The sequence below is a fragment of the Pseudoxanthomonas sacheonensis genome (assembly GCF_031455975.1).
Taxonomy (GTDB): domain Bacteria; phylum Pseudomonadota; class Gammaproteobacteria; order Xanthomonadales; family Xanthomonadaceae; genus Pseudoxanthomonas_A; species Pseudoxanthomonas_A sacheonensis_A.
On sequence record NZ_JAVDTT010000004.1, the window covers coordinates 169,442 to 227,112 of the forward strand.

Below are 57,671 nucleotides of genomic sequence, written 5' to 3' on the forward strand. Positions count from 1 at the left end.
GGTTTTCGCCGCCCATCGCCCAGATGAAGCAATAGTTGCTGGTACCCGAGCCCATGTGGATCGACCAGGGCGGCGACACCACCGCTTCGCCGTCGGCGACCACGATGTGGCGCTGCGCATCGGGTTCGCCCATGAAGTGGTAGATGCGGTCGTTGTCGCCCAGGTCGAAGTAGAAATAGACCTCGCTGCGGCGGTCGTGCAAGTGCGGGGGCATGGTGTTCCAGACGCTGCCGGTCTTGAGCACGGTCAGGCCCAGCAGCAGCTGCGAAGACTGGCAGGTGGCCGGCACGATGTACTGGTAGATGGTGCGTTCGTTGCTGGTTTCCAGCGAGCCGCGCTCCAGCGAGACCGCGTTGGCGATGGCCAGCGGCTTGGTTTCGAAACGCGCATGCGCCGGCGTCGAGGTCAGGTAATAGCGGGCCGGGTTGGCCGCATCGTCGGAGGCGAAGGAGACATCGGCGCTGCCCATGGCCACATACAAGCCGTCCTTCGGTCCCAGCGTATAGACCGTGCCGTCCACGGTGACCTTGCCGGTACCCGCGCCGACGTTGATCACGCCCAGCTCGCGGCGCTCCAGGAACGGCTTGCCCGCGGCCGAGGCCGGTTCGGTCTGGCGCGGCAGTTCGACTGCTTTGGAAACGGGCGCGGCGCCGCCGATCACGAAGCGCTCGTTGTGCGAGTAGTTGAGCTGCACCGTATCGGCCACGAACAGGCCGCTGATCAGGTAACGGTCGCGCAGCTGGTCGTTGCTGGCGCCGTCCATCATGTCGGGGTGGGTGGCGTGGTAGGTCTTGCAGTACATGGTCGGCTCCGTGCGGGAAGCGGCGGCAGAGGAAGCGCGCCGGGAGGGGAAAGCTGGATTCTAGAGCGTTTGGTAACCGGTGTCATTGCGCGCCGCACGATGGGTGGTCGGCGGGCGCAGGGCTCAGTTCTCGGGGGGTTGGCAGGAGTCGCGGATCACCAGATGCGGGCGCACGCTGGCCGAGGACAACGTGGCCATGGCATCCGGCTGCACCAGCATGGACGCGGCCAGGCGCCCGGTATCGCGAGTGGGGCGACGTACGGAAGTCAGCGAAGGCCACAGACGCGAGGCCAGCGGACTGTCGTCGAAACCCACTACCGACAGCTGCTGCGGGATGCTGATGCCCGAGCGCATGGCGACCTTGTACACGCCGGCGGCCATCTCGTCGTTGCCGGTGAAGATGGCGGTGGGGCGTTGCTTGCCGGCCAGCAGTTTTTCGGCCGCGGACACGCCCGATTCGAAGGTGTAGCCGGCTTCCACGATCCGCGCCTTCGGCAGCTCCAAGCCGTAGCGGCCGAGTCCTTCGACGAAACCGGCGGTGCGTTCCAGCGCCGAACGGTAGTTGTTGGGGCCGGTGATCAGCGCAATGTCGCGATGGCCGAGCATGTACAGATAATCGGCCGCTTCGGCGGCGCCGTCGCGGTCGTGGGTGACCACCATGCGCGACATATCGTCCATCGCCACCGGCGCGATGCGCACGTAGCGGCAGCCGATTTCCAGCAGCATATCGGCCAGGGCCTGATCTTCGGAGACGCGCGGCACCAGCATGACGCCGTGCAGTTTCTGCTGCTGGGCGAAGCGGCGCACGCCGTCGATGTAGTTGGGGCTGCGGCTGTCGCAGGGATGCACCACCAGTTCGAACCCCGAATCGCGGATCGCGTCCAGCGCGCCGTACTGCATGTTGACGATGTACTGCGCGGTCGGATTGTCGTAGACCATGCCGATCAGGAACGATTTGCGGAACGCGAGTCCGCGCGCCATCGGGTCGGGCGAATAGCCCACCTCGCGCATCAGCGCTTCCACCTTCTCGCGCGTGTCCTTACGCACCAATGGCGAGTGGTTGATGATGCGCGATACGGTTTTCTTCGAAACTCCGGACAGCCGCGCGATGTCGTTGATCGTCGACGCCTTGCCGGATACGGTGGGTTTGGCGGGCGTTTCGGGCTTCTTGCGCGCGGGCATGGACGTCGCTGTCTGGAGGAAAGGATCGGCTTGGATTCTACCCGCGCGCCGTCAGTCCAGCGCACGGTAGCGGAAATGGCGGAATTTCACTGCGCCGTTGCCCGCCGCGTACAGCGACGGTTTCAGGGCCAGGAAGCCGCCGGCGACGTTGTGGTGGTAGCCGGAAACTTCCATCTGCACCGGGTACTTGGTCCAGGCGACGCCGTCGGTACTGCTGTGAATGGTGACCACGTGGCGGTTGTTGGTGACCCGCAGCCATAGCCGGCCGCCTTTGGCGCTGGCGGCGAGCGTCGCCGGGCGTTCGGTCCCATAGCGGTGCATGATGAACTTCTCGCCATTGCTGCCCACGCCCACATACAGCTTGTCGTTGTAGAACAGCAGGGCGCCGCCCTGCGCGCCGGGCTCGATCTCCATTTCGACTTCGAACTGGTAGGCCAGATCGCCAGCGATGAAGCCCAGCGGTGAACTGTCGCGCGGAGAGGTTCCCTTTCCACGGATCGTCATGGCGCCGTCGCCAAAACCCAGGCGCGCGTATTCGTCGGCCGCCGGCTTGAAGAAGGCCCACTGCGGACCGAGCTTGCCGCTGGAGAAGTCGTCCGACAGCGGCATGCCGTGCGGCCCCAACGCGGTACCCGCGGGCTTGCGGATCGGCCGGCTCAGGTCTCCGCCCTTGGCCACGAACCAGCCGTCGTCGGTCCATTCGATGGGTTCCAGCAACGCCTGCCTGCCCAGTGTCCAGAAGCCGTGTTCGTAGCCGTGGTAGATCATCCACCATTGGCCCGCGACATCCTCCACCAGGGTGGCGTGACCGCGCGACCACCAGTACTCGTCCCTGGATTCGGTGCGCACGACCGGATTGTTGGGTGCGTTCTGCCAGGGGCCATGGATCGAGCGCGAGCGCGCGACGATGACCATGTGTCCGGTCGGCGGACCTGCGGTGCCCCCGACCGCGGTGATCATGTAGTACCAGCCGTTGTGGCGGGTGATCTTGGGGCCTTCCTGGGCGTAGCCCTCCACGTCCCATGTTTCGGGGTACTTCCAGCCGTCGTAGACGTGCTTGATCTCGCCGACGGTGCTCAGGCCATCGTCGGCCAAGCGCACATAGTCGCCGCCGCTGAGGAACAGGTAGCGCTTGCCGTCTTCGCCCACGGCGTGGCCGGGATCGATGTGGCCGGGCAGGCCGATATCGATGGGTTCGCTCCAGGGCCCGTGGATGTCGTCGGCCCAGACCACGAAGTTGCTGCGCGTGCTGCCTTCGGTGCCGCCGCGGCGCGCGGGGAAATAGAGGTAGTAGCGCCCCTTGTGCTTGACCAGGTCGGGCGCCCAGATCGATCCGACATTGGTCTTGATGCCATGCCCGATCGGCTGCCAGTTGACCAGGTCGCGCGAATGCCAGATCGGCAGGCCGGGATAGGCTTCGAAGGAGGACAGCGTCAGGTAATAGTCCTCGCCATCGCGCAGCACCGACGGGTCCGGGTGGTCGCCGGACAGCACCGGATTGAGGAAGCTGCCGTTGCCCAGGTCGGGCTGGCGCTGGTTTTCGATGCCGCGCTTCCATTGCGGCTCGTTCGTCTCGGATGCCATCGCGAGCGGGGCGAGCAACAGCAGCGTGGCCAGCATCGCTCGCAGTCTCGGCGGACTCATGACTTCAGCACCGACGGCAGCCACAACGACAGCTCCGGGACGAACGCGACCACCAGCAACACAGCCAGCGCCGACAGCCAGAATGGCCAGATGGTGCGCAGGCATTCGCCGATGCTGATCTTGCCGATGGCCGTGCCGACGAACAATACCGATCCCAGCGGTGGCGTGATCAGGCTGATGCCGCCCTTCAGGATCAGGATCACGCCGAAATGGATGGGATCGATGCCGATGGCCTTGGCCAGCGGCAGGAAGATCGGCGTGCAGATGATGATCATCGGCGCCAGATCCATGAAGGTGCCCAATACCAGCAGGATCAGGATCATCAGCAGCAGCATCAGGTTCTTGTCGGTGGTCAGGCCGGTGAGCAATTCGACCGCCGCGGTCGGCACTTGCAGGTAGGCCAGCAGCCAGCCGAACGTGGCGGCCGAGGCGATCACCAGCAGGATCATGCCGGTGGTGCGCGCGGCATGGCCCATGGTGCCGACGAAATCCTGCCAGGTCAGGTTGCGGTAGATCACCGCGGTAACGAACAGCGCGTAGACCACCGCGATCGCCGCGCTTTCCACCGCGGTGAAGATGCCGGCCTTGATGCCGACGAAAATCAGCGCCACCAGCAACAGGCCCGGTAGCGCGGAGACGAAGCGGCGCAACACCACACCGAAGCCCGGGAAGAGTTCCACCGCATAACCGCGGCGCTTGGCGATGACGTAGGTGGCGCCCATCAGCGTGAGCGTCATCAGCAACGCGGGGAAGATGCCCGCCGCGAACAGATCGGCGATGGAAATGCTGCCACCGGCCGAGGCCGAGTACAGGATCAGGTTGTGCGAGGGCGGCACCAGCAAGGCCACCAACGCCGCGGTCATGGTCACGTTGACCGCGAAATCGCGGTCGAAGCCGCGCTTCACCATCTGCGGAATCATGGCGCCGCCTACCGCCGACACGTCGGCGATGGCGGAGCCGGAAACCCCGCCGAAGAACAGCGACGACAACACGCTGACCTGTCCCAGTCCGCCGCGTACATGTCCGACCAAAGAAGAGGCCAGTCCTATCAAGCGCTCGGATATTCCGCCGCGCAGCATGATCTCGCCGGCGAATATGAAGAGCGGTATCGCCAGCAGCGACGCGGACGCCGCACCGGTGGCGGTCTGCTGCGCCACCACGATCGCCGGCAGTCCCAGGTAGATCAGCGTGGACAGGGAGGCGGTGAACAGGGAGAACGCCACCGGCACGCCCATGATCAGCAAGCCGAGGAATACGAAAAAGAGAATCGCGATAGCCATTATTCGCTCCGCTCCGCGGCGGCGTTGCCGGCGAACAGATGGTTGAGGGAGAACACCGCGATCAAAGCGCCGCCCAGGCACAGCGGCAGGTAGAACGTCCCTTCGGGAATGCGTGCGCCCGCCATCGGGACTTCCCAGCTATCGGCGGCCAGGAGGGCCCCCCACCAGGCCAGCAGCGCGCCGACGGCCGCGACCACCAGGCGGCTGAAACCGTGCATCACCCGCGCCACGCGCGGCGGCGCCGCATCGCGGGCGATGAAGAAGCCGAAGTGCGATTCGGCGCGTACGCCGACCGCGGCGCCGAACATCATCGCCGTGTTGAGCAGCAGCAATGCCACCGGTTCGGTCCAGTCCGGAGAGGCGTTGAGCACGTAGCGCGCGAATACCTGCCATGCCTGTACCGCGGCCATGCTGACCAGCGCGATCCCGGCTATCCAGGTGGTGATGCGCGCCAGCTTGTCCAGCCAGCCCGAAGAAATATTTTCTGTGTCGCTCATCGGCTCTCCCGGCGATGTAGGCGCTGCTTCGGTCGATAGTGTTTCAGAAGGATTTGCATGCGATCACGCCGTGGCGCGCACGTATTCGTAGAGACGCGCCAACTCCGGTTCGCGCAGGTATTCGCGGGTGATGCCGGCGGTGGCGGCGCGCATGGACTCGCGGTCCACGGCGTTCACTTTCACCCCGCCGGCGACGATCGCCTCGCGCGCCTTGTTCTCGGAGCTATCCCACAGGCCTCGCGCGTAAGGCACCGAAGCCGACGCCGCCTCGCGGATCAGCTCGCGATCTTTCGGCGCCAGCCGCTCGTAGGCGGTGCGCGACATCAACAGCACATCGGGCGTGAAGGTGTGCTGGGACTCGGACCAGTAATGCGCCGCCTCGAACTGACGGCTCGAATGGAAGCTCTTGATGTTGTTCTCGGCGCCGTCGATCAGGTGCGTCTGCAGCGCGGAAAAAACTTCGCCGTACGGCAGCGGGGTGGCATTGGCGCCCAGCGCATGGATAAGACGGACGAATATCTCGGACACCGGTACGCGCAGCTTGAGGCCGCGCAGGTCATCGGGCGTATGGATCGGCCGTTTGGTGTTGTAGATGCTGCGCGAGCCGGAATCGTAGAAGGCCAATCCGACCAGATCGCGACGTTCGAAACTGCCCAGCAGCGATTTGCCCAGCTCGCCGTCCAGCGTGCGCCGCAGATGCGGCGTGGAATCGATCAGGAACGGCAACGACAGGATCCGAGTGGCAGGCACGGAATCGTTCATCGTGGCCAGATAGACGCGGGCCAAGGCCAGGGCGTTGAAGCGCACCAGGTCGACGGTGACCGTTTCCCGACCCAACTGGCCGGAGTGATAAACCATCGTGTTCAAACGCCCATCGGTGCGTTCGCTCAGATAACGGCCGATCCAGCGCACCGCTTCCACGGTCGGATAGCCATCCACGTGGACGTCCGCCGCGCGCAGCACCTGTTGCGATGCGGTGGCGGCGGTCGTCGGCTTGCAGCCTGCGGTCAATGCGGTAACGCCGACGCCAACGCCGGCGGCAAGGAATTTGCGACGGTCTATCATGGATGTTCGTTCCCTGCATCGTTCGCATCGACCGGCCTGGCGGCCCGTGCGCGGCAGGTGATGTCGCCGAAACCGCTGAAGCTGATGCGCGCCGACTGGCCCACGGCGATGTCGTGGATGCCGGTCGCGTTGCCGGTGGCGATCAGGTCGCCGGCCTTCAAAGGACGGCCGCGCTTGGCCGAACGCGACAACGCGAACGCGAACGCCGTCCGCAATCCGCCGGGCAGGGTGGTCGCGCCGCCGCTTCCCACCAGCCGCTCTTCGATGAAGGTATGGCAGGTGAGTTCGGTTTCGGGTATCGCCAGCCAGCCAGGAATCTCCGGCCCCAGGATCAAACCGTTGTTGTTGCCGAAATCGGAGACGACCACGCGGGGGCCCAATAGGTTGATGGTCGCCAGCGGACTGCTGGCGATCTCGACGCCAATATGCAGTGTCGCCGGCACGCCAGCGGCCTCCTTGGTCGTCCAGTCGGTTTTGCCGATGGGCGCATCGGCCTGAAGGCGCAGTACGTACTCGGCTTCGACCGCGGCGAATCCGCCGGAAAACACGGGAAATGCCACATTGCCACCGGTGGCATCCAGCAACCCGGCGGAGAAGATGGGACCCAGCAGACGGTCGTCGCCGGAGCTGTCGCGTCGTTCGGCGGCGATGAAGCCGACCTTCCAGCCCACCACCCGGTCCGGCCAACGGGCGATGGCGAGGTCTTGCACTCGGTAGGCCTCGACCAGGTCGGCAGGAATACTGCCGGGAAAGTCTGGTAAAGAGGCTCCTCGCCCACGCGCTTCGACGAAGCGGTCGGCGATCCTTGCCAGATCCGGGGATCCGGGTGTCGTTTCCTGAATGCTGTCGCCGGTACTCAAGCGGCCTCTCCCAATGGAATGGTGTTGTTTTTGTTGCACTGCCGATGGACAGCGGATCGATGGCTTGTATATGGTAAACCGGTGTCATTTACAATACGCAGTGCCGCAAAGCCGAACGGCCGAGGGCAATAATCCACTCCTGGGAGGGAGCCGAATGAAATCCACCCGCGCCATGCGCATGGCCCTGTGCCGCCCCTTTGCCGTCGCCGCGATCGCCGCCGCGTTGCTCATGCCGCCGGTGGGCGCCAGTGCGGCGCCAGCCGACGCAGCGTTGGCCTTCCCCGGTGCCCAGGGCTGGGCGGCGCACGCCACTGGCGGCCGCGGCGGCAAGATCCTCCGTGTGACCACGCTGGCGGCAAGCGGTCCCGGCTCGTTCGCCGAAGCGGTCAATAGCGAAGGGCCGCGCATCGTGGTGTTCGAAGTGGCGGGCGTCATCGACTTGGGCGCGAAAACCTTGCGCATCGTCGAACCGGACCTGACCATCGCCGGCCAGACCGCGCCTTCGCCCGGCATCACTCTGATCCGCGGCGGCATCGACATCGCCGCCAGCAACATCATCGTGCGCCATATCCGCGTGCGCCCCGGTTCCACCGGCGCGGCGCGCATGGCCGGCCTCGATTTCGACGCCATTTCCACGGTGGGCGCGCACGACGTGATCGTCGATCACTGCACCCTGACCTGGGCCACCGACGAAAACCTGTCCGCCTCCGGCAAGCGTTTCGCCGGCAACGATGCCGAGGAAAACGCCGCCGCCACTTCGCACCGGATCACCTTCAGCAACAACATCATCGCCGAGGGCCTGGCCCATTCCACCCACGCCAAGGGCGAGCACTCCAAGGGTTCGCTGATCCACGACCATGTGCGCGATATCCTCATCGTCGGCAACCTGTACGCGCACAATTACGAACGCAATCCGCTGTTCAAGGGCGGCGTGCGCGGACAGGTGATCAACAACCTGATCTACAACCCCGGCCAGCGCGCGGCGCATTACAACCTGATCGCCGAAGAATGGCAGGGTCACGATTATGAAACCGGGCAGATGGTGTTGCGCGGCAACGTGATGCGCGCCGGACCTTCCACCCAGGATCTGGCGTTCTTCATGATCGGCGGCTCCGGCGATATCGACCTGTTCGCGCAGGACAACCTGCTGGTCGACCGCGTGGGCCGGCACAAGATCGACGCCGAAGGCAGCTATACCAACGCGCCGGTCAAGGTGAATGCGCTCAAGCGCGCGCCGGAATTGCCGTTGGGCGTGAACCTGCTGGCTTCGGCGCAGGTACAGGACGCGGTGATCGCCAACGCCGGCGCGCGGCCCTGGGATCGGGACGACGTCGATCGCCGCATCGTGGCCGATACCATCGAAGGGCGGGGCGGCATCATCGACAACGAAAGCGAAGTCGGCGGTTATCCCAAGCAGAAAGAAACCCGCCAGGCCTTCGTCGAAGCCGACTGGGACCTGGGTACGATGGAACCATTGAAACCGTTGCAGCGACGCGAGCCGCTGAAATAAGCGGCGTGGACGCAGCTCGACGGGTTTTTCTACAACGGGCCGCGCTGGTCGGCGCAGCGACCGGCGCGCCGCTGTTGCTCGCCACCGCGGGAGAAGCGACCACACTGGCGAAAACGCGCAGTGGCCGCGTCGCCGGCTATCGCGACCAGGGCGTGCATGTGTTCAAGGGCATTCCCTACGGCGCGGACACCGCGCCGCGTCGGTTCAGGCCGGCACTGCAGGAATCCGCCTGGCGCGGCGTGCGCGACGCTGTGCAACCTGGCGCCAGCGCGCCACAGAACGGCAGCGACGGACCGGGCAGCGAGGATTGTTTGTTTCTCAACGTCTGTACGCCGGGCCTGCGCGACGGCGGCAAGCGGCCGATCCTGTTCTACATCCACGGCGGCGGCTACAACAACGGGTCGGGCAGCAACCCGCTCTACGACGGTGTGCGCCTGTGCCGGCGCGGCGATGTGGTCGTGGTCACGGTCAACCATCGCCTCAATGCCTTCGGCTATCTGTATCTGGCCGAACTCGGCGGCGAGGATTTCCGACACTCGGGCAATGTCGGCCAGCTGGATCTGGTGCAGGCGCTGCGTTGGGTCCGCGAGCATGCGCAGGAATTCGGCGGGGACGCCGGCAATGTCACCGTATTCGGCCAGTCCGGCGGCGGCGCCAAGATCGCCACGCTGATGGCGATGCCGGCGGCGCGCGGCTTGTTCCACCGTGCCTGGACCATGAGCGGCCAGCAGGTCACTGCGGCTGGACCACGCGCCGCTACGCAGCGTACGCAGTTGCTGCTGGAGGCGCTGAAGATCGCCCCGCACGAAATCGATCGGCTGCGCGCCGTGTCGATGGAGAAAATCCTGGAGGCGGCGCGCACCCGCGATCCTTCGCGGATCGAGGACACCAGTTTGTATCTGGGTCCGGTAATGGATGCCCGCAGCCTGCACCGGCATCCGTTCTATCCCGATGCGCCGCCGCAGTCTGCGGGCATTCCCATGATCATCGGCAATACTCGCGACGAGACGCGCGCCTTCCTGGGCAACGACCCGGACAACTTCACCCTGAGCTGGGAGCAATTGCCGAAGAAACTGCAGGCCCAGCAGTACGCGGACATACTTCCGGAAGTGGTCATCGACGAGTATCGGCGGATGTACCCGGATTACACGCCGTCGCAGGTGTTCTTCGCTGCGACAACCGCTGGACGTTCCTGGCGCGGCGCGGTGGAAGAGGCCGAGGCGCGTGCGCGCCAGGGTTCGCCGGCGTGGGTTTATCAGCTCGATTGGGGTTCGCCGTTGGACGGCGGCAAGTTCGGCGCCTTCCATGCTCTGGATATTCCGCTGGTGTTCGACAACATCGCCCAACCCGGTTCGCGTGCCGGCAGCGGAGCGCAGGCGCAGCGGGTTGCCGATCAGATGAGCCGAGCTCTGCTGGCTTTCGCGCGGCAGGGCGATCCCAATCATGCCGGCCTGCCGCGTTGGCGCCCCTACGCACTAGAAGCGCGCGAGACGATGGTGTTCGACGTTACGTCGCGCATGGAGAACGATCCGCGTGGCGGCGAACGCAGGCTCTACCAGCGCGCACCTTTCATTCAGCGCGGTACCCTGTAAAAAAGCCCGGAGACCCGGGCTTCAAAGTGTTCCGAAGTGACGGTGCGGATGGAGGGATCTACACCGCTTCGGTCAGAACGGACAGCACGCTTATTTGAACGGCCCGGCGCCCTGGATCACCAAGGGGGGTACTTTTGACGCCGGAGTGATGGGGCCATGCAAGCTCGGTATCCAGTCCACATTTCCGATCAGACCGTTGCCGTTGACCGCGTTGTAGGATGCGACCACATCGACTGCGCTGTTCTGCGAAACTCCATTGAGCAGAGTGCTGGTGGCGAAGATGCGGGTGCCGTTGAGTCGCTCGATGAACAGGTCGGGCGTCACCGTATCGCCGACGCGGAAATGGTTCTGTTCGGCATAGATCTGCGATTCGACGCCAACGCCCCAGCTGTAGCCGTAGCGCCTCGCCCCTTCGTCGCTCAGCTTGTAATGATTGCTGTACAAATGCACCTGGCCATAGCGCACCCGCGGCACGCGCTGGCCGACGTCCTGGAAGAGATTGTGGTGCAGGGTGAGACGGAGTTTGCCGCGGTCCGCTACGGCGCTGTCGGACGAACCGACCAGCATGGTTTTGTCGTGGTTGCTGAAACGGTTCCAGGAAATGGTGATCAGGTCCGATTCGTTGGTCACGTCCAACAGGCCGTCGTGCACTTCATACAGGCGTCCGAAATAGGTAGGCAGCGTTTCGTTGGCGGTGGCGATGTCGCCGAAGCTGTTGTGGTCTATCCAGACATGGGTGGCATTGCGCACCGAAATGACGTCGTACAACGAGTTCCAGTTGCCGGTGCTGCCGTCGTTCGGCGCCCATTGCGGGAAGCAGTCGTAGGTGTCCTCGAACGCCAGATTGCGGATGATCACGTTCATCGGCGTGTTGCCGCTGGTGCTGCTGGGACGCACGTCGAACCAGGCGCCCAGCACGCGCGCGTGGCGGCCCACGCCGACGATCGTGGTGTTGGCGGGAATGCGGATGCGTACCCTTGATTGCTGCGCCGCTGCCGAAGCCGCGCGGGCGCGTTCCAGCGGGCCGCTCGGATTCACCCGGCCCCAGGTGGCGGGATCGTATTCCTGCAGGAAGGCCTCCAGCGAATAGGGAGTGCCGGTCTGCGGGTCGTTGCGCTGGTAGTCGGCGCAGCTCAGCGGCTGGTTGTCGATGTCGACGTTGGCATCGACGATGCCTTCGATCTCGATGATCTTCGGCGTGGCGTCGGGGAAGGCCAGTGCGGCGACCAGTTCGTTGCGGTTGTGCACACGGTGCACGCGCGCGGGTGCGGCGGCGGAACCGCCGGTGGTTCCGTTGGGCAGCGTTGCGGTAGGCAGAGAGGCCCAGCCATCGCCGGCAGGCAGCACTTGGCGGCCAAGGTCGGCTGCCTGGGCGGCACTGGCCAACGCGCATAGCAGCGCACCGGAAAGCAGGATCGTGGTTGCGTTTCTCATCGGTAGTCTCCGGAAAAGCCACGTGGAAGAACGACGGGTACCGGGTGATGCTTGGAAACGTGGTGAGGGCGGCGGAATACAAATCGCTCGCGGGCCCGCGTCGACGGAATTACGGGTGGGGGAAACCGCGTGTGGGATCGGATCCCGGTTCCGGTCCGCAACAGCCGAGGGCTGCTGCGGACCGGCTATCGGCCGGTGTTGCTAATTGCTCAGAACTTGTAGCGCAGGCCCAGCAGGTACTGGCGACCGGTTTCGCTGTAGTCCAGCGGCAGCTGGCCGCCGGAGTTGGCAACCCACGACTCCTGCACCTCGTCGGTCAGGTTGATACCTTCTAGGCTCACTTCCCATTGATCGTCGATTTTCCAGCGGATCGACGCATCCACTGTGGTAGTCCCGGTTTGGCCGTGCACATCGAAGCCTGCTTCGGTGGCGGGCACCTGCAGCAGGAAGTCGTCGCGATTGGTGGCCGAAATGCGACCGGAGAACCTCTTGCCTTCGTAGAACAGCGTGGCGTTCCAAGAGTGCTTGGACAGCCCAGTGAGGTCAGTCTTGAACGAGTTAGCGCCCGTCGAGGTCAGGTATTGAATCTGGGAATCGACGTAGGTGTAGTTCAACTGCACACCGAGGTTGGCCCACTTGCCGGGCAGGAACGTGAATGGCTGGGTATAGTTCGCCTCGAGCCCGGTCAGTTCGCCGCCAGGCGTGTTGAGCGGGACGCTAAAGACGAAGTCGTCGTTGACGCCGGCACCGGTACCGTCAAGCAGGCTAGCAGGCAGACCGCTGGAGGAATAGGGCAGCACGACGCGCGTGGTCTGCACGAAACTTTCGATGTCCTTGTAGAACAGGCCCAGGCCGAGCATGGCGCCTTCCTGGAAGTACCACTCGAAGCCCAGGTCGACAGTCTTGGCGCGGATCGGATCCAAATTCGGATTGCCGCCACTGACCGTGCGTGCGCCACCACTGACATTGACGGTGACGCCCGGCGTCAGACTGCCCAGGCCGGGACGCGACATGACCTTGGCGGCGCCCAGCCGGATCAGGAAGTCCGGCGTGATCTCCGCTACCAGGTTCATTGATGGCAGCGTATCGCTGTATTCGCGTGAAACAGTGGTGGCTACGGGCGTGCCGCTCGCGGTCGCGATGCCGGTGGACGATTGTTTGGTGCGCACGTAGCGCACGCCGAAGTTGCCGGACAGCGGGACGGATCCAAGTTCGGTGGAGAACTCGCCCTGCAGGTAAACGCCGCGATCCTCTTCCTCGACGCTGCGGGTGTTCACCGCACGCTCGGTCAACGCGAAAATGCCGCTGTTGCTATAGATGTCGAAAAGGTTGGCCACCCCGTCGTAGTCCGGGATGATCCAGGTGCCGGGAGAGCCGGATACACCCCTGAGGCGGGCGAGTTCGGTCAGATCCTCCGGAACGACGCGAGTGCCGTCAGCGAAGGTCGGTATGGAAGCGGTACTGGTTTCGGAGGCGCGACGCCATTCCTTGGTGGCGAACTTGTAGTCCTTAGCCTGCACGCCGCCCTTCAGGCGGAAACTGGGGCTGATGTTCCAGTTGAAGTCCAATTGGGCTGTGTCGAAGTCGTTCTTCACCCATTGTGGACGAATGCGGATTTCGGCCAACGTCCAGCCGGTGCCGTCGGTCGGATCGATGCCGTAGTCGATGACCGGTTTATACATGTCGCCGCGATAGTCGTAGCTGTAACCGTCGACGTTCAACTTGTCCATGATGATCGTCGTCTGGATCGGATTCTCATGCTCAGAACTTGAGGTGCCGACTTTGCCGGAGATCTTGAAGTTGTCGGTGAATTCGTGCTGGCCCTCTAGGCCGATCTGCTTGAACACCGTGTTCCATTCGTCATGGCGGCTTTCGGAGCGCACGTCCACATCATCGAAGAGGCCATAGACCAACGCCCCGTTTGGATCGACGACGCCATCGCGGACGATGGTTTGCGGCTTGCCGCCCTGCGAGGCGCCGCGACTGAAAGAGATGGCTTCGATGTAGCTTTCGTCGCGAGTTGCGTCGATCTTCGAATACAGCGCATCCAGTGCGAACTGCGTACGGTCGGTCGGCTTGAACTGCAGCGCAGCGGTAACGCCTATGCGTTTCTGGTCGTGCTCCATTAACGTATAACGCGGGAAGCGCGGATGGAAGGTGTCGGCGGACAGTGCTGGTGTGAAAGGCGAAGCGGCATTGAAGCCGCCATTGCTGGTGCCGCCTGCCCAACGGCCGCTGCCAGTGCCTTCCTCAAGGGTTCGGCGTTCGGAATAGGCAACCGACAACAATGCGCCGAACTTGCCATCGGCCCAGGTGTTGGAGATCAGCGCAGCCATCCGGGGATCGGTCTTTCCGGCCATGTCGCCGTAGCTGGCCTGGGTATTGGTGACCATGGTGAAGCCGTCGTAGTCGAATGGACGCGATGTGCGAAGGTCGACGGTAGCGCCCAGCGAGCCTTCTTCCACTTCCGCCGATGCGGTCTTGCGCACGATCAGTTGCGAGAACAGGTCCGAGGCGAACACATTGAAATCGAATCCGCGGCCGCGGTTTGAGCCACCGGACTGGTCCGATGCGCCGACAGTGGTCAGGGCTTCCATGCCGTTGATGCGCACGCGGGTGAAGTCCGGCCCCAGGCCGCGTACGGAAATGTTGCGGCCTTCGCCGGCATCGCGGGTGATGACCACGCCCGGGATGCGCTGCAGCGATTCGGCCAGATTCAGGTCGGGGAACTTGCCGATATCCTCGGCGACGATGGCGTCCACCACACCGGCTTCGCCGCGCTTGATATCCAGCGCTTTTTCCAGGCTGGCCCGGTAACCTGTAACGGTGATGGTGCCCAGCGTATCCACGTCCTCGGATTCGGACGTGGCGGACGTGGCGGGGCTTGTATCGGCCGGGTTGGCTTCCTGAGCGAATGCGGACATGGCATTCATCTGCAGTGCGAATCCGATCGACAGTGCGAGTACGGTAACCGGTGTCTTCCGGCGGTTGTTACGAGTTTGCATGGGTTCCCCTCCTCAAGGGCACATGTATCGCTCTATGGCGGCTTTTAGCGATGAAACGAATCGGGTTTTGTCACCTCGAGATGCTTTCCAGAGGTAAAATGACACCGCTGGTCAAAAAAACCGTAACAGAGTGTGCGGTGCAACAACAACTATTCTTTCCGGGGCGCTAAGGTATGTCCCGGGACAATCATTGCCGCAGTCCATCAGGCCGGCGGAGAGACGATAAGGGAGCGGCGGAATGCGGGGACACGTGGTTTGTTTCGGGGAACTGCTGCTGCGCCTGGGCGCGCCGGGCCGGCAGCTATTGCTGCAGTCGCCCCATCTCGAGGTCTATACGGGCGGTGCGGAGGCCAATGTCGCCGTTTCGCTGGCCAAGTTTGGCCATCGTGCGGACATGGTCGGCGTGGTCGCCGACAACACCCTGGGCGAAGCGGCGACCGGCGAATTGCGCCGTCATGGCGTGGACACGCGGGGTGTCCAGCGGGCGCCGGGACGGATGGGTCTGTACTTTCTGACACCGGGAGCCATTCAACGCCCCAGCGAGGTGCTCTACGACCGGGCCGACTCCGCCTTCGCGCGCGCGGGCGGTGGAGAGCACGACTGGGCTGGCTTGCTCGCAGGCGCGGACTGGCTGCATGTATCCGGGGTCAGTCCGGCGCTGGGGCAACTGGCGGCGGATCGCACCCTAGGAGCGGTGCGCGCGGCACGCGCGGCTGGGGTCAAGGTGTCCTTCGACGGTAATTTCCGTCCCAAACTCTGGGAGGCGTGGCAGGGCGACGCAGCGGCGATCCTGCGCGAAATCATGGCCGAAGCCGATCTGCTGTTCGCCAGCCATCGCGATATCCAGGTCGTGCTGGGCCAATCCTTCGCCCAACCCACTTCCGAAGAGCGCTTCCTCGCCGGCGCGCAGGCGGCGTTCGCCGCCTTCCCGCAGCTGCGGCGCATGGCCGCGACCATCCGCGTGCAGCGCAGCGTCGACCATCACGCCCTGTCCGCCATCGATGCGGTGCGTGACGGAACCAGCCACACCACTTCTGCCTATGAGATAGCCCCGATCGTCGACCGCATCGGCACCGGGGACGCATTCGCCGCGGGCGTGCTGCATGGCGTAATGACCGGCATGGACGACGTGGACGGACTGCGTTTTGGCTTGGGTGCGGCCTGTCTGAAGCATTCGATATCCGGCGACTTCAACCTTCTGGGGGTGGGGGAGATCAGCGCGTTTCTGGGAGAGGGTGGGTTCGACGTGCGCCGTTGAACTGCCTCGGATTTTGATTCCGTCATTCTCGCGAAGGCGGGAACTCAATGACTTGCACGGCAACCAGACAACGACCATGACGTCATCCCAGCGCAAGCTGGGATCCATTTTGATCCTGCCGTTCGCCGTCTTTCCTAGCGAAGCCAAGCACTCCGGCTACCGGCAGAAAGTCACTGGGTCCCCGCCTTCGCGGGGATGACGGGTCTGAGTGAATGAGCCAGGCTTCCCGGTTGCTTTTTCTTGTGCGACATCAAAAACAGTAGAGCAAGATCAAGATGGATCCCAGCTGGCGCTGGGATGACGCCATGGTTGCTGCGCGCAAGTCACTGGATTCCGGCGCCTTCGTAGGATGACGACTCAAACGTGGAAGTGCCTGGATCGCTCGTTCCCACGGTCGTGCTATCTCAGGCGAGGCCACGGCGTTGGCGTGGCGGCCCCCAAGCAACGAAATGTTTCTTCTGAATATGGCGGCGGAGACTTTTCTTTGCTTCCGTTTCCCGCACACTGCGCGTCATGAAGAGCACGGTCGATGCGTAGCAAGCTGTTCGTCCCGGGAGCGCGTCCTGAATTGTTCGCCAAGGCGTTGGCGGGCGATGCCGATGCGCTGAGCTTCGACCTGGAGGACTCGGTTCCCGAAACACGCAAGGCCGAAGCGCGCGCCAGCGTCGCCGAATTCCTGCGATCGCCTGCGGTACGCGCAGCGGCCAAAGTCATCGTAGTGCGGCTCAATGCATTGGATACGCCGCACTTCGAGGCGGACGTACAGGCGGTAGCGCAGTCCGCAGTCGCGTTGCTGAACCTGCCCAAGGTGGAATCGGCCGAAGACATCCGCGCCGCGGTGGCGGTGCTGGAGCGAGTCGAAGCCGGCAGCGGCATCGATCGGCCGATACGCCTGCTGGCCACCATCGAAACTCCACGTGGTTTGCGCCGCGCGGCCGACATCGCGGGCGCGCATCCGCGCGTGGCGGGACTGCAATTGGGGTTGGCGGATCTTTTCCAGCCCTTCGGTATCGACCGCGGCGATGCCGCCAACGTACATGCCACGTTGTTCGCGATGCGTATGGCCGCGGCGGAGGCGGGCGTCTTCGCCTGGGATGCCGCTTTCGCCGATCTCGAAGATGCGGAGGGCTTCCGTGCCGAGGCGTCGATGGCGCGTCGCCTGGGTTACCTCGGCAAGAGTTGCGTCCATCCGAAGCAGGTGGCGTTGGCCAACGAAGTCTTCCAGCCGGACGCGCAGGAAATCGCCGCGGCACGACGTATCGTCGCCGCCGCACGCGAGGCCGGCGCGCAAGGGCGCGGCGCCTTCGTGGTGGACGGCCGCATGATCGACCTTCCTTTCCTGAAGCGCGCCGAGGCGATCCTGGCTTCGCTCGATTCCAGCACGAGCGCGTCTTGATGCCCCAGCCTCTTTCCACGATGCGCGCTTTTCTCGCAGCGGCTTTCCTGCTGCTGTGCTGCCTGACGTTGCCCGCCACCGCCGCAAGCCTGTCATCGGTGAAAACCACTTCGCTGCCCGCGCTGGCCGTAGACCAGCCCTTGATAGGGTTGGTGGCGGTGGAGGGCCGGCCGATCGCGTTCACCGCCGATCGGGCCTGGGTACTGGATGCCGAAGGCAAGAAATGGGAGCTCTCGCCCTGGCAACCCGATGTTGCGGCCGGCATGCTGAAAAGTGCGGTCGGCAACGGGCAACTGGCGTTCCTGCTGCGCGGTCCAGCCGAAGGAACCGGTACGGCTTCCGTCGAGCAGATCGCATTCGTCAACGGCCGGCTTTCCAGCAAGCAGTTGCCGGTGCTTCCCCTGGCATTGAACGAAGCGCGCGCAGCAGTCAACGCCGACAACCTCTATCTGGCTGGAATCGACGCAACGGGAAAAGCCACGCTGCTTTCCCTCTTGCCAGGCGCGGCCAAGCCCGAATGGCAGCTGCAGTCGGGTTGGCCGGGCAACTCGCCGCCGACCTCCCTGGTAGCGCAGACCTCTGCCGTGTTCGCGACCGTGCCGGGCGCCAGCGGCGAACGCATCCTGCGTTGGTCCGCCGACAAGGGCTGGCAGGACAAAGGTGCGGTGCCCGGTGCGGTCGTGCCGGGTTCGGCGCGGGCCATCGGCCAGGCGCACGTGATCTATCTGGTGGCCAGTTCGGGTGCGGCGCCGCAGATGATGACCTTCCACACCATCACCGGTTCGTGGGCGACGCTGCCCGATTCGAGCGCGACGGGCGTCTTCGCCGCGGCCGCTTTCGACAATGGCGTGCTGTGGGCCCGGGCCGGCGCCGACAGCAAGCGCATCGACTTCGAATCCACCCAGATCGAATCGGGGAAACTGCTGTTGCGCTGGCTGGATTGGATCGTGATCGTGGTCTATCTGGGCGCGATGCTGGGGATGGGTTTCTATTTCTACATCCGCGAGAAGCGCAACTCGACTTCCGACTTCTTCGTCGGCGGGCGCAGCATCCCTTTCTGGGCGGCGGGCGTCAGCCTGTATGCGGCCAACACCAGCTCCATCAGCTTCATCGCCATCCCGGCCAAAGCGTTCGAAACCAACTGGCAGTACCTCACCAATAACCTGGTCGCGGTGCTGGGCCTGATGTTCGTGGCGGTGTGGATCGTGCCGTTGCTGCGCCGCCTCAACCTGATGTCGGTGTTCTCCTATCTGGAGACCCGCTTCCATCCCACCATCCGCATGCTGGCCAGCGCGCTGTGCATCATCATGCAGATCGGCAGCCGCATGAGCGTGGTGCTGTTCCTGCCCGCGCTGGCCATCGCCACCATCACCGGCATCCGGGTGGAGTGGAGCATCCTGATGATGGGCGGCTTCACCATCATCTACACCGCCATGGGCGGCATGAAGGCGGTGATCTGGACCGACTTCGTGCAGGTCATCGTCAAGATGGGCGGCGCCATCTTCGCCATCCTCTTCATCATCTGGACGCTGAAAGGCGGCTTCGGCGAATTCCACCAGATCGCGCAAGCGGCGGACAAGACGAAACTGCTGGACTTCAGCTTCGACCTGACCAAGGCCACGGTATGGGGCTTCATTTTCCTGGTCCTGTTCGACGTGGTGCTGACCTTTCCCAAGGACCAGGTGCTGATGCAGCGCACGCTGTCGACCAAATCCGACAAGGAAGCGGGGCGCTCGATCTGGGCCTTCGCGCTGATCATGATACCCGGCGGTTTCATCTTCTATTCCATCGGCACTGCGCTGTTCGTCTACTACAAGAACAATCCGGAACGCATGAACCCGCTGCTGCCGATCGATGCGACCTTTCCGCTGTTCATCGCCGCGGAGCTGCCGATGGGCGTGACCGGACTGATCATCGCCGGCATCTTCGCAGCAGCCATGGCCACGCTTTCCAGCATCATGAACAGCGTGGCCACGTTGGCTTCCGTCGACTTCTACGAGAAGCTTGCGAAGAACCCCACTCCCAAGAAGAGCGTGCTGTTCGCCGAGATCGCCACGGTGGCCACCGGCCTGCTCGGCATCGGCGTGGCCCTGCTGCTGTCGCGTTTCGACATCCATTCGTTATTCGACGTGTCCATCGAGCTGGCCGGCTTGCTGGGCGGCGGTTTCGCCGGTGCCTATACGCTGGGCATGTTCACGCGCCGCGCCAATTCGGCCGGCGTGGCGATCGGCGTGGCCTCCAGCATCGGACTCACTCTGCTGGCCTGGTCGATGGACCTGGTGCATCCGTACTTCTATTTGGCCATCTCGATCATGCTGTGCATCGTGATCGGCTATTTGGCCAGCCTGCTGTTTCCGGCGCCGACCCGTGATCTGGACGGGCTGACCATCTGGGTGAAGTCGGATAGCAACTACGTCAAGCCGGAACCTGCCCGCCAATAGCGCTTGTTGCGGGGAACTGTGGAGTAGCTGTTCTGCAGTGGCTTGCCGGAAGCTTCGTTCGTGGCGAGCGTGTCGGAGATCCCGTTCGTGGTGAGCCTGTCGAACCACGCTCTTGGCGTAGAAGTAGAGTCCCCTGGATCCCCCTCCGCAGGGATGACGACATCGATGAACTTGTCGAGCCACGCCTTTAGCGCAGAATTCGGGTTATCGTAAACGTGCGGCATGACGCCGACAGCGTGGTTCGACAGGCTCACCACGAACGGATTCTTGTTCAGGCCTGCTGCAGAGACGAGACGTGGATACCCAATTCCTCAAGACCTTCGTGGCAGTGGTAGACCGCGGTTCGATGGCCGCGGCCGCGCGCTTGCTCAACATCACCCCGGCGGCGGTGGCGCAGCAGATCCGCACGCTGGAGCGCGAAATCGGCGCGCCGCTGATCGCGCGGGTGGGGCGCACGGTCAGCGTGACCGAGGAAGGCTCGCGCATCCTGCAGCGCAGCCGCGATCTTTTGCGCGACGTGGCCGATCTGCGCAGCCTGGCCAACGACAACGCGGTTTCCGGAGAATTGCGCCTGGGCGCCTGTCCCACGGCGCTGGCGGGCATGCTGCCGGACATCCTGGCGCGGATGGTGGACAAGTTTCCCGAGATCAATGTCTTCATCAAGCCGGGTTATTCGGCCGATCTCTACCGCGCGGTGGAAGGCGGCGAGTTGGACGCGGCCATCGTGCTGCACGCGCCGTATACCTTGCCCAAGACTTGCAACTGGCAGCTGCTGCGCGAGGAACCGCTGGTGGTGCTGGCCCCCGAGAGCATGGCCGGCCGCGATCCGCACGAGCTGCTCGCTACGCAGCCCTTGATCCGCTACGACCGCAACCACTGGGGCGGACGCCAGGCCGAGGAATACCTGCAGCGCATGGGCATCACCCCGCACGAACGCTTCGAACTCAATGCGCTCAATGCGATCGCGGTGATGGTCGACCGCGGGCTGGGGGTTTCGCTGGTGCCGGACTGGGCCAGGCCGTGGCCGGAGGGACTGAAGCTGGTGCGCTTGCCGCTGCCGGAAGAAAGCGTGCCGCGGCAGATAGGCATCGTCTGGTCGCGCTCGACGATCCGCATTCGTCTGGTCACCGTGTTCCTGGAAGAGAGCAGGGCGGCGATGAAAGTGGTCAACGGCTGAGTCCAAGGGATCATTCCCGTCGCCCGGGACGTCATCCCAGCGAAAGCTGGGATCCATTTTGCTCTTGCCTTGCGACGAAACCGCTTCCACACGAAAGTAAAAATCAAGATGGATCCCAGCTTTCGCTGGGATGACGATCCCGGATATCGATTCGCCAGCGCATCCATGCTGCAACGCGTCATAAATCGCGTATTCGGTAAGCAACAAAAACTAGACTCTGAACATAGTTCGCCCCGGTTCTATTCCCGTCGACCAACGCATAGTCTCCCGTCCACTGTCGGGGCTGTACGTAAGCGTCTTGGAGGGGATGCTTGGCACGCAGATCGCATCGCATGCGAACTGCCGACGCGCATACGCATAACGGGGGAGCCGCGATCCACGCGTCTCTTAACAAGCATAAAAAACCGAGAGACCACACACATGAAGCACGTACCGGCCACATTCGGCGTTTTCCTGCTGGCGGCTGCCGTCAGCGCCAGCGTCCACGCGCAACAGGCGGCCGAAGTGGCCGAACCAACTCCCGCAGCCGATAGTCAGGACGCAACAAACCTGGATGCGGTGATCGTCACCGGCTCGCGCAGCCCCAAGGCGATCGACAAAATTCCGGGTGCGATCACGCTGGTCTCGAAAGAGGAAATCAAAAACACCCTGGCAGTGACCGAGGACGCCACCGCCGTGCTGGCGCGCACCGTGCCCGGTTACGCCGAATCTTCGCAGGCCATGAGCAACTCGGGCGAAACCCTGCGCGGCCGCATCGCACTGCGTTTGTTCGACGGCGTTCCGCAGGGTTCCCCGCTGCGCGAGGGCAACCGCAATGCGACTTTCACCGACATGGGCATCGTGGATCGCATCGAGGTCATCAATGGTCCTTCCGCGTCGGAAGGCATCGGCGCAGCAGGCGGCATCATCAACTACATCTCCAGCGTGCCGCAGAAGGAGGGCAACGAGTTCCGCATCCTTACCCGCTATTCGACCCAGTTCGGCAACGATAGCAGCGGTTGGAAGGTGGGCGCGAACTGGCTGCACAAGCAGGAAAACTACGACTTCGTGGTCGGCGTTTCCGCTATCGACCGCGGCATTTCCTACGACGCCGACGGCCGTCGCGTCGGTATGAACACCAGCGGTTCCGTCTCCGACTCCATGGCCCAGAACCTGTTCCTGAAAGGCGGCATCAATTTCGGCGAAGACGGGATGCAGCGGTTGCAGGCCAGTTACAGCCATTTCAAGATCGAGGGCAATGGCGACTACATCCAGGTCGAGGGTTGCCGACCCGGCACCTGCGAGAATCCGGTCACCAACACTTCCGAACGCGGGCACATCTTCGGCAGCAAGGCCGAGTTCAACGATTTCGAGCAGTTGAACGTCCTCTATTCGGATGGCGATTTCCTCGGTGGAACGCTGTTGATGAACGCGTACTGGGCCGACCAGGCGATGCGTTACCTGCCGGAGAACGGCGACGACAAGCAACTGGTGAAGGTGGACGACGACTTCGACGAAGCCGACCGCATCTACGACCAGTCCGAGATCGACAGCAAGAAGTACGGCTTTCGTCCGTCGTGGACCCGCTCCTCGCTATTCGGCGTGGAAGGACTCGAACTACGCACCGGCATCGATTTCGTACGGGACGAGGCGCAACAAAGGCTGGCTTTGACCAACCGCGTGTGGGTGCCGCCGATGGAATACACCAGCACCGCTCCCTACGCGCAATTGAGCTACGACCTGGGTCCGGTTACGTTCAGCGGAGGTTTCCGGCGCGAAGACGGTGAGCTCAAGGTCGACAGCTACACCACCACGGCATTCCGCAATAGCGTGTTCGTGCAAGGCGGCGGCGTGGAATACACGGAGAACCTGCTTAATTTCGGCACCATCTGGCGCATCACCGACGAATGGTCGGTATTCGCCTCCTACGGCGAAGGATTCAGCCTGCCCAACATCGGCATCCCGCTGCGCAACATCAACGTGCCCGGCCAGTCGGTGGACCGCATTCGCGATATCCAGCCCATCATCGTCGACAACCGCGAGTATGGTTTCAACTGGCGCGGCGATCGCGGCTCGTTCGGCGGTTCGTACTACGATTCCAGGTCGCCTTTCGGCACCTCCTTGTCGGTGGACCCGGAGACCAACGACTACGTCCTCAATCGCGCGCCGACCCGCATCAAGGGCGTCGAACTGAGCGGAGAATGGAGGTTCAACGATCAATGGAAGGCCAGTGCGCTGTACTCGCGCATCCGCGGCAAGACAGCGTTCTGGAATGCGGCTTTGAACGGAGATTACCCGGCCGGAGGTTTGAACAAGCCGATTGGCGTGTCGGATATCAATCCGGACAAGATCGGCGCTTCGGTCACCTGGAAGTTCAATCCCAACGGCGATGTCACGCTCAACGCGACCAAGTTGATGTCGCGCGATTTGTCCGGTGAGGACGTGCGCGAATTCGATGGCGAGGAGTACGAATTCGAGGAGCATACCAACGGCTACACTCTGTTCGACTTGAGCGTGAACTACCGGATCGAGAACGTCGGACGTTTCACCGTGGGCGTCGAGAACCTGTTCGACAAGCAGTACATCCTGAGCTGGTCGCAGGTGGACTTCTTCAAGAACTACTTCGCCGGCCGTGGCCGTATGGTCTCATTCACCTACGAGTACACGTTCTGAGCCGCATGCTCTCGTCCACGCAGAGAAAGTTTTGATCGCTGAGTTGTCGCTTGCTTACGTCTGCTTGCACGTCGGGTTCAAGCTGGGCTTGCCCGACGGCAGGTGGCCGCTGTCGGCTGCGGCGTTGCGGCCGGCAGCGCGCTTGCTGCCTATGGTGTGCGGAATAACGCTCTGCCTGGCTTCGGTTGCCGCCGCCGCATCGCCGCCATCGTCTTCGTCATCGGCCGCTGCAGGCACGGAAGCCGGGCCCTCCCGATTCTCGGCGGACCGCCTGCAGCGGTTGGATGATTTCCTGGCCAAGGCCACCGACGCGCGGGGATATCTGGGCGCGGTGAGCCTGGTGGTGGCGGACGACCGGGTGGTGCAGTCGCAAGCCTACGGATACCGCGATCTGTCCCGCAGCTTGCCCATGCAGAGGGATTCCATCTTCCGCATCTACTCCATGACCAAGACGGTGACCACGGTCGCCGTGCTGATGCTGATGGAAGAAGGCAAGTTGAATCTCGACGATCCGGTCGAAAAGTACCTGCCGGAATTCTCCGGCATGCAGGTATTCGCCGGCGGCACCGCCGACCTGCCGGAGTTGCGGCCCGCAAACCGCAAACTCACAGTGCATCAGTTGCTGACCCACAGCGCTGGCTTCGCCACCGGTGGCAAAGGCATCGAACAAGCGACCAAGCTGCTCGAACGCGCCGATCTGCACGGTTCGGCGGACTTGGAGGAGTTCTCGCGACGCCTGTCGAAAATACCGCTGGCCGCCGAGCCCGGCACGGTGTTCCGCTACGACGGCACCCAGATGGAAGTAGCGGCGCGGATAGTGGAAGTGGTGAGCGGGCAGCGTTTCGACGACTTCCTGCAGCAACGCATATTCGATCCGTTGCGCCTGGCCGACACGGGCTTCAGCGTGCCCGCCGAGAAACGCGGCCGCATCGTCGACATCACGGTCATGGGAGCGGATGGAAAACTGAGGCTGGATGCGGGTCCCAGCGCAACGCGCCCGGGCGAGAGGCTCAATCCTTATCCCAGCGGCGCCGGTGGACTGTATTCCACCGCGCCGGACTTCATGCGCCTGTGCCGCATGCTGCTCGACGGCGGCGCGCTGGACGGCGTGCGGATCCTCGACCGCAAGACGGTAGAGCGGATGATGGCCAACCAGCTGACCTTCCTGAATCCACCTGTGACCCAGTTCAGCGATGCGGAAGGCTTCGGACTGGGCGGGTCCGTGCTGCTCGATCCCGCAGGCAAGGGTCGCCTGGGTCCGGCCGGACAGTTTGGCTGGTCGGGGGCGGCTTCCACTTATTTTTCCATCGACCCCAAGCAACGGATGATTTCGATATTGCTGCTGCAGCACCTGCCCAACGACGCGGCCAACGACTTACCGCGGATCAGCACCCGGTTCTACAACCTGGTCCACCAGGCGCTGCTGCCATGAGCGCAAGCGCACGCAGCACGTTGTTGGTGGCGGGCTCGGCCAACCTGGATTTCGTGGTGCGCGCCTCGCACGTGCCGGCGCCGGGAGAAACGGTGCTCGGCCGCGAGTTCGCGACGTTTCCGGGCGGCAAGGGCGCCAATCAAGCGGTGGCCTGCGCACGCGCCGGTGGCGTCGACACCCGCATGTTGCTGGCATTGGGCGATGATCCCTTTGCCAGCACCATCGAAAATTCGCTGACCGATGCGGGGGTAACCCTGCAGGTGGTGCGCAGTGCGCAGCCCACCGGCACCGCCTTCATCTGCCTGTCCGACGATGCCGAGAACGCGATCACCGTCGCGCCCGGCGCCAATGGCGCGTTGCGCGGCGACGAACTGTCGTCGCTACAGGACGTGAGCCACCTGCTGCTGCAGCTGGAGACGCCCATCGAAGCCGTGACCGCTTTCGCCCTGTCCGCGCGCGAAGCCGGCGTGCGCGTGGTCCTGAATGCCGCCCCCGCACGAGCCTTGCCGACCGAACTGCTGCGGTCGGTGGATGTGCTGATCGTCAACGAGGGCGAACTGGCGGCGATCACTGGGCATCACGGCAGCGTGGCCGAATGCCTGGAGCAATTGGATGTTCCCTGCGTCGTCGTGACTCTGGGCGCACGCGGCTGCTGCGCGCGACAGGATGCGCAATTCTTCCTGCAGTCCGGCTTCAAGGTGCAGGCGGTCGATACCACCGCCGCCGGAGACACCTTTTGCGGCGCTCTTGTCGCCGCGCTGAACCTGGGCGATGCGCTACCCGCGGCCCTGCGCTATGCATGCGCGGCCTCGGCGTTGGCCTGCACGCGATTGGGCGCACAATCCAGCATTCCGCAACGTATCGAAGTGGAAACGATGCTGCGTTCGAACGACCGCCACGCGCCAATCGCCAACCGCGCCCTCGCCGCCTATTGCGGCCTTGTGTGACACTCGCTTCCAATCGCTCGCTTCCAATCGCTCGCTTCCAACAGAATCAGAAATCACTAAGCCCATGACCGCAAGCCCGGAAAACACAGCGCCATTGCCAGACGATCGCGACCGCGAGGAACGGCCGGAGATCAGGACCGAATACAAGTTCTCCCACGTCACCACCCAGCGCTACCTGCCCACGCCGGGCAAGGCGCCGGGCTGGCCGTTCGCCGAGATCGGCCACTGGAAGATGGACGTCAACGGCACCGCTGGCGACTGGATCCGCGAACTGACCGATTGGCGCCGCGAACATCTCACCCGTATCGGCTACGACGACGCCAACTACCGGCGCCCGGAACTGCAATGGGCGCAGCGCAACTTCGTGCATGCGCAGATGATGATCGAGGACCGCTACTTCTACGATCCGGCGATGGGGAAATACACCGTCGACCGTTATCTCGACGATCTGGAGGAACGCTTCGGCGGTCTGGACAGCGTGTTGCTCTGGTACATCTACCCCAACATCGGCATCGACGATCGCAACCAGTTCGATCTCATCCACGATCTGCCGGGCGGCGTGGAAGGCATCCGCGGCGTGGTCGCCGATTTCCACCGACGCGGGGTGAAGGTGTTCCTGCCGACCATGCCGTGGGACAACGGCACCCGCGAGCAGGGCGAACCGGACTGGCTCGCGATCGCGCGGCTGGTCAAGCAAACCGGTGCGGACGGCATCAACGGCGACACCTACAACGGCGTTCCGCGCGCCTTTTTCGACGCCTGCGACGCGCTCGGTTGTCCGGTGGTGGTGCAGCCCGAATCGACGATCAGCGCCGAGGAGCACCTGATCTGGAACGTGCAGAGCTGGGGCAAGAAGGTGCCGACGGATGTGATTCCGTCGGTGGCCAAGTTCAAGTGGCTGGAACCGCGCCACATGATCAATTACGAGAACCGCTGGGGCCGCGACCGCAGCAACGATCTGCAGTACATCTTCTTCAACGGCGTGGGCTACAACGCATGGGAGAACGTCTGGGGCATTTGGAACCAGTTCACCCCGCGCGACGCCGCCACTTTGCGTCGCATCGCCACGGTCGAGCGCAAGTTCGCGCCGCTGATGGTCAGCATGGACTGGCAACCGTACGCCGCCACCCTGCAGGCCGGCGTGTTCGCCAGCCGCTTTCCGGGCGAAGGCAGGACCCTGTGGAATATCGTCAACCGCAACGAGTACGAAGTGCGCGGCGAGCAGATCGCCGTTCCGCATGCGGAAGGCACGCGTTACTTCGACGCGTGGAATGGCGTGCCGTTGCAGCCGCGCCTGGCCGATGGCAAGGCAACGCTGGCGATGACGCTGGAAGGGAAGGGTTACGGCGCCTTGCTGGCGTTGGAGGCGGGCGTGCAGGATGCGGACCTCGAGGCCTTCCTCGAGCTGATGAAGGGCTTCGCCAAAACCCCGTTGCAATCGCTGTCCAATCAGTGGAAGTCGATCCCGCAGACCCTGGTCGATATCGCGCGCACCGCGCCCGTGGCCGAAGCCGCGGAAGGCATGGTCACGATCCCCGCTGGCGAATTCGACTTCGTGGTCGGCGGCATCGAGATCGAAGGCCAGACCTGGGACGGCGTCGACTTCCAATACCCCTGGGAAAACAGCGCGCGCCGCGGGCATCGCAAACTGATGCGGATGCGCTCGTTCCACATCGACCGCACTCCGGTCAGCAATGCGCAGTTCAAGCGCTTCGTCGACGACAGCGGCTACCGGCCGCGCGACGCCCACAACTTCCTGCGCGACTGGATCGAAGGCGCACCGGCGGCGGGTTGGGAGAATAAGCCGGTGACCTGGGTGTCGATCGAGGACGCGCGCGCCTACGCGCAATGGGCCGGCAAGCGCCTGCCGCATGAGTGGGAATGGCAGTACGCCGCTCAGGGCAGCGACGGACGCGTCTATCCCTGGGGCGATGCCTGGAATGCCGCGGCGGTACCCGCTGCGAATCGCGAACGCCGGTTGCGCTCGCCTGCCGATGTCGATGCGCATCCCGAGGGCGCCAGTCCTTTCGGGGTCCTGGATCTGGTCGGCAATGTCTGGCAATGGACCGACGAATATTTCGACGAACACACCCGTGCCGCGGCGCTGCGTGGCGGCAGCTCCTACCGTCCGCAGACCTCGCACTGGTATTTTCCGCAGGCTTACCGGCTCGACCAGCATGGCAAATACCTGTTGATGTCGCCGGGCAAGGATCGCTCGGGTGGCGTGGGTTTCCGTTGCGTCGTGGATGCGGAATGAACCTGAGTCCGAACAACGCGATGGCTTCGCCGTCTTCTGCGCAGGTACGGCTGGGCGGACTGCTGGGCGAGGCGCTTGCCGCGAACCAGTCGGGGCGTCTGTCGCATTTCATCGTCGATGAAACCAGTCCGGCCATAGAGATCTTCGATCCGGCACGCGCCGCGAAGAACGAAGAAGGAGACTGGTACGGCGAACACGCCGGCAAGTGGCTCTATGCCGCCGCCAAGTCGGCCGCACGCGATGGCGATGCGCGCCTGGTCGCCAACCTGCTGCGCGTCGCCGACTATCTGGTCGGCGTGCAGGAAGCCGATGGCTATCTGGGCACCTACGCGCCAGATCACCGCTTCATGCGCAAGCAGCCGCCCAAGCCGGGCACCTGGGACGGCGCGCCCAGCGTGCGCACCTGGGACATCTGGACGCACAGCTATCTGATCCTCGGTCTGCTGGAAGTGCACAAGCATTTCCCCAAACCGCAATACCTGCAGGCTGCGCGCAAGATCGGCGACCTGTGCTGGCGCACGCTCGCCGAACAAGGCATCGACATCACCGAACTGGGCAATCATCACGGCATGTCGGCCACCGTGCTGATGGATCCGGCGGTGGAGCTGTACCTTGCCACCGGCGAACCGCGTTACCTGGCCCTCGCGCAGCTGGTGCTGGAGCAGGCCGACAGCAATCCGGACCTGGCTCTGCTGCAGCGCGTGCTCGCCGGCGCCGATGCATCGGAGATCGCCACCGGCAAGGCCTACCAGCTGGCCTGGAACCTGGTGGGGTTGGCGAAACTGCACAAGGCCACCGGCATCGCTTCTTATCGCGAGGCGGTCGACCACGTGTGGGAAAGCATCCGCGCCCATCACCTCACGCTGGGGGGCGGTCCGTGGGGCGGGGTGGCGCATCGCTCGCGCGAGGTGTTCAATCCGGCCGGGGTGTTCAGTCCGCAAGGCTATGTGGAAACCTGTTCCATTCTGGCCTGGGTGCAGCTCAATCGCGAACTGCTGGCGATCACCGGCGAAGCGAAATACGCCGAGGAGATAGAACGCACGGCCTACAACGATCTGCTCGGCGCGATGGCGCCCGACGGCCAGGACTGGTGCTACTACTCCTTCCCCAACGGCCGCCGCGTGCATACGACTTATTGGCGTTGCTGCAAGTCCAGCGGAGCGATGGCGATCGAGGAACTGCCCGGGCTTGCTTACACGAAATCACGGACCGGTGACCTCACGGTCAATCTACTCGGCCCGGGCGAAGCTGTCTTCTCCCATCCGCAGGCCGGCAAGGTCACACTGACGCAGGTAACTGCGTATCCATTCGAAGGCGGCATCGAGCTGCAGGTGTCCTGCGAACATTCGGCGCGTTTCGCCATTTCCATACGCATCCCGCAATGGGCCGAAGACGCGACCGTCGCCATCAACGATGGCAGCCCGCCTATGCAGGCGGCGTCCGGCGCCTATGCCGTCATCGAGCGCGAATGGCGGTCGGGCGATGTCGCGGCTCTCGAGTTACCGATGCCGCCTGTCGCGCATCGACGCGTGCAGCAGAACATCCAGGAATCGCGCGCGCCTGATGGCTCGCCGGTGCGCCAGCAGGTGATGCATTACCAATACCTGGCGATAACACGCGGACCTTTGGTCTACGCCAGCGATCTGATCGACGGCTTCAAGACCGAGGAAACGCTGCGCCTTGCCGATGCCCCGATCGACGAATGGCTGCACCAGGCGCCTGGGGAAAGTCGCGAGGGCCCGATGATCCACCTGCACGGTCTGGGCCGTGCGCCGTTGACGCTGGTGCCGTATTACCGGGCCGGCGGCCGCGAACATGGCGCTTGGCGGCTGACCTGGTTCTCGCTCGCGCCCGGACAAGCGTCGCCTCCACCGGACTGAGCACGGCCCCTCAAGCAAGAAATTGTGCCGTCAGAAGCTAGCAAGCCAACCTGTTAAAGCGGACGATCATGAAGCAGACTTTTCGCCAGCATTATTGGATGAGGTAGAGGGAAAGGATCGTATGGCGACTGAATCCCCGTTCGCGTTCGCAGGCCGCACCGGCGCCGCCGGTCCTTTGAGCGGCGTGCGCGTGCTCGATCTCAGCGCCTACATCGCCGGTCCGTACGGCTGCACGCTGTTGGCCGACCAGGGCGCCGACGTGCTCAAGATCGAGCCGCCGGATGGCGACAACCTGCGCAAATATCCGTCCACGCTGCAGGCCGAAAGCCGCGCTTTCCTGGGCGTCAACCGCAGCAAGCAGGGCATGACCCTGGACCTGAAGAAACCGCAGGGTTTCGCCACGCTGCTGAAGCTGGTGCGCGAGGCGGACGTGCTGGTGCACAACTTCCGCCCCAGCGTGCCCAAGCGCCTGGGCATCAGCTACGAGCAACTGAGCTTCATCAATCCACGCCTGGTCTACTGCGCCGTCACCGGCTACGGCGAGACCGGACCGATGAAGGACAAGGCCGGCTACGATCAGGTGCTGCAGACCATGACCGGCATGTGCGCGCTGCAGGGCAAGCGCGGCGGCGCGCCGGAAATCATCTACGGTTCGGTCGTCGACTATTACGCGGCCGCGTTGCTGGCCGCCGGCGTTTCATCCGCCCTGTACGAACGCGAACGTAGCGGACTGGGCCAGTTCGTCGGCGTGTCGCTGCTACGCAGCGCGCTGACCATGCAGTCTGCGCGGATGATCTGGGCCGAGGGCGAATCGCTGGATATCGGCCGCGACATGCGCTCCGGCGGCGTCACCGGCATCCATCCCACGCGCGAAGGCCATATCTACATCTCCGCCAACACGCCGCGCTTCTGGAAGGCGTTGTGCGAAAAAACCGGTCTGCACATGCTGGAGCAGAACGAACGCTACGACACGGTGCGCAAGCGCGCCGACCATGCTAACGAGATCGTCCCGCACCTGCACGCCGCGCTGACCCGGCACAGCGCGCTGGAATGGGAAGCGCTGTTCGGCGACGAGGTGCCTTGCGCCGCCGCGCTGCGGGTCGAGGACATGTTCGATCATCCGCAGGTGCTGGCCGAAGAAATGGTGGGCGACATCGAACACCCCGTCATCGGCCGCTACCGCGGCGTTACCCGTCCGATCAAGTTCGGCCGCACGCCGGGCCCGGATCCCTTCGCCGCGCCGGTATTCCATGAAGTCGATACCGGGGCGGATGACGCGCCAGCTTCGCAGAACGCCCGCAAGGCCTGAAATCTCCGGGCTGGTCCTCCGCAAGCGCTGAGCGGATCGTAAATCCGCATCACTTGGTCAAGCGCGTAGGATCCCCAAGCGTTTTGTTGAGCGTCACCGCTTCCTTGGTCAGACGGCGCACGGTCGCGGCACTGACGTTCATTCCTTCGCGCAATTCCAGTGTGGCCATCTCGTATTTCCCGCCAGGCTTGAGTCCCGGCTCGATCTCGCGCAGTCGCTGTCCCCGCCAGAATCCGAACAACACCCGCTGTTCCTCGGCGCGTATGAGCAGCGCCGGACCGTTGGACAGATAGACCAGGTGGCCCCATTTCACGACTTCCTCCAGCGTCGCCGCGGAACGCACCGCCGCACGCAAATCCTCGACGCATCCGCGTTGCCAGCCGTCGAGGCTCGCCACATAGGCGTCGGGATTGGCAGCGGGCACCGATTTTTTCATGGCCATATCGAGTAGTACTCCGGATGAAAAGTCGTGTGACGGGTACGTGCCCGCACGAGCAGAGCCGAACTTTACGCCGAATTTGCGGTGCAGCATCCGGGCAGAGCCGGTGCCGCTGACCGGCAAGGAGTCACGCTGCTCGCCATGCGGCTGCGCCGTGCCGACTGCAGGGTCACGAGGCCGCAAACCCAAGATATATCGCCACGAGGCTGGGAGTGCGTCCACGATTCCTGTCCAGCGGACACTGAGCGCCGAAGACCGCGGCAGACGTTCCTGGCTATCGTTTATGGCCGGGAAAGGTGTCGATGTTCGTTAGCTTGCACTAGTGGGCTCTGCGCGCGAATGCGCGCTTCCAGGAGTGGCGATGATCATCGACTACCTTGACAGGTCTGGTCCGGACGATTTTTTTGCGGATATTTGCATCATCGGCGCCGGCCCTGCGGGAATCTCGATCGCTCGCAGCTTCATCGGAACTTCGCTCAACGTATGCCTGGTCGAAAGCGGCGGCCTTGCCGGCGAAGACCGGAACCAGGAACTGTACGAAGGCACTTCCGTCGGATCCCTCGAACTGGATCCAGCGACTTCGCGGATGCGTGCGTTCGGAGGCAGCTGCAACGTATGGGGCGGTGGTTGCGTTCCGTTGAGCACTCTGGATCTAGGACCGCGCGATTGGGTTCCGCATAGCGGCTGGCCGCTTTCCTACGACGAAATCGAACCGTATTACCGGCGTGCGCAGGCGGTCTGCGGTATCGAGTCGCACGATTTCGCCGACGGCACGTTCCTTACCCCGCCCGCCCGGCCGCCGGTTGCTTTCGACACCAACAAGCTGGTCAACCAGAACTTCGTGCTCAGCCCGGTCTTCTTCGGCGACGCGTATCGGTCCGAACTCGAACGGGCCGCGAACATTACCGTCCTGCTGCACGCCAACCTGCTTGAGTTCGAGGCCGCACCCGCTGGAGCTTCCGTTCGTCAGGCCCGCATCGGCGCGCTGGATGGGCGCAGGGGTTTGATCCATGCTCGGCGCTACGTACTTGCGTGCGGGGGTATCGAGAATGCGCGGCTCCTGCTGTTATCCAACTCCGTGGCGCCGAACGGATTGGGCAACGACCGGGACCTGGTGGGGCGCTATTTCATGGATCACCCCAGCGGCAAACTCGGCACTTTATTCACCGACGCACCAGATCCGCTCACGCGACCCTACGATCGCAGCGGTGGCAAAGGTCCGGCGCCTTCGTTTCCCGAGCTATGTCTGTCGGATCAGGCAGTGCAGGCGCATCAACTGCTCAGCGGACGCGTCCGTCCCGTTGCCGTGGAAGCTCCCACGCCGAAGGGAATACAGGCGCTGCGCGATCTGAAGAATGCGCTTTTTCCCGTGCGGGACGAGAGCCTGGCCCTGGAAGGGATGATGCGGGCCGCGCGGAAAAGCGATGCGTCAGGCGACGACGATGGGCAGGCCAAGGAGGGGATCGGCAAGCTGGGGTTGCGCGTGGGCATGGGCACCTGGGACATCGCGCAAGCAGTCTGGCGCAAGCTGACCGACAAGCCTACGGTCAAGAGCGATTACGTCGACGTGATCGGATACTTCGAGCAGGCGCCCAATCCCGATAGCCGGGTCATGCTGGGCGATGAAGTCGATGCGCTGGGGCAACGCAAGGTCTGTGTCGACTGGCGACTTACCGCACTCGATTGGCACACCTATCGGACCGCCGCCGGCCTGTTCGGCGCCGAGCTCGCGAATTCGTGCGGAGGAAAATTCCAACTCGAACCGTGGCTGCAGGAAGGCAACGAAGCGGTTCCGCAGCTTCGCGGCACCGCGCATCATCTGGGGACGACACGCATGTCCGATGATCCGAATCTTGGCGTGGTCGATCGCCAATGCCGGGTGCACGGCGTCGACAATCTCTACGTGGTCGGAAGTTCGGTGTTTCCGACCGGAGGTTGGGCGTTTCCGACCTTCACCATCGTCGCCCTGAGCATGCGGCTCGCCGAACATCTGCGCACGCTCAGCGATATCGCGATGGTGCTTTGAATACCGCGCGTTTCCTCTCCGCTTTCGACGAGTGATTAGCGTTTCCGACACGACTTCTCCATTCCCGCTTTCGCGGGAGTGGAGAAGCAAGAGGAAAGCGTGAGTCCAGGTCAGCCTTCGACCCGCGGCAGCAACAGATCCTGCAGCCCGATGCGTTGCAGGAATTCCACCCGGATCCGATCGCCCACCTCGCTGACTTCCTCGCAACCGTCGCGCGAGGGATCGATATGCACGCGGAACGGACGCTGGCCGAACTCCGTGTCCACCACCCGTACGATTCCCTCGGCCACCGAGGCGGCATCCGCATCGGCCGGCTCCAGCGAAGCCAATGCCTTCAGCGACTGCTCGGAAAGGCCGGCATAGGGACCGCTGTCGTATTCGGCCGAGCGCGCCGTGTCGTCGGGCTTGCCGGAATGGGCGAAGTGGTTGGTGCCCTTGGTGAAGGCGCCGGGCATGACGATGCTGGTTTCGATGCCCCAGCGCGCCAGCTCACCGGCGTAGGACACGGCCAGCGAATCCATCGCCGCCTTGGCCGCGAAGTACGGCGACAGGAACGGCGGGGTGCCGCCGCGCACGCTGCTCGACGATACCCACACCACCAGTCCCTGGCGCTGTGCGCGCAACTGCGGCAATGCGGCGCGGTTGACGCGTTGCGCGCTGAGCACGTTGATGTCGTAAAGCTGGGCGAACTGTTCCGGCGTGAACGCTTCGGCCGGGCCGTAGGACATGTGGCCGGCGTTGTGCACGATCACATCGATCCTGCCCGTTTCAGCGATGACCTGCGCGATGCCGGCCTCGACCGATGCGTCCGATTGCACGTCCAGTTCTACCGTCCGCAAATCCACCTCGTGCTCGCGTGCGAATTGCCGCGCGGCAACGACCTGCGGCGCATTGCGCGAAGCGGTGTCGCGGATGCCGGCGTAGACGGTATGGCCGGCGCGGGCCAGGGCGCGGGCGGTGAGCGCGCCGAAGCCGCTGGATGCGCCGGTGATGACGATGACTTTTGCGTTGTTCATGGCAGTTCTCCGGTATCGGCGCATCCATCACGGACGCGCCTGGTTGAGGAAGCGAGCGGATTTGCTAGGGAATTCGTTAGGGGAGGCGATATCGCGCCGGAAGGTCAGACCATGCCGCCATTGGCGCGCAGCACCTGGCCGTTGATCCAACCGCCATCCGGGCCGACCAGGAAGGCCACAACGGCGGCGATGTCCTCCGGCGTGCCCAGGCGTTCCAGCGGATTCATCTTCGCCATGCGCTGCACCAGCTCGTCGGGCTTGCCGTCCAGGAACAGATCGGTCGCGGTCGGACCGGGGGCTACCGCATTGACGGTGATGTTGCGGCCGCGCAGTTCCTTGGATTGGATCGCGGTGAGCGTTTCCACCGCGGCCTTGGTCGCGGCATACACGCCGTAGTTCTCCATCTTCGTACCGACCACGCTGGTGGAGAAGTTGACGATGCGACCGCCGTCGCGCAGGCGCCTGGAAGCTTCGCGCAAGGTGTTGAAAGTGCCTTTCAGGTTGACGGCGATCTGGGTGTCGAACAGCGCATCGTCGCTGGCGCCGATCGCGCCCAGCTTCAGGATACCGGCGTTGTTGACCAGCACGTCGATGCCGCCGAAAGCCGCTTCGGCCGAATCGAACATGCGCGCCACCGCGGTCGCGTCGGCCACATCGGCCTGTGCGGCCAGGGCCTTGCCGCCGCCGCTCTCGATATTGCGGACGACCTGCTCGGCGGCTGCGGCATTGCCGGAGTAATTGACGATGACGGCATGACCGTCGCGGGCTAGGCGCTGGGCGATGGCGGCGCCGATACCGCGGGAGGCGCCGGTGACCAGGGCGATGCGGGAAGTGGTGGTGCTCATGGGGTGTCCTCGGGAAGGGGAAGGCCGGCAGCAGCCGGTGAGGGAAAGATGCGCCTTTCCTTCCTGCGGATAATCCACCAAAATCCGGAATCATCTGTCGGATATAGCGAACAATCTATGGATCGATTCGACACGATGCGGGTCTTCATTCGGGTGGTCGAGCAGCGCAGCTTCACCCAGGCGGCGCAGGACCTGGGTTTGCCGCGTTCCACCGCCACCGACGCCATCAAACAGCTGGAAACCCGTCTGGGCGTGCGCTTGCTGCAGCGGACTACGCGTACGGTCAGCCCGACCCTGGACGGCGAGGCGTATTACCGCCGATGCCTGGTCATCCTGGGCGATATCGAAGACGCGGAAGCCGCGTTCGCCGGGGCCAAGCCGCGCGGACTGCTGCGCGTCGACGTGCAGGGCACGCTGGCGCGCCGGTTCGTGTTGCCGGGGCTGCCCATGTTCCTGGCCCGCTACCCGGATCTCGAATTGTTCATGGGCGAGGGCGATCGCTGGGTGGATCTGGTGCGCGAAGGGGTCGATTGCGTACTGCGCGTCGGCGAACCGCGGGACACCGACATGGTGGCGCGGCGCGTGGCGATGCTGGCGGAAGTGACCTGCGCGTCGCCGGCCTACCTGGCCGAATTCGGCGTGCCGACCAGCATCGAGACCTTGCAGGGCCATCGCATGGTCGGCTTCCGTTCTTCGGCCACCGGCGCATTGCTGCCTCTGGAATTCATCAAGGACGGCGTTGCCCGCAACGTGACCTTGCCGACCAAACTTTCCGTCACCGGCGCCGAGACCTATTCCGCAGCCGCACGGCTGGGACTGGGGCTGATCCAGGCGCCGCGCTACAACCTGGAAGCGGATCTCGAGCGCGGCACGCTGGTGGAGGTGTTGCCCGATCATCCGCCCGCGCCTTCGCCGGTATCGCTGCTGTATCCGCGCAACCGCCAGCTCTCTCCGCGCGTGCGTGTGTTCATCGACTGGCTGGTGGAAGTGTTCGCCGATGCCGGACGCAGCGCATGACACAATCGCCGGTCATGGGAAACGACGCGACCACAGCGTTGATCGGGGCACTGGTCGAGCGCGGCCTGGCTGGCCTGCGCGCGCGTTCGGCCGAAGCGGCCGCATTGCTGGAGGACGCGACCTTCGCCGAACGCGTGGGCAAGGTGATCGCCGCCAGCGATTTCGCGCTGGAGACGTTGCGCAAGCAGCCTGGGTTGCTGGCGACGCTCAAGCGCGATGAAGGCGCTGAAGCGTTCGCCCCACCCGTGCTATCGGCGGAACGATCGACGCAATGGCCGGAGCAATTGCGCAGCTACCGTGCCGCCGAATCGACCCGCCTGGTCTGGCGCGACGTGCTGGGTCTCGATGAGGTCGATGCGATTCTGGCCGGCAGCACGCGGCTGGCGGAGAACTGCCTGCGCACCGCGCTGGAGGCGTTGGAAACCGAATTCGCCCAACGGCATGGCGTGGTGCGCGCCGCCGACGGCAGCGCGCAAAGGCTGGTCGTGTTCGGATTGGGGAAGCTGGGCGGCGGCGAACTCAATTTCTCTTCCGATATCGATCTGGTCTATACCTATCCGCAGGGCGGCGAGTCCGATGGCGCGCGTTCGTTGGCGGCGGAGGACTACTTCGCGCGCCTGGGCCAACGCCTGGCCAAACTGCTGGACGAACCGACCGTCGATGGATTCAGCCATCGCGTCGATCTGCGCCTGCGGCCGTTCGGCAACGCGGGCAGGGTGGCGCTTTCCTTCGCCGGCATGGATCAGTACTTCCAGCGCGAAGGCCGCGACTGGGAGCGCTACGCCTGGCTGAAAGCGCGCGCGGTGGCCGGCGATATCGAAGCGGGCGAACAATGGCTGCAGACGTTGCGTCCGTTCGTGTATCGCCGCTACCTGGACTTCACTGCGCTGGATGGCCTGCGCGAGATGAAAGCCGCCATCGCCGCCGAAGTCGCGCGTCGCGAGCTTGCCGACGACATCAAGCGCGGTCCGGGCGGCATTCGCGAGATCGAGTTCCTGGCCCAGGCGCTGCAACTGATCCACGGCGGGCGCGAAGCCACGCTGCGCGAGCGCCGCCTGCTTCCTGCGCTGGACGCTCTTATGCGAACACGGCAGATATCGCAGGAAGACGGCGATGCGCTGATCCACGCCTACCGCTTCCTGCGCAAGCTCGAGAACCGGCTGCAGATGCTGCGCGACGCGCAGACCCATGCACTGCCGGAAAATCCGTTGGACCGTGCGCGCATCGCCCAGTGCCTCGGCTATCCGGACTGGGGCGCGTTGGACGCGGCGTTGGCAGCGCAGCGCGCGCGGGTCGCGGCGGAGTTCGGCGAACTGCTGGCGCCGCGGCAACGCGACGTTACACCGGGCGTGCTGAGCGGCTATTGGCGCGCGCTGCCGAACTCGGGTAACGCGGAAGCGCTGGCGACCGCGGGATTCGGCGATCCGGCCAGCGCCGATGCGGCCTTGCGCGATTTCGCCAATTCCGGCGGCGTGCTCGGTCTTTCCGATGGCGCGCGCGCGCGATTGGATCGCGTCCTGCCGGCCTTGCTGGAGGGCGCGGCGCGATCCTCGCAACCGGATGCGGCGATCAAACGGCTGCTGGTCCTGCTGCGCGCGATCCTTCGCCGCGCCAGTTATCTGGCCTTGCTCGACGAACAGCCCAGCGCCCTGAATCGCCTGGTGGACGTGGTGGCGCGCAGCGCCTTGCTGGCCGAACGCCTGGCGCTGTATCCGCTGCTGCTGGACGAACTGCTTGATACGCGCGTCGGCGGACCCATGCCGGACCGCGAGGTCATGCGTCGCGAATGCGAGCCGGCCCTGCACGAGGACGATCCCGAAACCGCTTTGCGCGCGCTCAACGAGAAGCGCCTCGCGCTGAGCTTCCGCATCGCGCTCGCTGCGCTGGACGGCCGCCAGTCCGCGCGCGACAGCATGCGGCAGCTGGCGTGGCTGGCCGAAGAAGTGGTGCGCGTGGTGTTGCGCATGGTGCATGCCGAAGTGGTCGCCGCGCATGGCGAAGTCGCTGGTGGGCGCTTCGCGGTGATCGGTTACGGCAGCCTCGGAGGCGAGGAGCTCGGTTTCGGTTCCGACTTGGACCTGGTGTTCCTGTTCGATGCCGATCCTTCTGCTATCTCCAGCGGCACGCGTTCGTTGGAAGCGGGGCGCTGGTATGCGCGTCTGGCCCAGAAGTTGGTGGCCTTGCTGGGTGCGGCCACCGGCGCGGGGCGTCTGTACGACGTGGACGTGCGCCTGCGGCCCGACGGCGCCAAAGGTTTGCTGGTGTCGTCGGTGTCCAGTTACCGCGACTATCAGCTCGAACGCGCCTGGACCTGGGAGCACCAGGCGCTGGTACGGGCACGAGGCGTCGCCGGCGACGCCTCGCTGCTGTCCGAATTCGACGCGATCCGCGAACGGACTCTGTCGCAACCGCGCGATGCGCGAAAGCTGCAGGAAGAAGTCGGCAGCATGCGCCTGAAGATGCGCGCCGAACTGGATCGCAGCGATGCGGCGAGGTTCGATCTCAAACAGGGCGCCGGCGGACTGGTCGATCTGGAGTTCCTGCTGCAGTTCCTGGTGCTGCGGGATTCTTCCTCGCATGCCGCCTTGCTGGAGCCGCGCGACACGCAGGGATTGATCGACGCGCTGCGGGCGGCCGGCACGCTGGACGAAACGCAGGCGCAGTCGTTGTTGTGCGTCCACGGATATTTCGTGTCCGAAGGCCTGAATTGCACGCTGGACCGGCGTCCGCGGCTACTGCCTGAGGGCGAGGCCACTCTTTCCGCGCGCGCGGTGGTGCGAGAGGAGGTGTCGCGCCATGGCTTGGGGTTCGACTTGGCAGCGGACAGCCAACCGATTCAATAATCCGTTCGTGGTGAGCCTGTCGAACCACGCTTTTCGCGGAGCAAATGGCTTGCTACGAACTGAAACCATGCGCCAAGAGCGTGGTTCGACAGGCTCACCACGAACGGAATAAAGAGAGCAATTAGAGGGACAGACGTTCGCGCACCAGCGCCGCCACGCGCGCGGTTTCCCGCAGCGGTTTCACCTCGAACGGCGCCAACTGCGTATCCATCGCGCGGATGCGGCCATGCGCCAGCAACGAATCCAGGAACCTGCGCGGCCTGCCGCTGACGCGCGCAGGATCGAAGACGAAGACCGGCGCCTCCGTCGCGCAGGCTTCGGACACCATGTTCACCGAATCCGGCGAGCACACGATGCGGTCGGCCCACGCCAACAACCCTTCGTAAGGATTGGCCCCATCGGTTTCTCCGCACCAAACCACGCCGGGCGTCTCCACGTAGCGATGGCGCAAGGCGGCGATCAGGTCGGCAGGGGTGCGGCGCGAAGTCGTGATCAACACGCTGCCGCCCTCGCGCGCCAGCGCGACTTCCAGTTTCGAGGCCAGCACCTCGAAGGCGCTGCGATCGAAGCGTGCGTGCGAACTGGAGCCTCCCAACAGGACGGCAGTGCGGGGTTGCGGCAGTTCGGCGAATACCGCGAAAGCCTCGCGCGCCCGTGCGAGCCAGGCCTCGTCGACAGGATTCAGGCTGCCGAGCAGGGTGATGACGTTGTCGCCTGCAAGCAGATCGTGTTCGGGAGCGACCACCAGATCCCAGTATCGGGTGTCGATGCGCGGATCGAGGATCTGCACCACCTTGCCGCCGCGCTCATGCAGCAGGCGCGTGGCCAGCGCGGCCTGGCGACCGCAACCGATGGCCAGTCGCGGCGGCTGCGCCAGCGCCAGTGCGAACGCCGATCCGAAGGCATGGTCGGCGCCAGGGAAGCTGCGCGGTGCGAGCATGTTCCAGGGCAGGCGCGGTTCCAGCAGCCAGTCCTTGGCGGGTCCGCAATCCAACGCCGCGGCCAGCGCATCGGCCTGGCGGCGGTTTCCTGCATGACCGTCGGTGAGGGTCCAGAGCTGTGTCGAATCCATGGGATCTGCGGGGCTTTGTTCCAGAAACTAAAACAATCCGTTCCGAACTGGCTTGATGTTGCCATTGCCGGGACACTCTACACTGCGCGCCTCGGTTTGCGCTGCCTCGCGAATCCTTCGAATCACTTGATCCCTCCAAGGATGTGACATGTCAGACGTCTTGAACGACAACGCGCTGGACCAGTTGTTCCGTACCGCGCGCACCCAGAACACCTACCAGGACCGCCCGATCGAGGACGCGCAGCTGCGTGCGCTGTACGACTTGCTGAAGTGGGGCCCGACCTCGGCCAATATGTCGCCGGCGCGCTTCGTGTTCGTGAAGTCGCCCGCGGCCAAGGAAAAGCTCAGGCCCGCCCTGTCCGAAGGCAACCTGGCCAAAACCATGGCCGCGCCGGTGACCGTAATCGTGGCCTACGACGAGGACTTCCACGAAAAGCTGCCGTATTTGTTTCCGCATACCGATGCCAAGGCCTGGTTCGACGGCCCGCGCGAGAATCGCCATGACGCCGCCTTCCGCAATAGCAGCCTGCAGGGCGCCTACCTGATCCTGGCGGCCCGTTCGCTGGGCCTGGGCGCAGGCCCGATGTCCGGTTTCGACAACGCCAAGGTCGATGCGGCGTTCTTCGCCGGCACCACCGTCAAGTCCAACTTTCTCGTAAATCTGGGTTATGGCGATTCTGCCGGCCTGTTCCCGCGTTCGCCGCGGCTGTCCTTCGACGAAGCGGCGCGCATCGAATAGTTCACTTAGCCCCAACCCGCTTTCTGTTTCCATCAATCCTAAACACCAAGGAGTCACGTCATGCGCAAGACCCTGCTCGTTGCCGCCCTGTTCGCGTTCGCCGGTTCCGCTTTCGCCGCGCCCGCTGGTACCAGTGGTGCCATCACCTACAAGATCGATCCCAACCACACCAACGTCATCGCCAGCTGGAGCCACTTCGGCTTCTCCAACCCGAGCGTCAATTTCGGCAATGCCGACGGCACCATCGTTTACGACGCGGACAAGGTTTCCGCCTCCAGCGTGCAGGTCACGCTGCCGTTGACCGGGTTGAGCGCGCTGGCTACTGATTTCTACGACCATTTGACCAGCGCCGATTGGTTCGATGCGGCCAAGTATCCGGCCGCCACCTTCAAGAGCACCAAGGTGGAAGCCGCGGGCGAGGGCAAGCTGAAAGTCACCGGCGACCTGACCGTGAAGGGCGTGACCAAGCCGGTGGTGCTGGAAGTGAAATTGAACAAGGCAGGCGAGCAGCCGATGGCCAAGCGCGCCGCGGTCGGTTTCGACGCTACCGCGACGGTCAAGCGCAGCGAGTTCGGCCTGGGCAAGTACGTGCCGAACGTGAGCGACGACGTATCGCTGCGCATCACCACCGAGGCGATCGTGCCCAAGGCCGAGTAATTCTCGCAAGCGAAACGCTGTACGAAGCGCCGGCCGCGGTCACCGCGGCCGGCGTTTTGCTTTTCTGCTTTTGCCTCCTCCCTTGCGCGCAGCGCAGGGGAGGATTGAGGAGGGGTGCTCTTGATCTTGCTTTGGTCTTTATCCTTGCTTCGAAGAAAAAGCGTTTCGCGCTTTGCGCGAGTCACTTTTCTTTGAACGGCAAAGAAAAGTAACCAAAAGAAAGCCGCCCCCGTATCAAGTACGGGGCAGGCTCTACGCCGCGCCCAGCGATAAAGCCGCTGGGTCCGCAAAAGGGGCGGGAATTTCCGGAAGGCGCATCCTGCGCCTCCGGAAACGGCGCACATCCTTGTGCGCCGCCCCTGCGGGGTTTGCCCGCCCCTTTTGCCGCGCCTCACGGAGCATTGAAGAGCATAAGCAAGAGCTTCAAGCCATACCCCTTTCCCTTTTGCGGTATCTAGCCGGCTGTTAGACTGGCGTCTCGCACCGACCGACTGAATCCCCATGAGCCAGACCGCCACCGCGCCCGCCAATGCCGAGAAGCGCTACACCGTGCATCGCAGCGACCTGCCGCTTAGCTGTCCGTTGCCGTCGATGGCGCTGTGGAACTCGCATCCGCGCGTGTACCTGGCCATCGAAGAGGCGCCGAACAAGGACGTGCAATGCCCTTACTGCGGCTCGCATTTCGTTCTTGCTGATTGATTCGGCGTGTTGATCCCGCACGCACAGGCCCTGCGCCGATGCGTCGCCTGACGGTCGTACAGCTGCTTCCCGCGCTCGAATCCGGCGGTGTGGAGCGTTCCACCCTCGAAATTTCCCAGGCCCTGGTCGAAGCCGGCCATCGCGCCATCGTCGTTTCCGCAGGCGGCCGCCTGTTGCCGGCCTTGCAGAAGACCGGCGCCGAGCATGTTGCGCTGGATATCGGGCGCAAATCGTTGTTTACCTTCCGACACCTGCCCACGCTGCGGAAACTGCTGGTTCGCGAACGCGCGGATATCGTGCACGCACGTTCGCGTCTGCCGGCGTGGCTGGGCTTGAAGGCGGTGCAGGGCATCGCGCAAGCGCAGCGCCCGCGTTTCGTCACCACCATGCACGGGCTCAATTCGCCCGGCCGCTACAGCGCGGTCATGACCTACGGCGAGCGCGTCATCTGCGTTTCCGACACGGTGCGTCGCTACGTGCTGCAGCACTATCCGCAAACGGATGCGGATAAATTGCGGGTGATACCGCGTGGCATAGACACCGCCCAGTTTCCTCGCGCGGCGTGGCCCGAGCGGACATTGCGGTCCGAATTCGCGAAGCAGTATCCGCAGCTCGCGGGCGAAGCGCCCTTGTTGCTGTTGCCCGGGCGCGGTACCCGCTTGAAGGGCCACATCGATGCATTGCGCCTGCTCGCGGCTCTGCGTCGCGACGGTAGCGACGCACGCCTTTGGCTGCCCGGCGCGCGCGAAGCAGGGCGCGAGGACTATATCGCCGAGATGGAAGCCGAGGCCGCGAAACTGGGTATCGCGGAGGCAACGGCCTTCACCGCCGCCACTTCGCGCATCGCCGATGCCTACGCCGCCTGCGACCTGGTGCTGCAGCTGTCGCGCAAACCCGAATCCTTCGGGCGTACCGTGATCGAAGCGCTGTCGGTGGGCCGCCCGGTGCTGGGCTGGGCGCATGGCGGCGTGGGCGAATTGCTGGCCGAGCTGCAGCCGCAAGGCGCGGTGCCGCCTTTCGACGAAGCCGCACTGCTCGCGCAGGCCAACGCGCTGTTGACCCATCCGCCGTCGCCATTGGCTACGATGCCCTATACCCTGCGTGCGATGCAGGACGCCACGCTGGATCTTTACCAAGAACTCGCTGATGAATCCGAACGCGCTTCCCGTTGACGACACCGCTCCTGCCGCTGGCCATGGCTGGCGCTGGGCGCCCGCCTGGGTCCTGACCTTCGTCGCCTTGTGGCCCGCTTCCGGCGTGGCCGAAGGGGTGATGGTGTTGGGCGCGCTGGCCGCGATCGCGCGCCTGCTGCTGGTGCGTTTTCGCGGCGGCATGCGTCTGCTCAGCGGACCGGCGTGGGCGCTGACCAGCGCCTTGTTCCTGGCCTATTGGGTGCCGCAACTCGTTTCCGCATTCGATGCCACCGATCCTTCGCATGCGTTCTACAAAGTGGGCACCGGCCTGCGCTATCTGCCGTTCCTGTGGCTGGTGGCGGCCGCGGTCGCCAATGAAAAGGGCCGGCGCACCACCTTCGGCGGTCTGGCGGTCATCGTCACGGTGTGGACGGTCGATGCGTTGCTGCAGGTCGCCTTCGGCACCAGTCCGTTGTTCTGGGGGCTGGACCAGCTCAAGCAGCTCATCAGCGGCCACGGCATGTGCACCGCCGAAGACACGCTTGCGCTGGACCGTCTCAGTGGCTTCCTGGGTCCCTGCAACCTGAAACTTGGCGTGGTCCTGGCCAGCCTGTCGCCGTTCGCGTTGTTCGCACTCGGCAAGCGTTTCGGCATGCTCGGCTGGGTGCTGGCGTCGGCTGCGATCGGTCTGGTGATCCTGCTGGCGGGCGCGCGCGCCGCATGGCTGACTTACGGGCTGGTGCTGGTTTTCTCCGGTTGGCGCTTGCTCGGCTGGAAGAAACTGCTGGCTGTGTTCGCGTTCGGCGCGTTGTCGCTGATCGTGTTGAATCTGGTGTCGCCGCAGTTCCGCGAGCGCATCCAGCGCACCACGCAAGCCCTGGCCGCCGACGAAAGCGGAGTCGATGTAGCCCTCTCCGGGCGCGCGCAGATCTGGCGGGCGGCCACCTGCATGATCGGACAACATCCGATCAACGGTGTGGGCACGCGCAATTTCCGCGAGGAATACCCGGCCTGCGATCCGTCTCCCGGCACGCAACCGGCCTGGGGTGCCGGGCCTGCGCATCACGCTCACCAAATCGTGCTGGAAATACTGGCCGAAACCGGCGTCATCGGCCTGCTGCTGTGGTTGGCCGGCGCGGCGCTGGCCTGGCGCGCCTGGCGCTACGCGACACCCGAAGCGCGGGAACGCGCGCGCCCGGCGATGCTGGCGTTGGGCGTCACCGTGTTTCCGTTCAACACCCATCTGGCGTTCTATTCCACCTTCTGGGGCGGGCTGGCGTTGATGCTGGCGGCGCTGTATTCGGGCAGCCTGTTGGCCAGGGAACATGACCGAAACCAGCGCGACTGAGACCGGAAAGGCGCGTTGCTGGTTCATCGCGCCGCTCGATCTGTTGGCCGCCGGCATCGCACGGTTGCCGCAGTCCTTGCTGCTGGGCCTGGGAAGCTTGCTCGGCGTTCTGATGTGGCCGCTGCTGGGTAAGCGGCGGCGCTACGCGCGCATCAATCTGGCCTTGTGTTTCCCCGGGCTGGACGGCGCGCAACGACGCCGTCTGTTGCGCGAAAACGTACGCGCCACCGCCACCGGCGCGCTGGAACTGTTGCGTGCCTGGTACGCGCCGACGTCGGTGTTGGAAGGTCTGGCCGAAGTCGAAGGACTCGAACATCTTCGCGCGGCCACCGCATCGGGCCGCGGCGTGTTGTTGTTCGGCGGCCATTTCACCCATTCCGAACTGGCCGCGCGCCTCTTGCAGCAGGTCTCAGGACAACCGGTGCACGTGGTGGTACGCCGCAACAACAACCGCTGCCTGGAAGCGATGTTCGATGGCGCCCGTCGTCGCGCGTTCGCCGGCACCATCGCCAAGAAGGATGTGCGAGGCCTGCTGCGCACGCTGTCGCAAGGTGGAGTGGTGGCGTATTCGGCCGACCAGAACTTCACCTACCAGAACGCCTTCGTGCCGTTCTTCGGCGTGGCCGCGGCCACGCTGACCGCCACGCCGGATCTGGCGCGGCGCGGCAAGGCGGCAGTGCTGCCGTTCTGGTTCCATCGCGGCGACGATGGCCGCTACCGTCTGCGCATCGAGGCGCAATGGAACGGTTGGCCCAGCGGTGATCCCGCTGCCGACGCCGCACGCTACATGAGCGAACTGGAACAGGTCGTGCGCCAACATCCCGAGCAATATCTCTGGGTGCACCGGCGTTTCAAGACGCGACCGCCGGGCGAAGCCAGCGTCTACCGGTAGGTCGGGGCCACGCCCCCGACGCATGAACCCCAGACGGTGCACGTGATGTCGGGGACGTAGCCCCGACCTACGTCGTCATTCGTAAAGTTTCCCACGCCCATCCGGCTGGCGCTTGAAGCGGCGGTGGATCCACAAGTACTGCGCCGGCGCCTTGCGCACCATCGCTTCGATCGCCGCCATCACACGCGCGGTATCGGCGGTGGCGTCTTTGGAAGGGAATTCCTCGAAGGCCGGCGACAGCCGCAGGGTGTAGCCTCCATCGGCGCGGCGCTCGTGCGCGAAGGCGATCACGCTGGCGCCGGACAACCGCGAGAGCTGGTGGGTGGAGGTCAGGCTGTAGGCGGGCAGGCCGAAGAACGGCACGAATACGCTTTCGCCGCGGCGCGTGTCCTGGTCCGGCGCGAACCACAGCAGCCCACCCTGTTTCAGGTGCTTCAGCGCAGGCCGCAGCTCTTCGCGGGTGAACATCTGCGCCGCATAGCGCAGGCGTCCGTGCTTTACCGCCCATTCCATCGCGCCCTGGTCGTGCGGACGGTACATGCCGGCGAGCGGGGCGTAATCGCACATCAGCCGCGCGGAGATCTCCAGGGTGGTGAAGTGGCCGGAAATCACGATTACGCCACGCCCGCCTGCGCGCGCCGCTTCGAGATGCTCCAGTCCCTCCACGCGCAGATCGCGGCGCATCGGCTCCACGCTGCCCCACCAGGCGCGCGCGAATTCGAACAGGCCGATGCCGAGTTCGGAAAAACTCCTGTACACCAGGGATGCCTGCTGTGCCGCGTCCAACTCCGGGAAACACAGGGCGATGTTGCGTTCGGCGATGTGGCGCCGGCTGCGCAGTACTGCATGCAGGAACCTGCCCGCCAACCTGCCCAAGCCGCGTTGCAGTGGCCACGGCAGGCGCGCCAGCAAGGCGGCCAGACCGATGCCGAGCCATGCCGGCCACTGGCGGACGCCCTTCGGCGCCGGGTCGTTGTCGTGGCGAGGGCTTTCAACGCGGTCAAGTTCGGCCATACAGCGATTCTAACGGTTCAGTTGGTTATCCTTCCGCGATGCGGATGGACCTGACCGAGCGTTTCCTGCGTGGCCTGTATTCGGCTGTGCTCTATGTACTGACGCCGGTCACGGTCTACCACCTGGTCTGGCGCGGTTTTCGTTTCCGCGAATATTTCCAGCGCTGGAACGAACGCTACGCCTCCTACGGGCAGCCGCAGCGGCGAATCGATGTATGGCTGCACGCGGTATCGGTGGGCGAGGTCAACGCCGCGGTGCCCGTGGTCGACGCGCTGCGCCGCGCGCACCCGGACCTGCGCTGGCTGGTGACCACCATCACTCCCACCGGCTCCGAGCGCGTGCGCGCCCTGTGGGGCGAGGGAGTCGAGCACGTCTATGTGCCCTATGACCTGCCAGGCGCGATATCGCGTTTCCTGCGCCACTATCGCCCGCGGCTGGCATTGGTGATGGAAACCGAGCTGTGGCCCAACTTGCTGTTCGGTTGCCGCGACCAGGGCATTCCTACTTATATCCTCAACGCACGTCTGTCGGCGCGTTCGCTGCGCGGCTACCGCGTGCTGGCGCCGCTGATTTCACGGGTGGTGCGCACGCTCAAGCGGATCGGCGCGCAATCCACGCTCGACGGCAAGCGTTTCGTCGCTCTAGGTGCGATGCCTGGCGGGGTGGTGGACACGGGCAATCTCAAGTTCGACATCGCCGCGCCGGAAGGTCTCGCCGATTTCGTGCGCGCTTTCGGCGACCAGGCGGGGCAGCGGCCGGTATGGATCGCGGCCAGCACCCATGAGGACGAGGAAGCGGCGGTCATCGCCCTGCACCGCGAGCTGAGGCAGCGATGGCCGGACCTGTTGCTGCTGTGGGCGCCGCGTCACCCCGAACGTTTCCCCCGGGTCGCCGAGCAAGCGCAAACGGCCGGCTGGAAAGTCGCTACCCGCCGCAAATCGACTTGGCCCAATGCCGGCGACGATGTCTTCGTGATCGATACGCTGGGCGAACTGATGTCGTTCTACGCCTGCGCCGAGGTCGCCTTCGTCGGCGGCAGCCTGCAACCGATCGGCGGGCATAACCTGCTCGAGCCGGCGGCGGTGGGCACGGCCATGGTGACCGGGCCCCACCTGCACAACTTCGCCGAGATTTCCAAGCGGCTGAAGGAAGCCGGCGCCTTGCTGATCGCCGAGGATGCGCACGGCGTCGGGGTCGCGCTCGCCGAATTGCTAGGCGATCCCGAGGCGCGCCGGAAATGCGTCGAAGCGGGACGCATCTTGGTGGAACAGGGACGCGGCGCACTGGCCAAAACCTTGCAGATGATCGATGCCGATCTTCCGGTGCACGGGGATTCGTAGGTCGGGGCTACGTCCCCGACGCGTGATATCTCGACGGTGCGGGTAGCGTCGGGGCGTGGCCCCGACCTACACAAACGATTACGGCGAACCGAAGTCCGCCGTAATCGAAGTGCCGCCTCGCAAAGACCTTAGGCGTCGTTACTGACCATCGCCGGGCGCGAGCTGCGCTTGCGCATCGGCGGTCAGCAGACGGTTCACGTCCTGCACGTCGTCGGCGTCCAGGGTGCCGGCTGCCTGGTCCAGCAGCAGTCGGTTCTGCAGGTAGTTGTACTTGGCCAATGCGTAGTTCTGCTGGGCCAGGAACAGGTTCTGCTGGTTGATCAACACGTCCAGCACGGTGCGGGTACCGACTTCCAATCCGACCTGCGAGGCTTCGTAGGCGGCCTTGGCCGACACCAACGCCAGGCGGCGCGCCTCGATCTCGCTGATGCCCGCTTCCAGGGTCTGGTAGGCATTGCGCGTATTGCGCACGATGGCGCGCTTCTGCTGCTCGTAGCCGTCCTGCGCCGCATCGCGATTGGCTAGCGCCTCGCGCACCCGCGACTGGGTGGCGCCGCCGGAGAAGATCGGCACGCTCAAGGTCAGGCCGATGGTGGTGCCGGTACCGTCGCCGTTGGCACCGGTGGTATCGCCCCACGCCGCGTCCTTGCCCCAATTGGCGCCCAGCGACAGGGTGGGCAGATGGCCGGCGCGTGCGGTGGAAACTCCGGCTTCGGCCGATTGCACCTGATATTCAAGCGACTTCAGCGATGGGTTGGTGCTCACCGCGGTGTTGACCCAGCCTTCGGCGTCGTAATCGGTCGGCAGTACGGGACGGAAATCGTCCGGCAGCGCCTTCAGGTTGGCGATCGGCTGGCCGGTGATCTCGGTCAGCGCTTCGTACGCATCCTTCAGGGCGTTGCGGCTGGTGATCACGCTGGCGCGCGCGCTGTCGTACTGGGCGCGGGCTTCGTGCACGTCGGTGATCGGAGCCAGGCCCACGTCCAGACGCTTCTGCGCGTAGTCGAACTGCTTCTGCAACGCGGTCTGCTGGGCTTCGGCCGCGGCCAGCGTTTCGATCGCGACCAGCACATTGAAGTAAGCCGCCGAGGTGCGGGTGATCAACGCGTCGTTGGCCGCTTCCAGGTCGAAATCGGCGGCCTGGCTCAGCGCGCGCTGTCCGCGCAGGGTGGAGTAGCGGCTGAAGTCGAGCACCGACTGGTTGACGCTGACGCCGTAGCTGCGGCTGGTGTTGGTGGTGGAACCCGGCACGGCGTCCAGTTCATTACGGCTGCGGCTGAGCGAGGCGGTGCCGTTGACCTGCGGCAACAGCGCGGCGCGCGCCTGCACGGCGCCTTCCTTCTGCGCCAGGCGTCCGGATTCGGCGGCGGCCAGTTGCGGATCGCCGGTACGTGCGAGTTCATAGGTCTGCATCAGATCCGTGGCGTTTGCTCCAGCACCCAATAGGGATGTTGGCAGGGCCAGGGCGAGCGCGAGAACGAGGGGGCGGCGACTCATGCGGTTTCCTTTCTGAAAATCAAAAGACGAATTGCGGCACCGGGGCGGCGCCGACAAGATACGGAACGTCGGTCTCAAACAACGATTCTATGCGGGGGCCGTTGACGTCGTTGTGCACCAGCACCGCTTCCATCACCGGCGAATGGCCGCGGACCACGAACAACCGGCCTCCCGGACGCAGCCACTGCAAAAAATGTGACGGCACTTCCGTCATCGCCGCGGTCACGCAGATCGCATCGAAGCGGCGCTCGGTGGCGTAGTGCAGGGCGTCGGCGGTTTCGATGCGCACGTTGTTGCCGTAGCCGCTGGCGTCCAGCTGCTGGCGCGCGCGGTCGGCGAGTTCGGGTTGGATCTCCAGGCTGACCACTTCGCGGGCCAGCGCACCCATGCATGCGGCCAGATAGCCGCCGCCGGTGCCGATCTCCAGCACCTCGTCGCCTTCCTGCAGCAACAGCGCTTGCAGGGCGCGGCCCTCGACCACGGGCTTCATCATCTTCTGGCCATGGCCCAGCGGAATCTCCACGTCGGCATAGGCCAGTGCGCGGTGGATCTCGGGTACGAACTTCTCCCGCGGCAGGGTCGCCAACACACCCAGCACGCGCGCGTCCAGGACCTCCCAGGGGCGCACCTGCTGCTCGACCATCATTTCGCGGGCTTGGTTGTAATCGATCGTCATGGGTGGTGATCCGGCGCGGGGGACGCGCAGTTTAGCGGGTCGCGGCGCGTTTTTAGGGTCGTGCGGTGCGGAGCAGCATGGCCGTACTACCACACCGATACGCAGTGCCGGAAGTCACCGCGACCTCCGTCATGATCGATCGCCTTGGTTTTTCAAGACTTGGCATAGGCGCGCAGGAACATGTCCACGCTGGCATCCAGATGGGCGTTGACGTCGCCCCGTGCGGGTCGGGCGCCAATGCCGCACATCATCCGGCCGTGCAGCTCGCCCTTGATCAGGGCGAAGAACTGCTCCGACGCGCGCTGCACATCGACGATGTCCAGCTCGCCGGCCTCCACCCGCGACTGCAGGAAAGCGCCGAAGGCCTGATGGGTGCGCTGCGGACCGGCTTCCCAGAACAACTTGCGCAGCGGATCGTCGGCGTTGCCCGGGGTGATCATCATGCGATGCGTGCTGATCGCCTCGTCGCTGCTGATCAGGGCGAAGAAGCCGCTGGCGATCGCCTTGAGCTGCGCGCGCAACGGACCTTTCAGCTCCTGGGCGAACAGGTCGTCCGGCAGCATTTCCTCGCACTTGGCGCGCACGGCGGCCGCGAACAGCGCTTCCTTGTCGCCGAAATGGCTGTAAACAGTGAGCTTGGAGACGCCGGCCTCGGCCGCGATCTGGTCCATGCTGACGCCGGCGTAGCCATCGCCGGAGAACAGACGCTTGGCCGCCTCCAGGATGGCGTCGCGCTTGGCCAGGTCCTTGGGCCGGCCGGGGCCCGAAAGCCTGGGGGCCGTTTTTTGACGGCTGGCGGGGGAGGGGTTACTGACCATTTCTCAATACTAGACTAATCGGTTCGATATTTATACTATACCGTCAAGTCCATTTATTGATGAACAAGACGGAGTGTTCTCCCTATGTGCAGTGTGTCCATGCGCAATGCGCGCAGCTACGGAATTCTGCTCCTTCTATTGCTGGGGCTCTCTGCCTGTGGCGGCCAGTCCGAATCGGCCGAAGTCGCGCGCCCGGTCCTGGTGGTGCATCCGGGCGGTGGTGCGCAGGCCGCGCTGTCCGCCTATGCCGGCGAAGTGCGCGCCCGCGAAGAAAGCCCGCTCTCGTTCCGGGTCGGCGGCAACCTGATCCGCCGCAACGTGGATGCCGGCACCCAGGTCAAACAGGGCCAAGTCCTGGCCGTGCTGGACGCCGACGACCTTTCCCTGCAGGCGCAGGCCGCGCAAGCCCAGCTGGCCGCCGCCGAAGCCGATCTGGTCCGCGCCCGCGGCGACCGCGACCGCTACGCCAAGCTGGTGGGCGACAAACTTGTCAGCCAATCCACCTACGATGCGCAGAACGCGGCCTACAAAGCCGCCGAAGGCCAGGCCCGCGCGGCCCGCGCCCAGCTCGATGTGGCCCGCAACCAGGCCGCCTATTCGCAACTGCGCGCGCCGCACGACGGTGTCATCGCCACCCGCCAGGCCGAAGCCGGGCAGGTGGTCGCCGCCGGCCAGACCATCTTTACCCTGGCCGCCGACGACGGCCGCGAAGTGGCGATCTCGCTGCCCGAAGGCCGCATCCGCGACTTCACGGTCGGCCAGCCGGTGCTGGTGGAACTGTGGAACGCGCCGGGCGAGCGTTTGCCCGGTTTGATCCGCGAAATTTCCCCCGCCGCCGATGCGCAAACCCGCACCTACGCCGCGCGCGTCAATCTGGTCGGCGCCGCAGCCAAAGCAGTCGAACTGGGCCAGAGCGCCCGCGTCTACGTGCAGGAAACCGGACCGGAGGCCGCGCTCAGCGTGCCGCTTTCGGCGGTGCAGCGCGGCGCCAAGGGCGCGACGGCGGTCTGGGTGGTCGATCCGCAGAGCGGCAAGGTGAAATCGCAGCCGGTGCAGTTGGGCCGATATGGCGAAACCGACGTGCCCGTGCTCGGCGGCCTCAAGGCCAGCGACTGGGTGGTCGGCGCCGGCGGGCATCTGCTGCGCGAAGGCCAGCCGGTCACGCCGGTGGACCGCGACAATCGTCCCCTGCTGTCGAAGAAAGTCGTCGCCGCCACTCCCAAGGCGGACTGACCCATGAAGCGCTTCAATCTTTCCGAATGGGCGCTGACGCATCGCGCGTTGGTGCTGTACGCGATGATCGTGCTCGCCCTGATCGGCGCCTGGTCGTACCGGCACCTGGGCCAGTCCGAAGACCCGCCCTTCACCTTCAAGGTGATGGTGGTGCGCACCGTGTGGCCGGGCGCGCCGGCCGATGAAGTCGCCAAACAGGTCACCGAGCGCATCGAAAAGGCGCTGATGACCACCGGCAACTACGAGTTCATCCGCTCGTATTCGCGCCCCGGCGAATCGCAGGTGATGTTCATCGCACGCGACTCCATGCACTCCGATGAAGTGCCCGAGCTCTGGTACCAGGCGCGCAAGAAAGTCGGCGACATCAAGGCCACCCTGCCCGAGGGCGTGGTCGGTCCTTTCTTCAACGACGAATTCGGCGACACCTTCGGCAATATCTACGCGCTCACCGGTCCTGGCTTCGATTACGCGGTGATGAAGGACTACGCCGAGCGCATCCAGCTGGAGCTGCAGCGGGTCGCCGACGTGGGCAAGGTAGAACTGATCGGGCTGCAGGACGAGAAGGTCTGGATAGAGCTGTCCAACACCAAGCTGGCCACGCTGGGAATTCCGCTCAGCCAGGTGCAGCAGGCGCTGGACCAGCAGAACGCGGTGACCTCGGCCGGCTTCTTCGAGACCACCAGCGACCGCGTGCAGTTGCGCGTCAGCGGCGCCTTCGATTCGGTCAAGGACATCCGCGACTTCCCGATCCAGGCCGGCGGCCGCACGCTGCGGCTGGGCGACATCGCTGAGGTGCATCGCGGCTTCGCCGATCCTTCCGCGCCGAAGATGCGTTTCATGGGCCAGGACGCGATAGGCCTGGCGGTGGCGATGAAGAACGGCGGCGACATCATCCGCCTGGGCAAGACCCTGGACGCGGAATTCGAACGCCTGCAGAAAACCATTCCCACCGGCATGGAGCTGCGCAAGGTTTCCGACCAGCCGCACGCGGTGCAGGATTCGGTCGGCGAATTCGTGCGCGTGCTGACCGAAGCGGTGGTCATCGTGCTGCTAGTCAGCTTCTTCTCGTTGGGCCTGCGCACCGGTCTGGTGGTGGCGGTGACCATCCCGCTGGTGCTGGCGATGACCTTCGCGGTCATGCACTACTTCAATATCGGCCTGCACAAGATCTCGCTGGGCGCGCTGGTGCTGGCGCTGGGGCTGCTGGTGGACGACGCGATCATCGCGGTGGAGATGATGGCCATCAAGATGGAGCAGGGCTTCGACCGCATGCGCGCGGCCAGCTTCGCCTACACCTCTACCGCCTTCCCCATGCTCACCGGCACCCTGGTCACCGCGGCCGGCTTCCTGCCCATCGCCACCGCGGCCTCGGGCACCGGCGAATACACGCGCTCGCTATTCCAGGTGGTCACCATCGCGCTGATCGTGTCGTGGATCGCGGCGGTGCTGTTCATTCCCTACCTGGGCGACAAGATGCTGCCGGATCTGCATCAGCCCAAGCCGCCGAAGCCCGGTTCGCTGGCGGCGCGTTGGCACGATTTCCGCGCGCGCCTGGCCGGCCGCCTCCCCGCGTTCTCCAGCGTGCTCGCGCCCAAGGTCCACGACGGTCACGAGCACGATCCCTACCAGACCGCCTTCTACCAGCGCTACCGCAAACTACTCGACGCCTGCCTGCGCCATCGCTGGTTGGTGATCGGGGTGACCGTGCTGGCGTTCGTACTGTCGATCGCGCTGTTCCGGTTCGTGCCGCAGCAGTTCTTCCCCGACTCGGTGCGGCCGGAACTGATGGTGGACATGGAGCTGGCCGAAGGCAGTTCGCTGCGTTCCACCCAGGTCCAGGCCGAGAAACTGGAAAAAATGCTGGCCAAGCGCGAAGGCGTGGACAACTACGTGGCTTACGTGGGCACCGGTTCGCCGCGCTTCTACCTGCCGCTGGACCAGCAGCTGCCGCAGGCCAACTTCGCCCAGTTCGTGGTCTTGACCAAGGACATCGAGGCGCGCGAATCGATGCGCGAGTGGCTGATCAAGGAGGTAGGTCCGCAGTTCCCCGAATTGCAGTTCCGCGTGACGCGGTTGGAAAACGGTCCGCCGGTCGGCTATCCCATCCAGTTCCGCATCGCCGGCGAGCACATCGATCGCGTGCAGGCGCTGGCCCATCAGGTCGCCGACAAGGTGCGCGCCAATCCCAACGTCACCAACGTCAATCTGGACTGGGACGAGCCCAGCAAGGTCGTGCGCTTGAAGATCGACCAGGACCGCGCGCGCACGCTGGGCGTCAGCACCGCCGACGTGTCGCATTTCCTCACCGGATCGCTCTCGGGTCTGCGCGTCAGCACCTATCGGGAAGGCAACGAACTGGTCGAGATCCTGCTGCGCGGTCCGGAGGACGAACGCGTGCGCCTGGACATGCTCGGCAGTCTGGCCGTGCCCACCACCAACGGCAGTGTGCCGCTGTCGCAGATCGCCGATATCGAATACGCGTTCGAGGACGGCATCATCTGGCACCGCAACCGCCTGCCCACGGTCACCGTGCGCGCCGACATCCGCGACGGTCTCACTCCGCCGACGGTGGTCGAGCAGATCCTGCCCACCCTGGAAAAGATCCGCAGCGAGCTGCCGCAGGGCTACCTGCTGGAAACAGGCGGCACGGTGGAGGATTCGGGGCGCGGACAGAACTCGATCAAGGCCGGCCTGCCGCTGTTCCTGCTGGCGGTGGCCACGCTGCTGATGCTGCAGCTGCGCAGCTTCTCGCGCATGGCGCTGGTGATGCTGACCGCGCCGCTGGGCCTGATCGGCGTGACCTTCGCGCTGCTGGTGTTCCGCGTGCCGTTCGGCTTCGTGGCCATGCTCGGCACCATCGCGCTGTCGGGCATGATCATGCGCAACTCGGTGATCCTGGTCGATCAGATCCAGCAGGACATCGATGCCGGCCACGACCGCTGGCACGCGATCATCGACGCTACCGTGCGCCGCTTCCGCCCCATCGTGCTGACCGCGCTCGCCGCCGTGCTGGCGATGATCCCGCTGTCGCGCAGCGCCTTCTTCGGCCCGATGGCGGTGGCCATCATGGGCGGCCTGACCGTGGCCACGGCGCTGACGCTGCTGTTCCTGCCGGCGCTGTACGCGGCGTGGTTCAAGGTGAAGCCGGAAGAGCGCGGAACGGCCTGAGGGCGCACGCAGCGAAGCCAGGAAAAATAAGTTCGTCATCCCGGCGAACGCCGGGATCCAGCCCGCCGATGTCGGAAAGTTGGGTCCCGGCATTCGTCGGGATGACGGCTTTTTAGGAGTTGGTGCTCAACCCCCGCGCCGCGCCCGCCTTGCGAACAGCGTGCACACCACGCCGAACACCATATGCGCCACCACGCTCATCGCCATCGTATCGAGATGCTTGAATGACGGCGACGCGCCTACGCGCGACAGCGGCATCACCACGAAGTTCATTACCACATACAACCCCACGCCGTAGAGCAGGCCGGCGACCACCGGCTTTTCCACCAGCAGGCGGAAGCGGGAGCTGAGCGCGATGCAGATCACGACGAAGGCGATGGCCATGGCCGCATGCAGTCCCGCGCCCAGCAGGGCCGTTGCCGTACCGCCCTCGTAACTGGCCTTGCCGAGTACGCCGACGGCGATGCTCTGGAACACCTGGGTCACGCCTTTCGCGGTCCATTCGAACCAGACCGCGATGGCGAAGAGGGCGTCGGCCACGGCGATCAACAGGCCGCCGTACACGGCTTGTTTCCAGTCGATGGGGTGTCTTGAGTGGGTGGCGGCGACCATGGCGGAACCTGACGATGGCAGTAGACCTTGATAGGGCCAGGGAGTCGCGCCGTCAATCGCCAGCGGCGCGATCCCGGCGAACCGCCTTTTTCCGCAAACCGATCGGAACCGTCCCTACCGACCATCGGACGAATGGTTATCCGCCGACAGCCTGGATGCTTGATGTGCAGTGCACCAACCCGCAAATTCGGTGTCGGGGATCGCGCACCTGGCGTGCGCTACTTTTGGGGACGGGGATGCAAGCGGGAAAATTGAATTGGAGCGGCGCCTCTTTGTGGGCGCTGATTGCGAGCTGCTGCATGACGATCGCCGGAATGCTGATTTTCCTGGCTACCCTCGTCTGGCCGGTCTGGCTCACTGGGGCTGTGTTGTTCACCTTGGTCATTGGTGCGCCATCCTTGATCCTGCGCATGGCGATCGGCCATCGCACGAAGTTCCGCTTCGGATCGAGCCCGGCGCAAGCGGTCGTCGCAGGCGTGGCGGTTTTCTTCTATCTGGGCCTGGTGGCCTTCTTCGTCGCAGGGTTGTAGTTCGAAAGGGCGGTCGTCGCACTCTCCTCGGCGGGAAGAGTTGGATTCATTGCCCAACCTACGGCCTCGCTCAGTCCTTGCGCGACTCGCACACTTGCTTGAGGTTGGCCAGCACCTGGCCCCAGGCGAAGTTGTTGAAGCCGGCGAAAGGGCTGGCATCGTCGTAATGCGTCTGCCGAAAATCCAGGGTGGTGATCGGATTGTCCTTGGCATCGTCTTCGGCGCAGTCGCGTTCGATGTCGGCCGCTGCGCTGGGTCCTTCGGACAGTTCGAAGACGAAGTGGGTGCCGGTCCATGCCGACGCCGGACTGGTCGGGGGATGTTCGCTGATGCATTCCCATTCCACGCGCCGGTTGGGCAGGCGTTGCAGCACTTTCAGGCGGACGACGCCGTGTTGTTCGCCAGGGTTGTGCTCCAGCACCAGGCCGGCGTCGGTC

The 57,671-nt window shown here is 64.6% G+C and carries 44 protein-coding genes (2 of these 44 running past the window's edge); 25 read left to right on the forward strand and 19 right to left on the reverse strand.

All coding sequences use genetic code 11. The features are described 5' to 3' along the window. The 7 genes from kduI to J2W94_RS15390 all read right to left on the reverse strand — a co-directional run. Positions 1-802: the 5' portion of a 5-dehydro-4-deoxy-D-glucuronate isomerase gene (gene kduI, locus J2W94_RS15360; RefSeq protein ID WP_310095307.1), read on the reverse strand. 47 nt of this gene lie to the left of the window's left edge; 802 of the gene's 849 nt are visible here — the first part of the coding sequence; the start codon lies at positions 800-802; its stop codon lies off the left edge, out of view. Between the two features lie 123 nt (positions 803-925). Then, positions 926-1,984, reverse strand: coding sequence for a LacI family DNA-binding transcriptional regulator (locus J2W94_RS15365; RefSeq protein ID WP_310095310.1), 1,059 nt, complete (start codon positions 1,982-1,984; stop codon positions 926-928). 51 nt (positions 1,985-2,035) lie between these two features. After that, positions 2,036-3,628 (reverse strand): family 43 glycosylhydrolase, encoded by a 1,593-nt coding sequence (locus J2W94_RS15370; RefSeq protein WP_310095313.1) that lies wholly within the window; start codon positions 3,626-3,628, stop codon positions 2,036-2,038. Further along, complete coding sequence (locus J2W94_RS15375) at positions 3,625-4,908, reverse strand: TRAP transporter large permease (RefSeq protein WP_310095315.1); 1,284 nt, start codon at positions 4,906-4,908, stop codon at positions 3,625-3,627. The genes J2W94_RS15370 and J2W94_RS15375 overlap by 4 nt, the downstream gene beginning before the upstream one ends. Beyond that, on the reverse strand, positions 4,908-5,405 hold the full coding sequence (locus tag J2W94_RS15380) for a TRAP transporter small permease (protein ID WP_310095317.1): 498 nt from the start codon (positions 5,403-5,405) through the stop codon (positions 4,908-4,910). Before J2W94_RS15380 ends, J2W94_RS15375 begins: the two co-directional genes overlap by 1 nt. Positions 5,406-5,468: 63 nt before the next feature. Further along, positions 5,469-6,470 (reverse strand): TRAP transporter substrate-binding protein, encoded by a 1,002-nt coding sequence (locus tag J2W94_RS15385; protein WP_310095319.1) that lies wholly within the window; start codon positions 6,468-6,470, stop codon positions 5,469-5,471. Then, positions 6,467-7,312 (reverse strand): 2-keto-4-pentenoate hydratase, encoded by an 846-nt coding sequence (locus J2W94_RS15390; protein WP_310095634.1) that lies wholly within the window; start codon positions 7,310-7,312, stop codon positions 6,467-6,469. The genes J2W94_RS15385 and J2W94_RS15390 overlap by 4 nt, the downstream gene beginning before the upstream one ends. Positions 7,313-7,484: 172 nt before the next feature. On the opposite strand from J2W94_RS15390, the gene J2W94_RS15395 reads away from it, so the two are divergent. Beyond that, positions 7,485-8,840 carry a pectate lyase family protein gene (locus tag J2W94_RS15395; protein ID WP_310095321.1) on the forward strand — a complete coding sequence of 452 codons (1,356 nt, stop codon included), beginning with the start codon at positions 7,485-7,487 and terminating at the stop codon, positions 8,838-8,840. Next, a complete protein-coding gene (locus tag J2W94_RS15400) occupies positions 8,837-10,432 on the forward strand; it encodes a carboxylesterase/lipase family protein (protein ID WP_430540636.1) in 1,596 nt (531 codons plus the stop codon). The genes J2W94_RS15395 and J2W94_RS15400 overlap by 4 nt, the downstream gene beginning before the upstream one ends. 90 nt (positions 10,433-10,522) lie before the next feature. Here J2W94_RS15400 and J2W94_RS15405 read toward each other — a convergent pair whose 3' ends face one another. Both J2W94_RS15405 and J2W94_RS15410 read right to left on the reverse strand, forming a co-directional pair. Beyond that, positions 10,523-11,866 (reverse strand): pectate lyase family protein, encoded by a 1,344-nt coding sequence (locus J2W94_RS15405; RefSeq protein WP_310095324.1) that lies wholly within the window; start codon positions 11,864-11,866, stop codon positions 10,523-10,525. A gap of 209 nt (positions 11,867-12,075) precedes the next feature. Continuing rightward, positions 12,076-14,871, reverse strand: coding sequence for a TonB-dependent receptor (locus J2W94_RS15410; RefSeq protein WP_310095327.1), 2,796 nt, complete (start codon positions 14,869-14,871; stop codon positions 12,076-12,078). Between the two features lie 238 nt (positions 14,872-15,109). Between J2W94_RS15410 and J2W94_RS15415 the strand changes: the two genes are divergently transcribed. From J2W94_RS15415 to J2W94_RS15460, 10 genes are all read left to right on the forward strand, one after another. After that, complete coding sequence (locus J2W94_RS15415; protein ID WP_310095328.1) at positions 15,110-16,129, forward strand: sugar kinase; 1,020 nt, start codon at positions 15,110-15,112, stop codon at positions 16,127-16,129. Between the two features lie 529 nt (positions 16,130-16,658). Continuing rightward, positions 16,659-17,525, forward strand: coding sequence for an HpcH/HpaI aldolase/citrate lyase family protein (locus J2W94_RS15420; RefSeq protein WP_310095331.1), 867 nt, complete (start codon positions 16,659-16,661; stop codon positions 17,523-17,525). Continuing rightward, positions 17,525-19,966, forward strand: coding sequence for a sodium:solute symporter (locus J2W94_RS15425; RefSeq protein ID WP_310095333.1), 2,442 nt, complete (start codon positions 17,525-17,527; stop codon positions 19,964-19,966). Before J2W94_RS15420 ends, J2W94_RS15425 begins: the two co-directional genes overlap by 1 nt. A 295-nt stretch (positions 19,967-20,261) precedes the next feature. Continuing rightward, positions 20,262-21,143, forward strand: coding sequence for a LysR family transcriptional regulator (locus J2W94_RS15430; protein ID WP_310095334.1), 882 nt, complete (start codon positions 20,262-20,264; stop codon positions 21,141-21,143). Between the two features lie 420 nt (positions 21,144-21,563). Beyond that, the gene (locus tag J2W94_RS15435; protein ID WP_310095336.1) at positions 21,564-23,795 is read left to right on the forward strand and encodes a TonB-dependent receptor; all 2,232 of its coding nucleotides are present in this window, start codon (positions 21,564-21,566) and stop codon (positions 23,793-23,795) included. Between the two features lie 43 nt (positions 23,796-23,838). Next, positions 23,839-25,227 (forward strand): serine hydrolase domain-containing protein, encoded by a 1,389-nt coding sequence (locus J2W94_RS15440; RefSeq protein WP_310095339.1) that lies wholly within the window; start codon positions 23,839-23,841, stop codon positions 25,225-25,227. Further along, a complete protein-coding gene (locus J2W94_RS15445) occupies positions 25,224-26,174 on the forward strand; it encodes a ribokinase (RefSeq protein ID WP_310095340.1) in 951 nt (316 codons plus the stop codon). Before J2W94_RS15440 ends, J2W94_RS15445 begins: the two co-directional genes overlap by 4 nt. A gap of 64 nt (positions 26,175-26,238) precedes the next feature. Further along, positions 26,239-28,431, forward strand: coding sequence for a formylglycine-generating enzyme family protein (locus J2W94_RS15450; protein ID WP_310095342.1), 2,193 nt, complete (start codon positions 26,239-26,241; stop codon positions 28,429-28,431). Beyond that, on the forward strand, positions 28,428-30,311 hold the full coding sequence (locus tag J2W94_RS15455) for a glycoside hydrolase family 127 protein (protein WP_310095344.1): 1,884 nt from the start codon (positions 28,428-28,430) through the stop codon (positions 30,309-30,311). Before J2W94_RS15450 ends, J2W94_RS15455 begins: the two co-directional genes overlap by 4 nt. 121 nt (positions 30,312-30,432) lie before the next feature. Continuing rightward, a complete protein-coding gene (locus tag J2W94_RS15460) occupies positions 30,433-31,620 on the forward strand; it encodes a CaiB/BaiF CoA transferase family protein (protein WP_310095346.1) in 1,188 nt (395 codons plus the stop codon). Positions 31,621-31,669: 49 nt separating this feature from the next. Here J2W94_RS15460 and J2W94_RS15465 read toward each other — a convergent pair whose 3' ends face one another. After that, a complete protein-coding gene (locus J2W94_RS15465) occupies positions 31,670-32,062 on the reverse strand; it encodes a DUF1801 domain-containing protein (protein WP_310095348.1) in 393 nt (130 codons plus the stop codon). Positions 32,063-32,420: 358 nt separating this feature from the next. On the opposite strand from J2W94_RS15465, the gene J2W94_RS15470 reads away from it, so the two are divergent. Continuing rightward, complete coding sequence (locus tag J2W94_RS15470) at positions 32,421-34,085, forward strand: GMC family oxidoreductase (RefSeq protein ID WP_310095350.1); 1,665 nt, start codon at positions 32,421-32,423, stop codon at positions 34,083-34,085. A 110-nt stretch (positions 34,086-34,195) separates the two neighbouring features. Here J2W94_RS15470 and J2W94_RS15475 read toward each other — a convergent pair whose 3' ends face one another. Together J2W94_RS15475 and J2W94_RS15480 are read right to left on the reverse strand one after the other, a co-directional pair. Beyond that, positions 34,196-35,101 (reverse strand): SDR family oxidoreductase, encoded by a 906-nt coding sequence (locus J2W94_RS15475; protein ID WP_310095353.1) that lies wholly within the window; start codon positions 35,099-35,101, stop codon positions 34,196-34,198. 104 nt (positions 35,102-35,205) lie between these two features. Then, entirely contained in the window at positions 35,206-35,946 is a 741-nt protein-coding gene (locus J2W94_RS15480) for an SDR family oxidoreductase (protein ID WP_310095355.1), read from the reverse strand. 117 nt (positions 35,947-36,063) lie between these two features. On the opposite strand from J2W94_RS15480, the gene J2W94_RS15485 reads away from it, so the two are divergent. Further along, the gene (locus J2W94_RS15485) at positions 36,064-36,963 is read left to right on the forward strand and encodes a LysR family transcriptional regulator (protein WP_310095358.1); all 900 of its coding nucleotides are present in this window, start codon (positions 36,064-36,066) and stop codon (positions 36,961-36,963) included. Beyond that, positions 36,960-39,806 (forward strand): bifunctional [glutamate--ammonia ligase]-adenylyl-L-tyrosine phosphorylase/[glutamate--ammonia-ligase] adenylyltransferase, encoded by a 2,847-nt coding sequence (glnE, locus tag J2W94_RS15490; RefSeq protein WP_310095360.1) that lies wholly within the window; start codon positions 36,960-36,962, stop codon positions 39,804-39,806. Before J2W94_RS15485 ends, glnE begins: the two co-directional genes overlap by 4 nt. A gap of 121 nt (positions 39,807-39,927) precedes the next feature. Here the strand turns inward: glnE and J2W94_RS15495 are convergent, their stop codons facing one another. Beyond that, entirely contained in the window at positions 39,928-40,878 is a 951-nt protein-coding gene (locus tag J2W94_RS15495; RefSeq protein ID WP_310095364.1) for a mitochondrial fission ELM1 family protein, read from the reverse strand. Between the two features lie 148 nt (positions 40,879-41,026). On the opposite strand from J2W94_RS15495, the gene J2W94_RS15500 reads away from it, so the two are divergent. From J2W94_RS15500 to J2W94_RS15525, 6 genes are all read left to right on the forward strand, one after another. Further along, positions 41,027-41,617, forward strand: a complete 591-nt coding sequence (locus J2W94_RS15500) for a malonic semialdehyde reductase (RefSeq protein ID WP_310095367.1) — start codon at positions 41,027-41,029, stop codon at positions 41,615-41,617. A 60-nt stretch (positions 41,618-41,677) separates the two neighbouring features. Beyond that, positions 41,678-42,274, forward strand: coding sequence for a YceI family protein (locus J2W94_RS15505; RefSeq protein WP_310095370.1), 597 nt, complete (start codon positions 41,678-41,680; stop codon positions 42,272-42,274). Between the two features lie 501 nt (positions 42,275-42,775). Beyond that, positions 42,776-42,973: a zinc-finger domain-containing protein gene (locus tag J2W94_RS15510; RefSeq protein ID WP_310095372.1), complete on the forward strand. Its 198-nt coding sequence runs from the start codon at positions 42,776-42,778 to the stop codon at positions 42,971-42,973. A gap of 38 nt (positions 42,974-43,011) precedes the next feature. Then, on the forward strand, positions 43,012-44,145 hold the full coding sequence (locus tag J2W94_RS15515) for a glycosyltransferase (RefSeq protein ID WP_310095375.1): 1,134 nt from the start codon (positions 43,012-43,014) through the stop codon (positions 44,143-44,145). Continuing rightward, positions 44,120-45,454: an O-antigen ligase family protein gene (locus tag J2W94_RS15520; RefSeq protein ID WP_310095378.1), complete on the forward strand. Its 1,335-nt coding sequence runs from the start codon at positions 44,120-44,122 to the stop codon at positions 45,452-45,454. Before J2W94_RS15515 ends, J2W94_RS15520 begins: the two co-directional genes overlap by 26 nt. Beyond that, positions 45,432-46,346: a lysophospholipid acyltransferase family protein gene (locus J2W94_RS15525; protein ID WP_310095380.1), complete on the forward strand. Its 915-nt coding sequence runs from the start codon at positions 45,432-45,434 to the stop codon at positions 46,344-46,346. Before J2W94_RS15520 ends, J2W94_RS15525 begins: the two co-directional genes overlap by 23 nt. Before the next feature lie 75 nt (positions 46,347-46,421). Here J2W94_RS15525 and lpxL read toward each other — a convergent pair whose 3' ends face one another. Beyond that, complete coding sequence (gene lpxL / locus J2W94_RS15530) at positions 46,422-47,360, reverse strand: LpxL/LpxP family Kdo(2)-lipid IV(A) lauroyl/palmitoleoyl acyltransferase (RefSeq protein WP_310095383.1); 939 nt, start codon at positions 47,358-47,360, stop codon at positions 46,422-46,424. A 38-nt stretch (positions 47,361-47,398) separates the two neighbouring features. Here lpxL and waaA point away from each other — a divergent pair, with 38 nt between their 5' ends. Beyond that, positions 47,399-48,700 (forward strand): lipid IV(A) 3-deoxy-D-manno-octulosonic acid transferase, encoded by a 1,302-nt coding sequence (gene waaA, locus J2W94_RS15535; protein WP_310095384.1) that lies wholly within the window; start codon positions 47,399-47,401, stop codon positions 48,698-48,700. 138 nt (positions 48,701-48,838) lie between these two features. Here waaA and J2W94_RS15540 read toward each other — a convergent pair whose 3' ends face one another. From J2W94_RS15540 to J2W94_RS15550, 3 genes are all read right to left on the reverse strand, one after another. Then, positions 48,839-50,197 (reverse strand): TolC family outer membrane protein, encoded by a 1,359-nt coding sequence (locus J2W94_RS15540; RefSeq protein WP_310095387.1) that lies wholly within the window; start codon positions 50,195-50,197, stop codon positions 48,839-48,841. A 19-nt stretch (positions 50,198-50,216) separates the two neighbouring features. Continuing rightward, positions 50,217-50,873, reverse strand: a complete 657-nt coding sequence (locus J2W94_RS15545; protein WP_310095389.1) for a protein-L-isoaspartate O-methyltransferase family protein — start codon at positions 50,871-50,873, stop codon at positions 50,217-50,219. Between the two features lie 152 nt (positions 50,874-51,025). After that, complete coding sequence (locus J2W94_RS15550) at positions 51,026-51,691, reverse strand: TetR/AcrR family transcriptional regulator (RefSeq protein ID WP_310095391.1); 666 nt, start codon at positions 51,689-51,691, stop codon at positions 51,026-51,028. A gap of 84 nt (positions 51,692-51,775) precedes the next feature. On the opposite strand from J2W94_RS15550, the gene J2W94_RS15555 reads away from it, so the two are divergent. Both J2W94_RS15555 and J2W94_RS15560 read left to right on the forward strand, forming a co-directional pair. Then, entirely contained in the window at positions 51,776-52,924 is a 1,149-nt protein-coding gene (locus J2W94_RS15555) for an efflux RND transporter periplasmic adaptor subunit (RefSeq protein WP_430540632.1), read from the forward strand. Positions 52,925-52,927: 3 nt separating this feature from the next. Further along, positions 52,928-56,092, forward strand: coding sequence for an efflux RND transporter permease subunit (locus J2W94_RS15560; protein ID WP_310095393.1), 3,165 nt, complete (start codon positions 52,928-52,930; stop codon positions 56,090-56,092). A gap of 126 nt (positions 56,093-56,218) precedes the next feature. Here J2W94_RS15560 and J2W94_RS15565 read toward each other — a convergent pair whose 3' ends face one another. After that, positions 56,219-56,704, reverse strand: a complete 486-nt coding sequence (locus J2W94_RS15565; RefSeq protein ID WP_310095395.1) for a hypothetical protein — start codon at positions 56,702-56,704, stop codon at positions 56,219-56,221. A 299-nt stretch (positions 56,705-57,003) separates the two neighbouring features. Between J2W94_RS15565 and J2W94_RS15570 the strand changes: the two genes are divergently transcribed. Continuing rightward, positions 57,004-57,234, forward strand: a complete 231-nt coding sequence (locus J2W94_RS15570) for a hypothetical protein (RefSeq protein ID WP_310095398.1) — start codon at positions 57,004-57,006, stop codon at positions 57,232-57,234. A 70-nt stretch (positions 57,235-57,304) separates the two neighbouring features. Here J2W94_RS15570 and J2W94_RS15575 read toward each other — a convergent pair whose 3' ends face one another. Next, on the reverse strand, positions 57,305-57,671 hold the 3' portion of the coding sequence (locus tag J2W94_RS15575; protein WP_310095400.1) for an SRPBCC family protein. The gene runs 113 nt beyond the window's last position; only the last 367 of its 480 coding nucleotides appear in the window; its start codon lies off the right edge, out of view — the gene reads right to left on this strand; the stop codon is at positions 57,305-57,307.

Coding starts and splice junctions, on each gene's coding strand:
- J2W94_RS15365 (WP_310095310.1), bottom strand. CDS start 1,984: ATGCCCGCGCGCAAGAAGCCCGAAACGCCCGCCAAACCCACCGTATCC.
- J2W94_RS15370 (WP_310095313.1), bottom strand. CDS start 3,628: ATGAGTCCGCCGAGACTGCGAGCGATGCTGGCCACGCTGCTGTTGCTC.
- J2W94_RS15375 (WP_310095315.1), bottom strand. CDS start 4,908: ATGGCTATCGCGATTCTCTTTTTCGTATTCCTCGGCTTGCTGATCATG.
- J2W94_RS15380 (WP_310095317.1), bottom strand. CDS start 5,405: ATGAGCGACACAGAAAATATTTCTTCGGGCTGGCTGGACAAGCTGGCG.
- J2W94_RS15385 (WP_310095319.1), bottom strand. CDS start 6,470: ATGATAGACCGTCGCAAATTCCTTGCCGCCGGCGTTGGCGTCGGCGTT.
- J2W94_RS15395 (WP_310095321.1), top strand. CDS start 7,485: ATGAAATCCACCCGCGCCATGCGCATGGCCCTGTGCCGCCCCTTTGCC.
- J2W94_RS15405 (WP_310095324.1), bottom strand. CDS start 11,866: ATGAGAAACGCAACCACGATCCTGCTTTCCGGTGCGCTGCTATGCGCG.
- J2W94_RS15410 (WP_310095327.1), bottom strand. CDS start 14,871: ATGCAAACTCGTAACAACCGCCGGAAGACACCGGTTACCGTACTCGCA.
- J2W94_RS15415 (WP_310095328.1), top strand. CDS start 15,110: ATGCGGGGACACGTGGTTTGTTTCGGGGAACTGCTGCTGCGCCTGGGC.
- J2W94_RS15420 (WP_310095331.1), top strand. CDS start 16,659: ATGCGTAGCAAGCTGTTCGTCCCGGGAGCGCGTCCTGAATTGTTCGCC.
- J2W94_RS15425 (WP_310095333.1), top strand. CDS start 17,525: ATGCCCCAGCCTCTTTCCACGATGCGCGCTTTTCTCGCAGCGGCTTTC.
- J2W94_RS15435 (WP_310095336.1), top strand. CDS start 21,564: ATGAAGCACGTACCGGCCACATTCGGCGTTTTCCTGCTGGCGGCTGCC.
- J2W94_RS15445 (WP_310095340.1), top strand. CDS start 25,224: ATGAGCGCAAGCGCACGCAGCACGTTGTTGGTGGCGGGCTCGGCCAAC.
- J2W94_RS15450 (WP_310095342.1), top strand. CDS start 26,239: ATGACCGCAAGCCCGGAAAACACAGCGCCATTGCCAGACGATCGCGAC.
- J2W94_RS15455 (WP_310095344.1), top strand. CDS start 28,428: ATGAACCTGAGTCCGAACAACGCGATGGCTTCGCCGTCTTCTGCGCAG.
- J2W94_RS15460 (WP_310095346.1), top strand. CDS start 30,433: ATGGCGACTGAATCCCCGTTCGCGTTCGCAGGCCGCACCGGCGCCGCC.
- J2W94_RS15465 (WP_310095348.1), bottom strand. CDS start 32,062: ATGGCCATGAAAAAATCGGTGCCCGCTGCCAATCCCGACGCCTATGTG.
- J2W94_RS15470 (WP_310095350.1), top strand. CDS start 32,421: ATGATCATCGACTACCTTGACAGGTCTGGTCCGGACGATTTTTTTGCG.
- J2W94_RS15475 (WP_310095353.1), bottom strand. CDS start 35,101: ATGAACAACGCAAAAGTCATCGTCATCACCGGCGCATCCAGCGGCTTC.
- J2W94_RS15480 (WP_310095355.1), bottom strand. CDS start 35,946: ATGAGCACCACCACTTCCCGCATCGCCCTGGTCACCGGCGCCTCCCGC.
- J2W94_RS15485 (WP_310095358.1), top strand. CDS start 36,064: ATGGATCGATTCGACACGATGCGGGTCTTCATTCGGGTGGTCGAGCAG.
- glnE (WP_310095360.1), top strand. CDS start 36,960: ATGACACAATCGCCGGTCATGGGAAACGACGCGACCACAGCGTTGATC.
- J2W94_RS15495 (WP_310095364.1), bottom strand. CDS start 40,878: ATGGATTCGACACAGCTCTGGACCCTCACCGACGGTCATGCAGGAAAC.
- J2W94_RS15500 (WP_310095367.1), top strand. CDS start 41,027: ATGTCAGACGTCTTGAACGACAACGCGCTGGACCAGTTGTTCCGTACC.
- J2W94_RS15505 (WP_310095370.1), top strand. CDS start 41,678: ATGCGCAAGACCCTGCTCGTTGCCGCCCTGTTCGCGTTCGCCGGTTCC.
- J2W94_RS15510 (WP_310095372.1), top strand. CDS start 42,776: ATGAGCCAGACCGCCACCGCGCCCGCCAATGCCGAGAAGCGCTACACC.
- J2W94_RS15515 (WP_310095375.1), top strand. CDS start 43,012: ATGCGTCGCCTGACGGTCGTACAGCTGCTTCCCGCGCTCGAATCCGGC.
- J2W94_RS15520 (WP_310095378.1), top strand. CDS start 44,120: ATGAATCCGAACGCGCTTCCCGTTGACGACACCGCTCCTGCCGCTGGC.
- J2W94_RS15525 (WP_310095380.1), top strand. CDS start 45,432: ATGACCGAAACCAGCGCGACTGAGACCGGAAAGGCGCGTTGCTGGTTC.
- lpxL (WP_310095383.1), bottom strand. CDS start 47,360: ATGGCCGAACTTGACCGCGTTGAAAGCCCTCGCCACGACAACGACCCG.
- waaA (WP_310095384.1), top strand. CDS start 47,399: ATGCGGATGGACCTGACCGAGCGTTTCCTGCGTGGCCTGTATTCGGCT.
- J2W94_RS15540 (WP_310095387.1), bottom strand. CDS start 50,197: ATGAGTCGCCGCCCCCTCGTTCTCGCGCTCGCCCTGGCCCTGCCAACA.
- J2W94_RS15545 (WP_310095389.1), bottom strand. CDS start 50,873: ATGACGATCGATTACAACCAAGCCCGCGAAATGATGGTCGAGCAGCAG.
- J2W94_RS15550 (WP_310095391.1), bottom strand. CDS start 51,691: ATGGTCAGTAACCCCTCCCCCGCCAGCCGTCAAAAAACGGCCCCCAGG.
- J2W94_RS15555 (WP_430540632.1), top strand. CDS start 51,776: ATGTGCAGTGTGTCCATGCGCAATGCGCGCAGCTACGGAATTCTGCTC.
- J2W94_RS15560 (WP_310095393.1), top strand. CDS start 52,928: ATGAAGCGCTTCAATCTTTCCGAATGGGCGCTGACGCATCGCGCGTTG.
- J2W94_RS15565 (WP_310095395.1), bottom strand. CDS start 56,704: ATGGTCGCCGCCACCCACTCAAGACACCCCATCGACTGGAAACAAGCC.
- J2W94_RS15570 (WP_310095398.1), top strand. CDS start 57,004: ATGACGATCGCCGGAATGCTGATTTTCCTGGCTACCCTCGTCTGGCCG.